The organism is Bhargavaea massiliensis, from assembly GCF_018390575.1.
GTDB lineage: Bacteria > Bacillota > Bacilli > Bacillales_A > Planococcaceae > Bhargavaea > Bhargavaea massiliensis.
Genome location: NZ_JAHBCJ010000002.1, coordinates 249930 through 307600, shown reverse-complemented (window position 1 = coordinate 307600; position 57671 = coordinate 249930). Strand labels below are relative to the sequence as shown.

The 57671-nt window shown below is 53.3% G+C and carries 51 protein-coding genes (2 of these 51 cut by a window edge); 8 read left to right on the top strand and 43 right to left on the bottom strand.

From position 1 onward, the window contains the following. The 4 genes from KHA84_RS04305 to KHA84_RS04290 all read right to left on the bottom strand — a co-directional run. On the bottom strand, nt 1-509 hold the 5' end (the start) of the coding sequence (locus tag KHA84_RS04305) for a DUF418 domain-containing protein (protein WP_213422297.1). Its footprint begins 652 nt before the window's first position; only the first 509 of its 1161 coding nucleotides appear in the window; its start codon is at nt 507-509; its stop codon lies off the left edge, out of view. Further along, the gene (addA, locus tag KHA84_RS04300) at nt 481-4200 is read right to left on the bottom strand and encodes a helicase-exonuclease AddAB subunit AddA (protein ID WP_213422296.1); all 3720 of its coding nucleotides are present in this window, start codon (nt 4198-4200) and stop codon (nt 481-483) included. Before addA ends, KHA84_RS04305 begins: the two co-directional genes overlap by 29 nt. After that, nucleotides 4175-7675 carry a helicase-exonuclease AddAB subunit AddB gene (gene addB, locus KHA84_RS04295; protein ID WP_213422295.1) on the bottom strand — a complete coding sequence of 1167 codons (3501 nt, stop codon included), beginning with the start codon at nt 7673-7675 and terminating at the stop codon, nt 4175-4177. The genes addA and addB overlap by 26 nt, the downstream gene beginning before the upstream one ends. 114 nt (nt 7676-7789) lie before the next feature. Continuing rightward, nucleotides 7790-8443: a TVP38/TMEM64 family protein gene (locus tag KHA84_RS04290; protein WP_213422294.1), complete on the bottom strand. Its 654-nt coding sequence runs from the start codon at nt 8441-8443 to the stop codon at nt 7790-7792. Nucleotides 8444-8579: 136 nt separating this feature from the next. Between KHA84_RS04290 and KHA84_RS04285 the strand changes: the two genes are divergently transcribed. Together KHA84_RS04285 and KHA84_RS04280 are read left to right on the top strand one after the other, a co-directional pair. Then, nucleotides 8580-9305 (top strand): AzlC family ABC transporter permease, encoded by a 726-nt coding sequence (locus KHA84_RS04285; RefSeq protein WP_213422293.1) that lies wholly within the window; start codon nt 8580-8582, stop codon nt 9303-9305. Next, a complete protein-coding gene (locus tag KHA84_RS04280) occupies nt 9305-9616 on the top strand; it encodes an AzlD domain-containing protein (protein WP_213422292.1) in 312 nt (103 codons plus the stop codon). Before KHA84_RS04285 ends, KHA84_RS04280 begins: the two co-directional genes overlap by 1 nt. Nucleotides 9617-9669: 53 nt before the next feature. Here the strand turns inward: KHA84_RS04280 and KHA84_RS04275 are convergent, their stop codons facing one another. From KHA84_RS04275 to KHA84_RS04190, 18 genes are all read right to left on the bottom strand, one after another. Further along, on the bottom strand, nt 9670-9927 hold the full coding sequence (locus KHA84_RS04275) for a DUF2198 family protein (protein ID WP_213422291.1): 258 nt from the start codon (nt 9925-9927) through the stop codon (nt 9670-9672). Between the two features lie 30 nt (nt 9928-9957). Then, nucleotides 9958-11076, bottom strand: coding sequence for a PDZ domain-containing protein (locus KHA84_RS04270; protein ID WP_213422290.1), 1119 nt, complete (start codon nt 11074-11076; stop codon nt 9958-9960). Nucleotides 11077-11211: 135 nt separating this feature from the next. Continuing rightward, complete coding sequence (locus tag KHA84_RS04265; protein ID WP_213422289.1) at nt 11212-12645, bottom strand: S41 family peptidase; 1434 nt, start codon at nt 12643-12645, stop codon at nt 11212-11214. A gap of 202 nt (nt 12646-12847) precedes the next feature. Then, nucleotides 12848-13477 (bottom strand): redoxin domain-containing protein, encoded by a 630-nt coding sequence (locus tag KHA84_RS04260; protein ID WP_213422288.1) that lies wholly within the window; start codon nt 13475-13477, stop codon nt 12848-12850. After that, entirely contained in the window at nt 13474-14094 is a 621-nt protein-coding gene (locus tag KHA84_RS04255) for a hypothetical protein (RefSeq protein WP_213422287.1), read from the bottom strand. The genes KHA84_RS04260 and KHA84_RS04255 overlap by 4 nt, the downstream gene beginning before the upstream one ends. A gap of 155 nt (nt 14095-14249) precedes the next feature. Then, nucleotides 14250-15623 (bottom strand): murein hydrolase activator EnvC family protein, encoded by a 1374-nt coding sequence (locus KHA84_RS04250; RefSeq protein ID WP_213422286.1) that lies wholly within the window; start codon nt 15621-15623, stop codon nt 14250-14252. A gap of 59 nt (nt 15624-15682) precedes the next feature. Further along, complete coding sequence (gene ftsX / locus KHA84_RS04245; RefSeq protein ID WP_213422285.1) at nt 15683-16567, bottom strand: permease-like cell division protein FtsX; 885 nt, start codon at nt 16565-16567, stop codon at nt 15683-15685. Continuing rightward, complete coding sequence (gene ftsE / locus KHA84_RS04240; protein WP_213422284.1) at nt 16557-17246, bottom strand: cell division ATP-binding protein FtsE; 690 nt, start codon at nt 17244-17246, stop codon at nt 16557-16559. The genes ftsX and ftsE overlap by 11 nt, the downstream gene beginning before the upstream one ends. Nucleotides 17247-17520: 274 nt before the next feature. Beyond that, nucleotides 17521-17889 (bottom strand): cytochrome c551, encoded by a 369-nt coding sequence (cccB, locus tag KHA84_RS04235; protein WP_213422283.1) that lies wholly within the window; start codon nt 17887-17889, stop codon nt 17521-17523. Nucleotides 17890-18167: 278 nt separating this feature from the next. After that, a protein-coding gene (prfB, locus tag KHA84_RS04230) for a peptide chain release factor 2 (protein WP_213422416.1) occupies nt 18168-19269 on the bottom strand; the annotation gives its coding sequence in 2 pieces (ribosomal slippage) (nt 18168-19196 and nt 19198-19269; 1101 coding nt in all). Between the two features lie 72 nt (nt 19270-19341). Beyond that, nucleotides 19342-21852 carry a preprotein translocase subunit SecA gene (secA, locus tag KHA84_RS04225; protein ID WP_213422282.1) on the bottom strand — a complete coding sequence of 837 codons (2511 nt, stop codon included), beginning with the start codon at nt 21850-21852 and terminating at the stop codon, nt 19342-19344. Nucleotides 21853-22200: 348 nt separating this feature from the next. Beyond that, the gene (hpf, locus tag KHA84_RS04220; protein WP_272875240.1) at nt 22201-22770 is read right to left on the bottom strand and encodes a ribosome hibernation-promoting factor, HPF/YfiA family; all 570 of its coding nucleotides are present in this window, start codon (nt 22768-22770) and stop codon (nt 22201-22203) included. A 97-nt stretch (nt 22771-22867) separates the two neighbouring features. Then, complete coding sequence (locus KHA84_RS04215; RefSeq protein WP_213422281.1) at nt 22868-23497, bottom strand: ComF family protein; 630 nt, start codon at nt 23495-23497, stop codon at nt 22868-22870. Then, nucleotides 23478-24605, bottom strand: a complete 1128-nt coding sequence (locus KHA84_RS04210; RefSeq protein ID WP_236823105.1) for a helicase-related protein — start codon at nt 24603-24605, stop codon at nt 23478-23480. Before KHA84_RS04210 ends, KHA84_RS04215 begins: the two co-directional genes overlap by 20 nt. A gap of 329 nt (nt 24606-24934) precedes the next feature. After that, the gene (locus KHA84_RS04205; protein WP_213422280.1) at nt 24935-25774 is read right to left on the bottom strand and encodes a DegV family protein; all 840 of its coding nucleotides are present in this window, start codon (nt 25772-25774) and stop codon (nt 24935-24937) included. 97 nt (nt 25775-25871) lie between these two features. Beyond that, nucleotides 25872-26453 (bottom strand): YybH family protein, encoded by a 582-nt coding sequence (locus KHA84_RS04200; RefSeq protein WP_213422279.1) that lies wholly within the window; start codon nt 26451-26453, stop codon nt 25872-25874. A 159-nt stretch (nt 26454-26612) separates the two neighbouring features. Then, the gene (locus tag KHA84_RS04195) at nt 26613-27287 is read right to left on the bottom strand and encodes a response regulator (protein WP_236823104.1); all 675 of its coding nucleotides are present in this window, start codon (nt 27285-27287) and stop codon (nt 26613-26615) included. Then, complete coding sequence (locus KHA84_RS04190) at nt 27284-28462, bottom strand: sensor histidine kinase (RefSeq protein ID WP_213422278.1); 1179 nt, start codon at nt 28460-28462, stop codon at nt 27284-27286. Before KHA84_RS04190 ends, KHA84_RS04195 begins: the two co-directional genes overlap by 4 nt. Before the next feature lie 123 nt (nt 28463-28585). Here KHA84_RS04190 and KHA84_RS04185 point away from each other — a divergent pair, with 123 nt between their 5' ends. Next, a complete protein-coding gene (locus tag KHA84_RS04185; RefSeq protein WP_213422277.1) occupies nt 28586-29218 on the top strand; it encodes a YigZ family protein in 633 nt (210 codons plus the stop codon). 121 nt (nt 29219-29339) lie between these two features. Beyond that, a complete protein-coding gene (locus tag KHA84_RS04180) occupies nt 29340-30320 on the top strand; it encodes an LCP family protein (protein WP_213422276.1) in 981 nt (326 codons plus the stop codon). Nucleotides 30321-30546: 226 nt separating this feature from the next. On the opposite strand, the gene KHA84_RS04175 is transcribed toward KHA84_RS04180, so the two are convergent. Then, nucleotides 30547-31584 carry a glycosyltransferase family 4 protein gene (locus tag KHA84_RS04175; RefSeq protein WP_213422275.1) on the bottom strand — a complete coding sequence of 346 codons (1038 nt, stop codon included), beginning with the start codon at nt 31582-31584 and terminating at the stop codon, nt 30547-30549. Nucleotides 31585-31768: 184 nt separating this feature from the next. Between KHA84_RS04175 and KHA84_RS04170 the strand changes: the two genes are divergently transcribed. Beyond that, nucleotides 31769-32323 (top strand): hypothetical protein, encoded by a 555-nt coding sequence (locus KHA84_RS04170; protein WP_213422274.1) that lies wholly within the window; start codon nt 31769-31771, stop codon nt 32321-32323. Nucleotides 32324-32383: 60 nt separating this feature from the next. Here KHA84_RS04170 and KHA84_RS04165 read toward each other — a convergent pair whose 3' ends face one another. The 15 genes from KHA84_RS04165 to KHA84_RS04095 all read right to left on the bottom strand — a co-directional run bounded on the left by KHA84_RS04165 (nt 32384) and on the right by KHA84_RS04095 (nt 50025). Next, entirely contained in the window at nt 32384-33088 is a 705-nt protein-coding gene (locus KHA84_RS04165; protein ID WP_213422273.1) for a glucosamine-6-phosphate deaminase, read from the bottom strand. A gap of 38 nt (nt 33089-33126) precedes the next feature. Next, nucleotides 33127-34446, bottom strand: a complete 1320-nt coding sequence (locus KHA84_RS04160) for an NAD-dependent malic enzyme (RefSeq protein WP_213422272.1) — start codon at nt 34444-34446, stop codon at nt 33127-33129. Nucleotides 34447-34531: 85 nt separating this feature from the next. After that, a complete protein-coding gene (locus KHA84_RS04155; protein WP_213422271.1) occupies nt 34532-35935 on the bottom strand; it encodes an alanine/glycine:cation symporter family protein in 1404 nt (467 codons plus the stop codon). Nucleotides 35936-36040: 105 nt separating this feature from the next. Continuing rightward, the gene (locus KHA84_RS04150; RefSeq protein ID WP_213422270.1) at nt 36041-36727 is read right to left on the bottom strand and encodes a hypothetical protein; all 687 of its coding nucleotides are present in this window, start codon (nt 36725-36727) and stop codon (nt 36041-36043) included. A gap of 143 nt (nt 36728-36870) precedes the next feature. Continuing rightward, nucleotides 36871-40599, bottom strand: coding sequence for a S8 family serine peptidase (locus KHA84_RS04145; RefSeq protein WP_236823123.1), 3729 nt, complete (start codon nt 40597-40599; stop codon nt 36871-36873). A 216-nt stretch (nt 40600-40815) separates the two neighbouring features. Then, nucleotides 40816-41538: a WecB/TagA/CpsF family glycosyltransferase gene (locus tag KHA84_RS04140; protein ID WP_213422268.1), complete on the bottom strand. Its 723-nt coding sequence runs from the start codon at nt 41536-41538 to the stop codon at nt 40816-40818. Between the two features lie 79 nt (nt 41539-41617). Further along, on the bottom strand, nt 41618-42814 hold the full coding sequence (locus tag KHA84_RS04135) for an aminotransferase class I/II-fold pyridoxal phosphate-dependent enzyme (RefSeq protein WP_213422267.1): 1197 nt from the start codon (nt 42812-42814) through the stop codon (nt 41618-41620). Between the two features lie 648 nt (nt 42815-43462). Continuing rightward, the gene (locus KHA84_RS04130; RefSeq protein WP_213422266.1) at nt 43463-44389 is read right to left on the bottom strand and encodes a DMT family transporter; all 927 of its coding nucleotides are present in this window, start codon (nt 44387-44389) and stop codon (nt 43463-43465) included. A 111-nt stretch (nt 44390-44500) separates the two neighbouring features. After that, complete coding sequence (locus tag KHA84_RS04125; protein ID WP_213422265.1) at nt 44501-45118, bottom strand: 3'-5' exonuclease; 618 nt, start codon at nt 45116-45118, stop codon at nt 44501-44503. A gap of 195 nt (nt 45119-45313) precedes the next feature. Next, nucleotides 45314-46042 carry a DUF421 domain-containing protein gene (locus KHA84_RS04120; protein ID WP_213422264.1) on the bottom strand — a complete coding sequence of 243 codons (729 nt, stop codon included), beginning with the start codon at nt 46040-46042 and terminating at the stop codon, nt 45314-45316. 106 nt (nt 46043-46148) lie between these two features. Continuing rightward, complete coding sequence (locus KHA84_RS04115; RefSeq protein ID WP_213422263.1) at nt 46149-46748, bottom strand: general stress protein; 600 nt, start codon at nt 46746-46748, stop codon at nt 46149-46151. A 104-nt stretch (nt 46749-46852) separates the two neighbouring features. Beyond that, nucleotides 46853-48151, bottom strand: a complete 1299-nt coding sequence (locus KHA84_RS04110) for an efflux RND transporter periplasmic adaptor subunit (RefSeq protein ID WP_213422262.1) — start codon at nt 48149-48151, stop codon at nt 46853-46855. Continuing rightward, the gene (locus KHA84_RS04105; RefSeq protein ID WP_213422261.1) at nt 48144-48836 is read right to left on the bottom strand and encodes a hypothetical protein; all 693 of its coding nucleotides are present in this window, start codon (nt 48834-48836) and stop codon (nt 48144-48146) included. Before KHA84_RS04105 ends, KHA84_RS04110 begins: the two co-directional genes overlap by 8 nt. 268 nt (nt 48837-49104) lie before the next feature. Beyond that, nucleotides 49105-49557, bottom strand: coding sequence for an IDEAL domain-containing protein (locus KHA84_RS04100; RefSeq protein ID WP_213422260.1), 453 nt, complete (start codon nt 49555-49557; stop codon nt 49105-49107). A 120-nt stretch (nt 49558-49677) separates the two neighbouring features. Continuing rightward, on the bottom strand, nt 49678-50025 hold the full coding sequence (locus KHA84_RS04095) for a hypothetical protein (RefSeq protein ID WP_213422259.1): 348 nt from the start codon (nt 50023-50025) through the stop codon (nt 49678-49680). A 666-nt stretch (nt 50026-50691) separates the two neighbouring features. Between KHA84_RS04095 and KHA84_RS04090 the strand changes: the two genes are divergently transcribed. Both KHA84_RS04090 and KHA84_RS04085 read left to right on the top strand, forming a co-directional pair. Then, nucleotides 50692-52215: a hypothetical protein gene (locus tag KHA84_RS04090; protein WP_213422258.1), complete on the top strand. Its 1524-nt coding sequence runs from the start codon at nt 50692-50694 to the stop codon at nt 52213-52215. Then, nucleotides 52212-54941 carry a DEAD/DEAH box helicase gene (locus KHA84_RS04085; protein WP_213422257.1) on the top strand — a complete coding sequence of 910 codons (2730 nt, stop codon included), beginning with the start codon at nt 52212-52214 and terminating at the stop codon, nt 54939-54941. Before KHA84_RS04090 ends, KHA84_RS04085 begins: the two co-directional genes overlap by 4 nt. Nucleotides 54942-55042: 101 nt before the next feature. Here KHA84_RS04085 and KHA84_RS04080 read toward each other — a convergent pair whose 3' ends face one another. Together KHA84_RS04080 and KHA84_RS04075 are read right to left on the bottom strand one after the other, a co-directional pair. Then, a complete protein-coding gene (locus tag KHA84_RS04080; protein ID WP_213422256.1) occupies nt 55043-55204 on the bottom strand; it encodes a hypothetical protein in 162 nt (53 codons plus the stop codon). 115 nt (nt 55205-55319) lie between these two features. Further along, entirely contained in the window at nt 55320-55844 is a 525-nt protein-coding gene (locus KHA84_RS04075; RefSeq protein WP_336511088.1) for a single-stranded DNA-binding protein, read from the bottom strand. A gap of 288 nt (nt 55845-56132) precedes the next feature. On the opposite strand from KHA84_RS04075, the gene KHA84_RS04070 reads away from it, so the two are divergent. After that, a complete protein-coding gene (locus KHA84_RS04070; protein ID WP_213422254.1) occupies nt 56133-56576 on the top strand; it encodes a YwpF family protein in 444 nt (147 codons plus the stop codon). A 73-nt stretch (nt 56577-56649) separates the two neighbouring features. Here the strand turns inward: KHA84_RS04070 and KHA84_RS04065 are convergent, their stop codons facing one another. The 3 genes from KHA84_RS04065 to KHA84_RS04055 form a co-directional block, all read right to left on the bottom strand. Further along, on the bottom strand, nt 56650-56982 hold the full coding sequence (locus tag KHA84_RS04065) for a hypothetical protein (RefSeq protein ID WP_213422253.1): 333 nt from the start codon (nt 56980-56982) through the stop codon (nt 56650-56652). Nucleotides 56983-57180: 198 nt separating this feature from the next. After that, nucleotides 57181-57627: a 3-hydroxyacyl-ACP dehydratase FabZ gene (fabZ, locus tag KHA84_RS04060; protein ID WP_213422252.1), complete on the bottom strand. Its 447-nt coding sequence runs from the start codon at nt 57625-57627 to the stop codon at nt 57181-57183. Nucleotides 57628-57664: 37 nt separating this feature from the next. Further along, nucleotides 57665-57671, bottom strand: partial view of a DNA-directed RNA polymerase subunit beta gene (locus KHA84_RS04055; protein ID WP_213422251.1) — the final stretch only. The gene runs 473 nt beyond the window's last position; the window shows 7 of its 480 coding nt (coding positions 474-480); the start codon falls outside the window, past its right edge; the stop codon is at nt 57665-57667.

The following is a 57671-nucleotide window of genomic DNA, read 5'->3' as shown; positions in this document are numbered from 1 at the left end:
GGATCAAGCTTTTCTCCAATGAAAGTCAGGAGCGTGAGCAACGCCATCGGAACGATATAGACGACCGCGCCGATCGCCGCGAGTATTGCCGATGGAAGCCGCAGCATCCACATGAAGATCAGCCCCATCAGGGCATAGGTGATCAGGATATCACCCGGCCAGATGAGGAAGGCATGTACGATTCCGAAAAGCAGGAGGATTCCCATCCTTTTTGCTGCGGTCGGCACAAATGGCTTCCCGAGCCGGACGGCCTTTTCATACTGCATGTTCATCCCATAGCCGAACAGCATCGCAAACAGCGGATAAAAGCTGCTTTGGAACAGGATGTCCACCCACATATGGGATACCTCGTCACTGAGCGACCTGAACCAGGTAAACGGATCGATATAGACATAGGGTGTATGGAAAAACAGCATGTTCGCAATGAAGATCCCGAGCAGGGCGAACCCTCTCAGATAATCAAGAGCTGCAATCCGTTCATTAGATGCGGTCGGTTTCAGTGTCGGCAAAATGATCCCCCCGGATGGTCAGTACTCTTTCCCCGTCAAACAGGTACAGGAGCTTTTCTTTGATGTTGATGTCGAGGATGTCCCCGATTGCCCGCGCGTAGAGCGAAAGCTGCACGCCATAGCGCTCGGCCATCGCAGACTCAAGCGCTGCCTCTGATCGGAACATGCCCGTTCGGTCGGTTTTATAATCGAGCAGGACCCAGCCGTCTTTTTCCCGAAACAGACAGTCGATGATCCCCTGCAGGATCTGCCTGTCTCCGTCTCCAGCATCAAGCCCGTACGTGAACGGCAATTCCCGGCGGACATCGTGAGATTTCCTGATGCGTTCGTAGATCGGCGTCCCGAAAAAACGCGCAATGGCAGCCGCATCCACTTCCCTTGCTTCTTCATCGGTGATGAGTTCCCGGCGGATAAGCTCGGTGATCAGGTTCTGCACATCCCGCACTGTCTGAGGCCGGGCCAGATCGATATGCTGCATGATCGTGTGCATCGCCGTCCCGATTTCCGCAGCTGTCAGTGTCCGCTCCTGCATGAATTCCGGACGGTCATGCATGTACATCGGCCGGATTTCATCTGAACGGGTCATGAACGGATCCGGTTCTTCCGCATTTTCCAGTAGCCACATCCGTTTTACATCGCTGACCGACTGCTTCGAGCGCTTCCCGACAGATGCGCTGTGCAGATAAGAAGCGGTGAACCGGCTGAGCACCTCTTCCTCCGCCCCATTGTCCGGCAGATCAACAGGCAAGTCTGTTTCCGCTGCAATTTCCGCAGCCGGCTCGTTCTCGGCCGATAAATCGGAAGGCGTAAGGAACTCGATATTCCAGACTGATTCGTCATCGGCCAGCTGCCCGCCCGGTATCATTCCATGCGGGGCAAAAGCCCGATGTCGCGCCACTGCAGGGCCGATCCAGTCCAGATAGCCTGCTGCCCGCGAGCGAATGTACTCAGGGAGCCGATCGCCCGGGGCAAGTTGGCCCTCCTGCCACTTCATGATTACTGCGTCCAGATCCTTCACAGAGCCGATCAGATAAAGGGCTTCCTTTGCGCGGGTCATGGCGACGTAAAGGACCCGCATCTCTTCTGCCCTCATTTCGAGCTCCTTTTTTTCACGGATCGCAAGAAATGGCAGTGACGTGTACTGGATGCGGTTGTCCGGGTCCACAGCCTTGACAGCGAGGCCAAAGTGCTGGTCGAACAGATACGGCTGGTTAAAGTCCATCTTGTTGAACTGCCGCCCTGTTCCCGCGACGAACACGTGCGGAAACTCCAGACCTTTGGACGCGTGGATTGTCATGATCCTGACGACGTCATCCTGCTCGCCGACCGCTTTGGCGGTCCCCATGTCGTCACCGCGCCGCCTCATCCTGTCGATAAAGCGCAAGAATCGGAACAACCCCCGGAAGGACGTCCTCTCATACTGGATCGCCCGGTCATGGAGGGCGCGCAGGTTGGCCTGGCGCTGCTTGCCGTTCGGCATGGCGCCGGCCATCTCGTAGTAATGGGTATCCAAATACACCTGCCAGATCAGGTCTGCAAGGGACCCGCGGCGTGCCAGGTCCCGCCATTCTTCGAAGTGAACATAGAAGCGTCGGATTTTTTCTTCCGTCTCTGGCGGAATGCCTGTGGAAATGCCGTTCCGGACGTATTGCCTGAGCGCTTCATAGTAGGGCTCGTCGGGCGCTGCCAGGCGGATTTTCGCCAGCTCGTTTTCACTGAGCCCGATAAAAGGTGCCCTTAGCACGGATGCGAACGGGATGTCTTGGTATGGATTATCGATGACTCGGAGTGTGTTCAGCATAATCATTACTTCAATGGCGTCAAAGTAGCCGCCGGACGTTTCAGCGTAGACCGGGATGCCGGCAAGCTTCAGCTCTTCTGCGATCTCGCCGGACCAGGTCATTGAACGCATGAGGATAACGATATCCCGGTAACGGAGCGGGCGTGTGCTTCCGGTCCACGGATCTGTCACCTGTGCACCTGTGTCCATCAGCCGCCGGATTTCCCGGATGATGGCCCTTGCTTCCAGTTGCGATTGCTTGTGTTCCTCGTCAGGTCCGGATGTCTCTTCCCCGTCTTCTTCCTGCTCCTCATGGATAATCGTCAGCGTAGCCGGATGGCCCGTACCCGGATAGGGTGCACCGGGCTTCAGTGCCGCGGCTTCGTCATAGTCGATTTCACCGACACGAGCACCCATCACCTGGCGGAACACATAGTTGGTCGCGTCCAGCACTTCCCTCCGGCTGCGGAAGTTGGCGTTCAGGTCGATTTTCATTCCCGTGCCGTCCGCTTCCCCGTTGAATTTCAAATACTTGTCGAGGAACAGCATCGGCTCGGCCAGGCGGAATCGGTATATGGACTGTTTGACATCACCCACCATGAACAGGTTGCCGTCTTCGTTTTCTCCGCTTTTGACGAGCGAGACGATTGTCTCCTGCAGGCGGTTCGTATCCTGGTATTCGTCAACCAGCACTTCCCGGAAACGCTCCCGAAAATCGTGGGCGATCTCTGATGGCACGTGCTTGCCATCCCGCTCTTCCGACAAAATGGCGAGTGCCAGGTGTTCAAGATCTGAAAAGTCGACGATGCCCCTGTTCCTTTTCACTTCTGCATACCGCTCGCCGAAACGGATTGTTAGTTCGACAAGTGTATCCATCAACGGTGCCATGAGCCTCATCTCTTCCAGTAAACGGTCCGGCGTACGGACAAAGTAAGCTTCCTTCAGTCCATTGACGAGTTTCTTGATGTCATTCCGTTTTTTCTTGGCCCGCTCAGCCAAATCTTCGTCACAGCTGTCTTTGCGGATGGCGCCGGCCTTGGCCCACTTGATGGTGGAAAAGGCATGGTACACCTCTTCCCATGTGCCGCTTTCCATCATTTTGAGGAGCGCCCCGATCAGTGCGCCGTCTTCTTCCGCGGTTGCGGCAAGGGGCGCCGGACCGTCCGGGAGACGGGCAATGCGGCCCACTTCAGCTGCCATCGATGCCGCCTCTTCCAACTGATGGCGAATCGCTTCCTTTAATGGCCCTATAAACCGCAGGCTGTCGATGTCCGCGTCCTGCGGCAGGTGATATTGTAGCGGAATGTCCCGCAGCCATTCCTGAGGATTCGGGTGCACACGAGAATAGTCATATAGTTTGTCAATCAGTACTTCGATTGCCTGGTCATCACGGTCGGATGTAAAGCTATCCGCGAGACGGTACACCGGTTCCGGGTTTTCCGAGCCATATGCTTCCTCGAGAACGCGGCTGACCACATCATCCCTGAGCAGGGCCGCCTCCGCGGTATCCGCAATCCGGAAACCCGGGTCAATGTCCAGCACATAGGCATACTGCCGGACGATGTTCATGCAGAACGAGTGGAGCGTCGAAATCTGGGCTTTGTTCAGGAGGCTGAGCTGGCGGCGAAGGCGTGAAGAAGATGGGTTCTTCTCGATCGCCTCCTCAAGTGCCGTCGCCATCCGATGACGCATTTCCGCCGCAGCCGCATTCGTGAACGTCACGACAAGAAGTTCATCTACGTCAATCGGGTCGTCCGGATCGGTCACCTTGCCGATCAGGCGGTTGATGAGGACAGCCGTCTTTCCCGAACCGGCCGCGGCCGAGACGAGCAAGTCGCTGCCCGAGGCATGAATCGCCCGCCACTGGGCATCCGTCCACGTTGCATCAACGGGTTTCGCCGGTATCTTCATCTCCCCGAACCTCCTTTTTCATCAAGTTAATGGACTCTTCAGGAGTCAGCTGCCGCAGCGCCTGATAGCGCTGTGCCGGGTCTGCGGGATCGAACTGGCAGACCGAGCGGTAAGCGCACGTCTGGCATGGCATCCGGTCCTTCATCCGGTATGGGAGCACGCGCGTGTCACCGTCAATCATGGAATCGCCGGCCTGCCTGTGCTTGCGGCGTACATACTCCCGCATAAGCGAGAGACTTTCCGGGCCGAGCACCTTGGAAGTCTTCGAGAATGTACCGTTTTTATTCATCCGGACAGGCAGGATATCTGAAGAGCCTTCAAGGCTTTTGTCCATTTCGAGCACAACGTCGGGATTATCCAGAATATAGCCGCGCATCCGGTAGGATTTCATCGCCTCCGCCTCAATTTCTGTTTCGTCCATTACACCCGACTCGGCGCGGAGCATCGGGTTGTGAATATGCATGTACAGCACACCCGCAGGGAGTGCTTCCCTGCCGAACCACTCATCGGAATTAAGGAGCGCGACGTCCAGATAAGTCATCATCTGGAGGGACAGGCCGTAATACACTTCCGCAAGGTCCAGTGCCCTGGCAGATGACTTATAGTCGACGACCCGGATAAACGGCTTCCCGTCCACTTCCGCAGCATCCACCCGGTCAATCCTTCCCCTCAGCTGCATCGTCCTGCCCTTCTTCAGGGGAACACGGAGAGGGGGGAATTTCTCACCCGGGCCGAATGCCGCCTCGATGGCAACAGGGGTGAACCCGGAGTGCTTGGCCTGTTTGGAGAGCCCGAGGAGTGTCCGCTGGATGATTCTTGTGATCTTCCGCTTGATATAGGCATACCGACTTGAGCTCAGCAGAATCTGGTTGAAAAAGTAAGGACTGATCGACTCCACGGCATCCCTGGCGAGTGTCAGGCACTCGGTGTGGCTAAGCGCGCCCCAAGACAAGTCCCGCCGTCCGGTCTCATCTGATATCCACTTTAAGGCGGCATGGAACAGGTCGCCGAGTGCCGGCGGATCAAGCGTGAATTCTCCGCGTTCACGCAGTTTCAGCCCGAAGCTTGCATAATGCTGGAACGGGCAGCTGAAATACGACTCAACGCGAGAGACACTTGAACCGATTTCCTCACCGTAGAGAGCCGCCGTGACAGAAGGCTCCAGCCGCTCTGTTTCCCTTCTGCGTGACGGACGGAACACCTTGCCGAAAATCATCGACCAGTACGGGTCATTCCGGTAATAGTCGATGGCCGTCCGCCACGGACCGGACAATTCACCTTCATTTTCCGCAAGCCGCAGCTGTGCGGATGCGTACCGGAGCGTCGCCCTCGGGTGGCTGATATACTCCTGCCAGCTTTCCTCCTCCGGAAGGTCTGCCGGATCATTAAGCACATCAGCTTCAGCCACGTCAGGCAAAATCTGACGGATGCGCTTCAGATACAGCGAAGGGATGAGCGCTTTCCCTTCGGCGTCCGATGCCGGATAGGAAATAAACAATTTTGAAGAAGCTGTCGTAAATGCGCGATATGCCATGTACGTCTCATCCATAAGCCGCATCTTTGTCGTCGGTGCCAGCTCGAACCCGATTTCCATGAACCACTCCCGCTCGCGGTCGGACAAAAGTCCTTCTTGATCTATGCGCTTCGGGAATACGCCGTCATTGACACCAATGATGAAGACGGCTTCCATATCCATCAGCCTTGAAATGTCGACAGTGGTTACGGTCACCTGGTCCATCGAAGGAGGGATGCGGGCAAACTCGAGCGTATCGAATCCTTCGTCGAGAATCCGGATGAACTCAGCGAGCGGACGCTCCTTGTCGCCAAACATCAGGACAAACTGGTCCAGCACTTCAATCCAGGAATTCCATGCCTGATCATGTTCCGCCGCTTCGAACAGCCGGCCGGATTCTTCTTCGCGCCGTTTCAGGTCGACGATCTTATCGAATACACGCAGTTCTTCCATGAACGTGAAGAGGGTCGTCGCGATATCGCGCCCGGTCTTCCCCCTCCGCAGGCGCGCCTCGAGGTTTGCGAGCGGCTCGCGGACGGCATCCCGGATCAGGTGGATGTCTTCCTGCATCGCCAGTTCTTCGTCTGTCTGCACGTTGCGGTGAAACTCCAGGCCGCGGTAGCGCTTGACCTGCCAGCGTTTTTCATCGAACCAGCGCTCGCCGCGGATGCCGTTTGCCAGCACGTAATTCTCCAGCCTGTCCGCCCGGTCCCGCCACTCCGAAAGATCCGCCCCATGCGGGAAGAACAGATCAGTCTTGACGGCGCGGAAAATGTCCTCGTACTCCCAACCTTCCGATACCGCCTCAAGCACCGAACGGCTGAATTCGATCAGCGGGTGGTGAAGCATCGGCTTTTTCCGGCTGATGAAGACTGGAACATCATAGAGCGGGAATACCGTCTCGATCAGCTCGTCATACACTTCAGGCTGGCGGTACAGGATCGCCATATCCCGGTAGCGCATCCCGGACAGCATGAGGTTCCTGATCCTCCTTGCCACGGCATGGACTTCCGCCCTGGCATCCGCCGCGCGGATCAGTTCCACATCTTCATCAGCGGACGTGGCCGGCGCCGGATATCGGTCAAATACCGATTCCAAATGAGCGAGTGCCCTGCTCTTAAACCGGCGGGGCATGCCCAGGTGGATGCCCTCTTCCGTCTCCACCCCGTTCCGCTTTGCAGCATCCATCAGCCTGGCAGCACTGCCTTGAGCATTAAAAAACAGTTGTGAACCGGTCGCCGTCCCATATGGATCTTCCATCGGCAGGACGACCGTTACACGTTTCGCATGCTTCATGAGCTCTTCGACGATTTCCAGCTCTCTTGTCGTGAACGTCACGAAGCCGTCCACATACACTTCAGCATCCCGGACCAGATCGGAGTGCCGGATCTGGGAGGCAAGCAGCGCCAGATACCCTTCACTGTCCACATAAGCCGTTCCGAGACGTTCCTCTACCTTGTTCATGAGCAGTTCCAGATCATCGGCCTTGTCCAGCAGCGCCCGCGGAGCACCGACCTTCTCGAGCTCACCGTGCATATCGGTCAGTGTCGTACAGTCGAGGCAATAGCGGCTGAATTCCTTCAGCAAATCTTCCAGTTGCTCGGTAAATCCCCGCTTATCAGCCGCCTGGCGAAACAGTTTGAACTCGTCCCTGTTTTCCGCAAGCAGGCTCCGGATCAGCATCCGGTAACCGAAGCCGTTCACTTCCGTCCGGGTGATTCCGCCCGTCTCCTGAAGAATGCGCCAGGCCAGGCGTTTGAATGTCGCTACCTGAGCACGGATTGTGCCTCTAAGGCCGAACTCTGTCGACAAGCTCTTTTCCATGGAAAACGACATCTGGTCCGGTACGATAACAAATACCGGAGATCCGAGAGGATTTTCATTCAGCTTGCCTGCTATCTCCTTCCGGATGATTGTGGTCTTGCCGGAACCGGCACGCCCGGTAATCAGCCTGAATGTCATCGGCAGCCACTCCTTTCTGATATGCTTTCAATTATAATGGAAGAAACATAAACGAACAAATGTTCTCTTATTTATGTAAGGAAAACCCACGCGGCTTGACCGGCCACCAGCAGGTCACTGCCCTTTTTCCCGTGTGTCTTCTTCCTCCGCGGCAGTCTGTTCTTCACGAATCGACTTGAAGTCATTTTCCACTCGCCTATCAAGCCGTTTTTCCAGCTGCTTACCGCCAAGCCAAAGCAGGAAAATCACGACCCCGACCGCCGCTGTCCGCACTGGCTGGGTGATCAGGGAGCGAAGGTCATGCCCGATAAAACTCGCAATGGCGATCATCACAAACTTTCCGGCCATCAACGTGAGCAGATACACTTTCTTTTTAAGGTTGGAGAGGCCAGCAACAAGATTCACGAGGGCGGACGGTGTGAACGGGAAGCAGAGCAGCACAAATAGCGGCCCGAAGCTGTTGCGTTCCACCCATTGAATGAGTTTCCGGACGCGTTCACTTTTTGTCAGGAACCGGAACACCCTTGCATCGCCATATTTTCTGATAAGGAGGAACACTGTATATGATCCGGCAACCGTTCCACCCCAGCTGATCAGGAAGCCCAATAAAAATCCATATGCATTGGCATTCGCAAGAACGAATACAAACAGCGGCAGAAAAGGAAGAAACGCCTCGATAAACGGCAGCAAAAAGCCAAGAAGAGGTCCCAGCGCCCGGTATTGTGATGTCAATTCAAACAAGGTGTCAAGATCCAGCCAATTCTCCATGTCTTACCCCCGACTTGGTTTCAAGTTTCGTTTCCCTTATTTTACGCTATTCAAGCAACTCTACAAAATCAGGCGTCCGGAGGGAAATAGTTGTAGTATAATTGTAAACATCATCATGCAAGAAAGATGGGATATTATGCAAAGAGAAGGCCTTGCCGCCGGCCTGAAGGCGGGGCTTACCATTGCCATCGGTTATTTCCCGGTGGCGCTTACATTCGGTCTCTTGGCGAAAACGACCGGACTATCCCTTACCGAAACGATTGCCATGAGCATTTTTGTTTTTGCCGGCGCCGCACAATACATATCCCTAAGCCTGATCACAGCAAAGGTGGATCCTGTTTTGATTGTGCTGAACACGTTCATCGTGAATATCCGCCACTTTCTTATGACGGCTTCGCTCAATGAAAAGATGCAACCGGACGCCAGATGGAAAAAGGCGATCTATGCATTCGGTATTACTGACGAAACATTTTCCGTAATCTCCACTACGGGCGAGGGACGTGTCCGGACATCCTATGCTGCCGGTGTCATCATCCTGTCCTACGCAAGCTGGGTCATTTTCAGCGGAGTCGGGCATTTGATCGGTGCGAACCTGCCTCTTTTTCTCCAGGCTGCGATGTCGATTGCACTTTATGCCATGTTTGTCGCGCTTCTCATCCCTTCCCTGAAAGGCAACCGGAAAGTCGTCCTGCTTGCCCTGACTGCGGCTGCCATGAATGGCTTTTTCTTTTGGACGGGGCTGCTGTCAACCGGCTGGGCCATCATGGTATCCACGCTCGTCTCTGCGGTCACTGTCGAAGTGCTATACGCTCGCCGCGGGCATGTACTCCGGCGTGCAGTTGAACGAAAGGAGGGCGCATGATGGGCAGCTGGTATTGGTGGATGCTGATTGGAATGGCGGTGGTGACCTACGTGCCGCGCGCCATCCCTCTGACCTTTCTCGAGGGGAAAGAATTGCCGCCGGCCGTCTCCGGCGTGCTCAGGAATATTCCATTCGCCGTTCTCGGTGCGCTGATCTTTCCGGCGATCCTGTATGCACAACCGGACGACCTGCTGTTTGGCGTAATCGGATTTGCATCGGCTGCGCTGATCGGCTGGCTGGGCGGCGGTGTCATGGGGACCGTCCTCGGAACAATCGCCATCCTTGCATTTTATAGCCTGTTGGCCGGCTGAACGAGTGGCAACAGAAAAACGACCTGACGCATTTACGCGCCAGGTCGTTTTTGTCATTCCAGATTTTGGTTTTGCTCCTGCTTTGTCCGTTCCCTCATCTTGCCGGCCATGTAAAACCCGGCGGTCAGCGAGAGGGCATCGATTGTATAGAGCAGCCAGGTATGCGTATATCCCGCATAGACGGACGCTGCAATCAATGCCACTGTCAGGACCAGGCCAACCACATGGTGGTAAGTCACCCGGGTGAATAGGATGACCAATGCTGCCGGCAGAAAAACCGCCAGGATGATTTTTAGTGCGTATGATTCCACAGGCCGATCCCCCTCTCCTGCGAATACCGGTCAACGGACGACGAGAAGGCCCATCCGGTGGTGGTCATGCCTGAAGATGACATGCTGGCAGAGCCGCAATTCCCCTTCCCTATTAACCACCTCGACGCGGCAGTGGGCCGCATTGACCTGGATGGCCTCGTACAATTCCCGTTCATCCGTCACGGTGACGCCATTGACCTTCCGGATGGTCTCTCCGGGAAGAATCCCCATTTTATCAGCGGGAGATTCCGGAAGGACCGCAGCTACAACCACGCCGTCGCTTCTTGGTGCGACCGCGAAATTACCGTTGTTTTCCCGCACGGCGGCCATGATGGTGATCACCATCCTTGCGATGAAGCCAAAAACAAGAACGGCCCAGGCGGCCAGTGGCTCCCATAGCCCCAGGAAGGCGGCTGCCGTTACACCAAGTCCGGCGGCAAAAACCGCCTTGCCGTAACCGCTGTAAACCTGTCCCGGCAGGTGACGCTTTGTTTTATGCTCAAAACCGATGACCGCCGGGATTAAAACAAGGTAATAAGACGTCCCGCCTAGAGTGAACTGCGGCCAATAAGGAAGCATCTCCCCGACAGGCCCGCCCGGCACTGCGAACAGAAGCGGCAGAAGCCAGAGACGCTTGGTCCTGTAGGCGGCTCCCTGTAGTCCCCTCGCCGTCTCCAGAAGGAGCGGAGAAGCGTCCCGGGCGCCGTACTTGCGGATCAGGATCCCTTCGCCAATCGTGAGCAGGCCGGCAATCGCCGTGACGGTGACGGCAGCCTCGCCCGATATGCCGGTGTAGGTCCAACCGATGACCGGCCAGTCCGTCGCAATTCCGTAGCGGCCAAGCAGCCAGTAGCCAAGCGCTGCAAATCCAGCTGCATAAATCGGAGCGCCCGCCTGGTAACGGAAAAGAAGCACCGCAACAAGCATAAACCCGCAGAACAGAACGAGCCATCCTTTAGGAACAACAAGCCCCGCGCCTGCAATCATCAGCGACAGGACGAGCGCAATCAGCCATGACTCCTTAAGCAGACCGCGGAATTCAGCCAGGCCTTCATGCAGCCTCACCCTGAAATGCCTGCGCTCACGCTTGACTCTCGTGTAGCCCAACAAGACAGAAAACAACAAAATGATATAAAGCAACGGGTTCATGAAAAATCTTCCCGCGGCATGCAACAATTCGAACAAGATTTCCTCTACCATCAGACTGTCACCATCCCCGGTTCTAAACAACACTCAAACTTCATTACTTCATTCTATCAAACCCGGGGTAGGATGAGAATGGTTTTAGTTGCCGGACTTCAATACATGTTTCATATAGCCGACCGCGAGCTGCAACTGATCATCGTTTTTCTCATCTGACTTATACTCGATCACTTTCGCGCGGAGCGCCCGGAAAAATGCATCATCCATGGCGCCACCGGGATCCAGCTTCTCATTATCCCGGAACTGCTCGACCGCCTTTAGTGTCGTCTCATCATAATAGCCATCGGCGCGGGTCACATCATAGCCCAATGCCGCCAGCACCCGCTGCGCATATCCTACGTCTTCCCCGTAGTCTCCGGGTTGGTAGTTGCCCTCGACCGGCATGACCGGTAGCCCATAAAGCGACTGCTGCTCGGATTCCAGGTCCGGCTTGACCCCCTTGCCGTGAATCCACTCTCCGGACGGGGTCAGCCACTTGTGAGTGGATAGCTTCATCTCCCCTCCGTTTGAAAGCGGCCACGTTTCCTGCACGGTCCCCTTGCCAAAGCTCACGGTGCCGACGATAAACGCCCGCCCGTTGTCCTGAAGCGCTCCGCTAAGCACTTCACTTGCGGAAGCACTGCCTTTGTCCTGCAGGAGCACCGCTTTCATCAGGCGCATCGCTTTCGCGTACTCGTCGTCTTCAGGAGCTTCGGAGCGGACCGGCTCTTTTACCCCTTCCGCGTCCTGCATAAAGGCGAAAACCGTCCCCTCCCTAAGAAGGCTGCCTGCAATCTTGGAGACGCTGAACAAGTAGCCGCCGGGATTGCCGCGCACATCGATAATGAGCCCATCTGCTCCCTGGCTGATTAATTTCTTTGTATGGGCCTCCCATTCATTGGCTGTTTCCTCGCCGAACATCGAGATGGTCACGACCCCCAGCTGATAGCCATCTTTCTCGATCAACCTGCTGTCCACCGTCTTGACCGGTATCGCGCTTCTTTTCATCGCGACTTCCAGATGCCTGTCCTCGTCCGGCCGGAAAATGGTCAGCGTGACATCTGATCCTTCAGCGCCCTTGATCAGAGAAAGCAGTTCTTTCATCGTCTTGCCGTCCACGCGCTCACCGTCAACACGGACGATCTCATCGTATGGAAGTATGCCGGCCTTTTCCGCAGGCGAGTTGCGGACCGGGGCTACGATGATAAAGCGTCCCCTGGATTCCGTAATTTCCGCTCCGATTCCGACACGCTCGTCCGATAGCGATTCTTCATGGGCTGCAGCTTCCTCTTCGGTCATGTATGTACTGTACGGATCGTTCAGCACATCGGCCATCCCCCTCACAGCCCCCTCGACCAGTTCGTCACCGCCGACACGGTGGACGGCCTTTTCCAAGATCAGATCATACGCTTCATCAATCGGCTTTTTGCCGCTGACAGATCCCGCCGATTCGCCTTTGCCGTTCTGGACAAAGTAGAAGATACCACCCGCTGCCGCGCAGACCGCCACAAACATTAAAAATCGGCTTATGCGCATCTGACATCCCTCCTCCGTCCAAGTGTATGAACAGAGCAGGAAGCATACGACACGCAAGGCCGATTTTTATATTCCGCATTGTTAGTGCAGGTGAACGTGTCTCAGGGGCTTTTCTTAACACTCGGTTGGCCTTTCTTTACACTAAAGCCCGCTATCTTACTCTCTCCCCATCCCGGCAGCCGCCAGTTACTCCACGGCCGTCTTAATCGATACTGGCCGTTAGATCTCTCATCATTTCAGCATCCATCGGCCCACGAATCACATGGCGGATGATGCCTGATGTATCGATGATATAAGTGGTGGGGATTGTGATGACCCGGTAGACGTCCATCTGCTCGCCGGCCGTATCAAGAGGAATCGGAAATGTCAGGCCGAATTCATCCACAAACGACTGGATGTTGTCCATCACCTTTTCTTTGTTGCCGCGCTCAGAGGTCGACAGGTTGACTGCAATCACCCGGACGCCGGCTTTTTCGGCTTCCTTTTCGTAGTACTCCTGCATATGCGGCATTTCCGCACGGCAAGGCCCGCACCAGGAGGCCCAGAAATTCAAAATCACTTTCTCGCCGCGAAGCTCCGATAGTGTCAGTTCTCCTCCATCGAGCGTCTCGAGGGTAAAGTCCGGTGCCGCCTCACCTTTCGCGATTCCTTCCCCGCGCTCTGCAGCGGTGCCTGTCTCTGCTTTTTCCTGCATTTCCGATTGGGTCAATTCCCGCTCCAGCTGCTTTTTTTGTCCGCTCAAACCATCATTCGCAGTGTTTTTCAGCATGATGCCGACCATCGCCGCAATCACGGCCAATGCAATGATAGAACCGAACCATTTTTTATTCATTCGTCCCGCCTCCTGCCTGCCGATAAAAAGATGAAATGATCAATCACATAAATAACAGTGGAGATAAACGGCAGCCCGCTGAAACCGTCCGGCTGAACAACTGCCGCAATCAGATGAACCGTCAAGAACAGCATGGCCAATTGCTGTTGCCAGAGGATAGAGCGCCCCGCACAGAAAACGGTCACAACGAGCAAGGTGCCGAACAAGGCCACTGTCACACTCTCCGCTACGGGTCCGTTCCCGTTCAAAAACACCATCATGATCTGGTAAACGCTTTGGACAGCAACTGCAGCCATCAGAGCGTCCGGCGTACCGGCCGCACCTTTCCTCCAGAGAAAGAAGAGGGCTGCCAGAAGACCTGCCAGCGCACCCGTCAGACCACCGTTGTAGTAAAGGAGCGACAGCGGCGCCTTCATGAAGCTCCCGAAGTCGGTCAGAATGTAGCTGCCTTTCCAGATCACTACAAAATAAAACGCGGCATCCCCATACAGCCCCGCCAGCCTGCTGCCGAACTTGGCCCGGAGCAGGATATACGCAATAACCAATGCAACCAGTGCGGAAATTTGAGAGGAGGGCACAGATAATTTAAAGATTGTGATGGCTTCCGTTACTTGCATGGCTGTGCCTCCATCCGATGTTTTCATTTACAAGAATAGTGGATGGCGCGCCCGCCCGTCCACCTTCCGGCACAGCCTAATGAAGTTTCATGTCCATTCTATGACACGGCAAAATAAAAATCCCGCCTTTTAAAAGGCGGGACAGAAAGCCATGCTTATAGAGGCACGTAGCGCATCGGGTTGACTGCGTTGCCATAATTACCGATGTGGACTTCAAAGTGAAGGTGGGGACCGCTTGACCGTCCCGTCGAACCCATCCGGCCGATAAACTGACCTTTGCTGACTTGAGCCCCTTTGCTTGTGCTGATTGCAGAAAGGTGGCCATAGACCGTGGTCATGGTCTTGCCGTCTACGGAGTGGGTGATCATGATATAGTTCCCGAGCGTTGGGTGGCTTCCCGTTTTAGAAACGATACCGTTGCCCGCTGCCACGATCGGTGTGCCGGTCGCATTGGCGATGTCGACACCCCGGTGGTTGGAAGATGCCCAGCTCAGGTTGCGGGGGCCGAATGTCGAAGTGATCCGCCCTGCTGCCGGACGCGTCCAAGTGCCGCCTGATACAGCCGGCGCCGGTGCACTTGTGTGGGCGACAGAGCTGCCGGAAGAAGCTGATTGGGTTGGTTTAGATGAAGTTGCCGCCTTGCGGTTCGATTCGGCTTGCTTCGAAGCAGCCGCTTCCGCAGCTTGCTTGCGGGCTTCGGCTTCCTTGCGTTTGCGCTCTTCCTCAGCCTTGCGTGCGATCTCAGCGATCCGCTCCTGTTCAGCAACAATCTGTTGCTTGAGCTCGTCGCTCATCTCGTGGGCTTCGGAGTACTCGGATTCGAGGCTGGCCTGTTCTTTCTCCAGACGTTGCTGTTCGGCCTCAAGCTGGTCGACCAGGCCGTCCAGATCTTTTTTCTGGCGGTCGAGTTCCGCTTTTGCAGCTTCGAGTTTTTTCTTGTTTTCTTCCTGGCTTGCCAGCTTGCTTTCCACCTGGTTTTTCTGGTCTTCAAGCGTTGCCTTGTCCGCCTTTTGCTCAGCGATAATCTGGCGGTCGGCTTCTCTCAGTGTATTGACCGCGGATACCCGGTCAATAAATTCAGAAAAGCTGTTGGCCCCCAGAATGACATCGACGTAGCTGGTTGAGCCTCCGGTAACCTGCATGGCCCGGACGCGATCACGAAGCAATGCATCGCGGTCGGCGATTTTCTGTTCAAGCTCTTTGATCGAAGCGCGTAGGGCTTCAATCTCGGCTTTTGTCGTCTGGATCTCTTGCTCGATCTTGGCGATTTCATTTTGCTTTGTATCGATTTTCTCGTGCAGGTCCTTGATTTGGGCAAGAAGCTTGTCCATCTTCTCGGAGTTAGCCTTTATGTTTGAGGCCTTTTCCTGGATTCCGCGATTCAGTTCATTTTTCTTTTGTTCGATCTGTTGCTGCTGATTCTGTAGATCATTGAGCTTGCTTGCGGACACGCCGGTCGTGCCGATTCCAAAGCTCAGTGCCATCGTGGCAACCACGGTGGCGATCAGTGGCTTCGACTGCTTCAACATTCATTTCCCCTTTCAGGACACTGCTATTCTTTCTGTTTTGTACATTTGCTTGCACGAATTTATATTTTCAGGAATTTCCGTACCGACATGAAGCTGCCCCATATTCCGATGAACACACCCATAAAGAACAGGATGCCGGTGACAATATAGAGGAACGGTATTGGAGCCAGGATCTGAATCATTTCTCCCCTGAGCCGCGGCTCTGCATAGTCATAAAACTTAAGATAACCGAATACAACGGCCAGGATCGGAATAATCGACCCGAGAATGCCCATCCAGATTCCTTCCAGGACAAATGGGATTCTGACAAAGCTGTTCGTCGCTCCGACAAGCTTCATGATTCCGATTTCGGTCTTTCTTGCCACGATGGTGATACGGATTGTGTTGGAAATAAGGAACATCGCGGTAAAGAGAAGCGCAAGAATCAAGATCAGGCCTGCGTTCCGCCCAAAGTTCAGGAAATCAAACAGTTTTTCGACCTTGCCTTCCCCGTAGACCACTTCATACGTGTTCGGGTATTCATCGATTGTCCGGGCAACTTTCGCAGTCTGCTGAGGATCTGTTGCTTTCACATAGAACGCTTCACGGAGAGGATTGCTTTGTTCGTAAAGCTTCAGGTCCTCACCGAAGTCCCGGATCATCTGGTCCAGTTCGTCGTCCCGCGTCGAATAGATGACTTCAGAGACGCCCGGGGTTTCCATGATCTGTTCTTCCAGTGCTTTTGTCGAAGCTTCGTCTGCCGCAAGTTCGACATATACTTTCATTTCGACGTCGTGTTCCAGATCATCTGCAATTTTATTCAGGTTCAGCATGATGGCCACGAACACGCCGACCAGCAGCAGCGTGACCGTGACCGCACTGACAGATGCGAAGGTCATCCATCCGTTTCGGCCGAGCGACTTGAAACTTTCACGGAAATGGCGGCGCAGGGTCCTAAATTTCATAGCCGTATGCCCCTTCCGCTTCGTCACGCACAATCAGTCCGCCTTCGATGGCGATGACCCGGTGCCTGATCCGGTTGACGATATCCTTATTGTGGGTCGCCATGACGATGGTCGTCCCTAATTGCTCATTAATATCCTTGAAGACATTCATGATGCCCCAGGATGTTTCAGGGTCCAGGTTCCCTGTCGGCTCATCGGCGATGACCACTTTAGGCTGATTGACAATGGAGCGCGCGATCGAAACCCGCTGTTGCTCTCCTCCCGAGAGCTCTGTCGGGAGCATCCGGGATTTTGACTTCAGCCCGACCAGGTCAAGCACTTCTGTCACCCGGTCCCGGATGGTATCGGACGGAGCCTCGATCACTTCCATTGCAAAAGCGACATTTTCAAACACTGTCAGTTTGGGCAGCAATTTGAAGTCTTGGAAAACAACGCCGATTTTCCTCCGTACAAACGGAACTTCCCTGTTTTTCAGCGTAGCCAGGTTGGTCCCGTCTACATATATTTCTCCTGATGTCGGTTTTTCCTCGCGATACATCATCTTGATAAATGTCGATTTTCCTGCACCGCTCGGTCCGACGACATATACAAACTCGCCAGGCGAGATGCTGACATTCAGTCCGTTTGCTGCTACGACACCATTCGCATATTTCTTGTAAACGTCTTGCATTTTAATCATAAAAAAATCACCTTACGCCCTAAACCCGGGCTAAAATTTTCCGGCACGCTCATTATAACACTATAAATCTCGTATATTATTACAAGTATATTTCATTTTGACTACAGAAATCATTGGTATCAATGTTTTTTTGTCGCTTGACAAAGAAGGAGGAGGAGTTTTAGAGGAATGTGTAAAATCAGAATATTAACAAAAACCAATAATAGACGGGACGGTCAAATTCATGACAAAAAAGACCGTTTTCCCGGATTAGGCCGGGAAAACGGCAACGTGATTATTTCTTTTCGGAAAGCCACTGAGCGACAGCATCCAATTCCTCACCTTGGACGAGTCCGCCAGGCATAGCACCTTTACCATTTTCGATGATATCGTGGATCTCATCTTTCGAAAGGCGGGAGCCGACATCATTCAGTGCCGGGAAGTTCCCCTGGCCTTCAAGGTTTTCACCGTGGCAGGAAATACACTTTTGCTGGACGACCTGTTCAGGGTCCACCCCGGATGCGCTTTCTCCTGCGGACTCTTCTGTTGCTGCGTCGTCATTGCCGGTATCGGTCGCGTCGTCGGCTGTGTCATCTCCGCCGCCTCCGCAGGCACCCAGAATGAGTGCAGATCCGAACAGCATTGCCAAGAGTTTCTTTTTCATTCTCTGATCCCTCCAGTTTCGACATGTGTTCTCCATTAGTATACCAAACCGTCCCGATTTCAAACATGAAACGCCGGGTCTTGCTTGGTTTTCGTGACAAAGGGATGAATTTGGAGGAAATAATTGTGTTTTTATAGATCAGTGTGGTGCTCAAAGCGGGACGCCCGAAATTTTAGCATCAGCCTATAAAACTCCTGTTGGCCATAACCAAAACAGACGGAGCGGCACCTATTTGGTGCTGCCTCCGCCTGTCAGTTTGTCTTATTGCCTGTAGCGTTTCAGGAAAGCCGGGATCGCAAATAAGCGTTGATAAACAAGTCGATTTCCCCGTCCATGACGTTCTGGACGTTGCCTGTTTCCGTGTCTGTCCGGTGATCTTTGACCATCGAATAAGGGTGGAAGACGTAGGAGCGGATCTGGCTTCCCCAGCCAATCTCTTTTTGTTCGCCGCGGATTTCCAGGAGTTCCTTTTCCTGTTCTTCGATTTTCAGCTGATAAAGCTTCGCCTTCAGGAGCTTCATCGCCTGGTCACGGTTTTTTATCTGCGAACGCTCGGACTGGCAGGTGACAACCGTGTTTGTCGGTAGGTGCGTGATCCGCACCGCCGAGTCGGTCGTGTTGACGTGCTGTCCGCCCGCACCGCTTGACCGGTACGTGTCGATCTTCAAATCTTCGGTACGGATGTCCAGCTCAATCTCGTTGTCAAACTCAGGCATCACTTCGCATGAAACGAATGACGTGTGACGGCGGCCAGACGAATCAAACGGTGAAATCCGGACAAGCCGGTGCACGCCTTTTTCAGCTTTCAGGTAGCCGTAAGCATTATGGCCCTTGATGCTGATGGTGACCGACTTGACGCCCGCCTCATCGCCGGTAAGGTAGTCAAGCGTCTCAACCTTATAGCCGCGTTTTTCACCCCATCGGGTGTACATGCGGAGCAACATCGAGGCCCAATCCTGGGACTCCGTTCCGCCAGCGCCCGCATGGAGCTCAAGAATGGCGTTGTTTTTGTCGTACTCCTCGCTCAACAGCATTCCGAGTTCGAATGCCTCCAGATCTTCGCTGAATGACTGCAGTTCATCCGAAAGCTCTGCATGGAGATCCGGGTCATCTTCCTCCCGGAGCAATTCCAGTGTCATTTCAAGGTTTTCCTGGGTCTCTTCCAGACGGCGATATTCGTTCACAACGTCCTTTAGGCCATTCGCCTCGGAGATGACTTTTTGGGCTTCATCCTGATTGTCCCAGAAACCCGGTTCAAGCATGCGCTCATCGAGTTCCTGGATCCGTGCCTCTTTGTTTTCTAAGTCAAAGAGACCCCCTGAAGCCCGCCAGTTTCCCGGCTGTAGTATCGAGCTGATTTCTTGCGTCTGCAAGTTCCATCATGAATGAATTCCTCCCAAATATGTCGACTGCACTCAGAACATGCGGGACGGCATTGAACCGTCCGGGCCATTACGCCGTGCTGCCGTGGCAATTTTTGAATTTCTTTCCGCTGCCGCAAGGACATGGATCGTTTCTGCCGACGACCACTTTTCTGCGGATCGGCTTTTTCTTCACTTCGCCGCCGCCCTCCTTCGGATTGACGGCCTCTCCCTTGGCAACTTCTTCTCGCTGCAGGTTCTGGCGGATTTCCGCCTTCATTGCATATTTTGCAACATCGTCCCGAATTGCGTCGACCATGTCTTCGAACATCCGGAACCCTTCGTTCTGGTATTCGCGCAACGGGTCGTTCTGGCCGTATGCCCGGAGGTGGATCCCCTGGCGCAGCTGATCCATTGCGTCGATGTGGTCGATCCACTTGCTGTCGATGGAACGGAGCAGAACGACTTTCTCAAACTCCCGCATACGGTCCGGTGTCATTTCTTCTTCCTTCTCGTCATAGCGCTTCCTGACAGTGTCCTTGACCATGTCAATGATCTCGTCCTGCGATTTCCCTTCCATGGCGGAGACGGTCAGAACGCCTTCCGGAAGCAGATTGGCCGCAAGGAAATCCTCCAGCCCTTTCAGATTCCAGTTTTCGCTGTTCTCGTCACCGGTATACATGGGGATCATCCGGTCGATAACGTCATCGATCATCGATTCGACAAGTTCGCGCATGTTGTCGGTCTCAAGCACGTCATTGCGTTCTTTGTAGATGATTTCGCGCTGCTGCCGCAGGACATCGTCATATTGGAGCAGGCGCTTCCGCGCATCGAAGTTATTGCCCTCTACCCGCTTCTGGGCTGATTCAACCGCACGTGAGACCATCTTCGACTGGATCGGCTGATTGTCATCCATTCCGAGCCGTGACATCATGTTTTTCATGTTATCGGAGCCAAAGCGGCGCATCAGGTCATCTTCCAGCGACAGGTAGAACTGAGTAATCCCAGGGTCCCCCTGGCGTCCGGACCGTCCGCGCAGCTGGTTGTCGATCCGGCGGGATTCGTGCCTTTCCGTACCGATGACCGCAAGTCCTCCCGCTTCGATAACACCTTCGCCGAGCTTGATGTCGGTACCGCGCCCCGCCATGTTCGTCGCAATGGTGACCGCACCGCGCTTGCCGGCCTCCGTAATGATCTCGGCTTCCCGCTCGTGGTTTTTCGCGTTCAGCACATTGTGTGGAATGCCATATTTTCGAAGATAAGCGGAAATGATCTCCGAAGTTTCTATCGCAACCGTTCCGACAAGCACCGGCTGGCCCTTTTCATGGCGTTCCTTGATTTCCTCCGCGACCGCTTTGTACTTCCCTTCGGTCGTTGCGTAAATCAGATCCGGCCGGTCATCACGGATAATCGGCTTGTTTGTCGGAATGACAATAACATTCATGTTGTAGATGTTCCGGAATTCCTCTTCTTCGGTTTTGGCTGTACCGGTCATCCCGGACAGCTTGTCATACATCCGGAAAAAGTTCTGGAACGTAATTGTCGCCATCGTCATCGATTCGTTCTGGATCTCGAGACCTTCCTTCGCCTCGATCGCCTGATGCAGGCCATCGCTATAGCGGCGGCCCTTCATAAGTCGCCCGGTGAACGAGTCGACGATGACAACCTTGCCCTCTTCCACGACATAGTCGACATCATTATGCATGCTGGCATGCGCTTTGAGCGATTGGTTGATTGCATGGTTCAGTCGGACATGGCTCAGATCAAACAGGTTATCGATCTGGAACGCTTTTTCGGCCTTTTCGATCCCTGTTTCAGTTAGCGTAACACCCTTCGATTGCTCATCATATGAGTAGTCCTCGTCTTTTTTGAGCGTTCGGACAAATGCATTCGTCTGGATATAGAGCATTGCATTTTTCTCGGCTTGGCCGGAAATAATCAGCGGCGTCCTTGCCTCATCGATCAGGATCGAGTCGACCTCGTCAATGACTGCGTAATGGAGCGGCCGCTGAACACGCTCTTCTTTGTAAAGAACCATGTTGTCACGCAGATAATCGAAGCCGAGCTCGTTGTTCGTGCTGTACGTGACATCGGCAAGGTAGGCTTCCCGCTTCTCATCCTTATCCATGCTGTTCAAGTTCAGACCGACTGTCAGACCGAGAAATTCATAAATCTGTCCCATTTCGGATGCATCACGGCTTGCGAGGTACTCGTTGACCGTCACAACGTGAGCGCCTTTTCCTTCCAGGGCATTCAGATAGACAGCCATGGTCGATGTGAGGGTCTTCCCCTCACCGGTCTTCATTTCCGCGATATTTCCGTCATGCAGTGCCGCGGCACCCATGACCTGGACACGGAACGGGAACATGCCGGTTACGCGCCGTGCCGCCTCACGGACTACAGCAAACGCCTCCGGCTGGATTTTATCGAGCGACTCGCCCGCCGCAATCCTGCTCCTGAACTCCAACGTCTTTGACTGTAGTTCGGCATCTGAAAGCAGTTTCATTTCGGTGACATAAGATTCAACGGCATCAGCAACTTTTTCCAACTTTTTGACATCCCGTTTATTCGGGTCGAACAGTTTATTTAAAACGCCTAGCATGTCGTCACTTCCTAACTAGTCTCAAAGTCCATTTTAACACCCGCCGTGTTCCTGTTGCAAACATCCGGGAGCGGCATATCCGCCCGGCAAACATCGTAGTTTGAAAGATTCCGAAGTCTTTTCTGAGTGTCCTTGCCGTTGAGACAATGTTTTTCCGAGTAACTTGAAGTCTTCTGGGAGTACGTATATGACCGGGCATGAGAATAATGAAAGCACCAGTACGCTGACCGGCAAATGTCTTATTTTAAAGCACTATGCGTTGCTGTTGGAGCTTTCATTAATTGCCTCAGTAATCTAAAGAAGCCCGCCGGAGTGGGCGGGCCTTAACACAGGACGGGGATGGGCAGGTTATTCGGCCTCGGTTTCGATGAGTCCGTATCTACCGTCTTTTCGCTTATACACGATGTTCGTGCCGTTAGATTCGGCATCGGTGAAAATATAGAAGGAGTGGCCAAGCATGTTCATCTGGAGGATGGCCTCTTCCTGGTCCATCGGCTTCAGGCTGAACTGTTTGGTCCGCACGACCTCGAACTCCGTGTCGCTGTCTTCCTGCGCCGCTGCCGTCTCGTTTCCTTCCGTCACGGTCGCAAAGTAGGATGCCACACCTTCCCGCTCACGGAATTTGCGGTTCACCCTTGTCTTGTATTTCCGGATCTGGCGCTCGAGCTTATCGGTGATCAGGTCGATTGCCGCATACATATCGGAGTTCCGTTCTTCCGCCCGGAGGGTCAGGTTCTTCATCGGGATCGTCACTTCCACCTTCGTCTGGCGGTCGTTGTACACCTTCAGGTTGACATGCGCCGTCGCATTCACCTCATCCGTGAAATACCGTTCGAGTTTTTGAATTTTCTTCTCCGTGTACTCGCGGATGGCAGGCGTGACCTCGATGTTCTCCCCACGGATATTGAAATTCAGCATATGAACTCCTCCTTTGTAAGGCTATATATGTTCTATTCTACATCTTCCCCTGATATCCCTTTAAAAAACAAAGCCGGTTATGTCGAATCGGGGACAGTTAGGCACGGATCAGCGTCAGGGCGGCGACCGAACGGGCTCCGTATTTTTTCAGGATATGGGCTGCATGGTGGAGTGTTGTTCCGGTCGTGTACAGGTCGTCGACAAGGACATAGTCCGCCCGACGAACTTCGGCACCTTCCGACAGGGAAAACAGCGGCTCAGATTCCATCCGCTCCTTCCGGCCAAGCCGGCCCAGGTTCCGGGTCGTTGTTTTTTCCAGCAGCCGGACAAACGGAATATCAGCCTGCACGAGCAGTTCCTCTACTTGTGGAAACGTGCGCTCCGCGAGACGGTCCTGATGCATCGGCACCGGAACCGCTGTGCGCCCCTTAAGGATGGCAGCCTTCCGGAGCGTTTCTGAAAAAACCGCGGCGAGGGCCGCGTCTTTCAGAAACTTGTACTGGCGGAGGTAGGATTTCATCGCATCGTTATAGGCATAAAGCGAATTCGCGTCATCCAGCACCCCCTCATACGGGGTTCCATTCCAGTCTTCAAGTGGGGGCCTGCGGCCATCCGGTTCAAACTCTGCTTCGCACTTCACGCAAATAAAGCTTTTTCCCCGGTCGGAGAACAATCCCGTCCATGTAGGAGGCCGGAAGACCGGACCGTTACAGAGCAGACATTCCAACGAGCTTGCCTCCTTCCCTGTTCAGCCGGCGGATTTCGCGGACCGCCGCATCTACCTCTGGAGTAATGCCATGGTGGAACAGGATGACATCCCCGTCTGGATATTCCGGGGACCTTCCTGCACGACCGCTGATCTGGATGATGGCCGATCGGTCAAATATTGCATTTTCTGAGCCGACAATGGCAATCTGAAGCCGGGGAATCGTGATTCCGCGCTCCAAGATGGTCGTCGTCAGAAGCCCGGGAATCCGGCCCTCACGCAAAGCCAAGACAAGGCTGCGCCTGTCCGGATGCGAAGCATGCACTGCGCCGATCCGTGCGTCCAGATGGGAGAAAAGCGGCAGACTCTTCTCCATCAGGGGAACGGAAGGGAAGAATATGAGGAAAGGTTCTTCCTTCCTCAGGCGCTCCTCCGTCCAGGCTCTTAGTTGCTCCGGGAATTTTCCTGACGAAATCTTCTTTCGGTAACCGAAAAGCGGCACAGACCGCGGCACTGGAAGGGGGTGTCCATGGAAACGGACCGGGATGACAGACTTGCCGCCTTCTTTTCCTATCTCCGACAGTATAGCGGGTGAGGGAGTGGCGGTGACGACGGCAAGCACCCCTCCGGGTTTTAGTGATTTTTTCACGGCCAGCCGGAGGGTTTTGTCAAACGAGTAAGGGAAGGCGTCCGCCTCGTCGACAATCAAAGCGTCAAACGCTTCCCTGTACCGATAAAGCTGATGTGTGGTCGCGATGACCAGCCCGGGGAACCCCCCCCCCTCGCCGGAACCGCCGTAAAGCCCGTGAATGACCGACCCCCCAATCGCCTTTTCAAATCTTGGCAGAAGCTCCAGAACTACATCGGTGCGTGGTGTGGCGATGCACACCCGCTTCCCTTCCATCAGCAGGCAGTGTACCGGTCTGAACAGAATTTCGGTCTTGCCTGCCCCGCAGACGGCGTGAAGGAGGTGGCTTCTGCCCGCCAGCAGGCTCTTTTGCAACTCTGCGGACGCCCGCTCCTGCAGAGGGGTAAGCCGGCCCTCCCATGTCAGCACTGCGTTGGCGGTAGACTGGCGGTCGGGACCGCACCAATAAAGCAGTTCATCGCACTCTGCAACACGACCCATGCTCAGGCAGTGACGGCAATAACGGCAATTTTTTCCGCATTTTCTGCAGTTAAATACATGGAAATCACGAGAATTCCCCGTTAGGCAACGGTTGCATCGGGAAGCAGCCACCCCGTGCCACTTCCTGACTGTTGTTACGCCGGGAATCGTTCCGATCAGACCATCTGTTATCAGCGCGCCGATTGCCTCTTCTCCAAACGGCAGAAGCTCCCGTAACCAAATGCGCCCTTGCAGGAATTCCTGTACTTCCTGAGCGACGATCTCCTCACCCCCCCGTTAAATTTTAATTTTCTGAACATACAAACCGTAAAAAATGACCGCATAGACGGTCACTTTTTCACCCATCCGAGACCCATCGCGCCTTCCCCAAGGTGGGTGCCGATGACAGGACCGAAATAGCTGACTACAAATTCTACGTCCGGAAACTTCCGGCTCAATTCCGCCCGCCACACTTCCGCATCTTCACTGCGGTTTGCATGGATGATAGCCGCTTCCAAAGGACCATTGTCCGCGTCTTGGGAAAGCAAATCTGCAATACGGTTCATCGCCTTTTTGCGGGTTCGGATCTTCTCGAACGGGACAATCACTCTGTCCTTGAAGTGCAGCAACGGCTTCACCTGCAACAGTCCGCCGATCAGTGCCTGCGCGCCGGAAAGCCGGCCGCCGCGCTGAAGGTGGGAAAGGTCGTCCACCATGAAATAAGCACGGAGAGATTTCCTCATTTCCTTCAGTTCCGTCACGATCTCTTCCGGCAAATCACCTCGCCGGGCCATCTTCGCCGCCCTCAATACGTAGAACCCTTGGGGCATACAGGCGATTTCGGAATCAAACACATGAACATCCAAGCCTTCCACAAGTTCACCAGCCTGGATTGCAGAGGTAAACGTTCCGCTGATGCCACTGGAAAGCGTGACAACGACGGCAGCATCAAACCCTTCATTCTTCAGTGCCTGGAAACAATCAGCAAATTTCCCGATCGGAGGCTGGGAGGTTTTAGGAAGTTCACCTTCCCGTACAAGATCATAGAACTGATCCGCTTCGAGATCGACTTCTTCCTCGTAGGCTTTCCCGTCAATAGTAACGCTGAGCGGGACCATCCTGATGCCCAGCCGGTGGCGTTCCGGGCCGGACAAATAAGCGGTGCTGTCGGTCACGATGGCCGTTTTCATTCTATCTACCTCCGTTGTCCCCATTCTACTAAATCCCTGTGAAAAACGGAATCAAAATTAAAGCCCGGACAGAGAAAACCGCCCGGGCTCCAGAAAATCATTGCCCCGGCGCATTGCCGACGTAATAGATTTCCTTAACCTTCCATTCTCCTTCTTGCTTGATGAACACGGTGACCTGCCGCCCTTTTTCAGTTTTGGAGTCACCGGTCTCTTTCTCGACAAGTGTCGTTTCCATATTAGCGAACAGTTGCGCTTCCGTTTCTTCATAGGAGACGATTGTCATGTCAGACGGCGCCCGCTCGACTTTGTCGAATTCGGCTGCCATCTGCTCGAGCATGGCCCGTTCCTGAGCCGGATCATATGCTTCTTCGCCTGTGGCGAGAATATCCAAGTAGCCGTCGATGTCTCCATTGTTGAATGTGTTGATATAGCGCTCAAATGCCTCTAGAATGGCCGCTTTCTCTTTTTCCGGGACGCCCGTGGCTTCCTCAATCGAGCCGTCGTCCGCCATCTCAAATCCGATGGCCCCGTCTTCCGCGCCATGGCCGATGGCTGACTGCTGCCCAGCGGGAGCATTGCTTTCGTCGGTTGAATTGGAATTTCCTTCCTCCTGGCCACTGCAGCCTGCCAAAAGCAGGAGAGCCGCTGCCGGAGCAAGGATCCATTTTAATTTTGTCATGTCGATTCCCTCCTCGCATAGTTTGGCACAGGAAAGGATTCCGATGCAAAGGAATAACGTTCCGATACCTTGACGATGCGGTGGCTGAAAAGGTTCGGGGGCGTTCTAATATTGATGCCACAAAAAACCCGGACGAGTCCGGGCAGTCATTTCATCTGATCAGCGAACTTCCACCCAACCGTTTTTGATGGCGGTGACAACGGCTTGTGTGCGGTCGTTGACACTCATTTTCTGGAGAATGCTGGATACGTGGTTTTTGACCGTTTTCTCGGAGATGTAGAGCGATTCTCCAATGGCGCGGTTGCTCTGTCCGTCCGTGAGAAGCTGGAGCACTTCGCATTCGCGCTTCGTGAGCAGATGATACGGGCGACGGATTTCCGTCTGATGAAACGAGCCGAGGTGTTCTTTCGCGCTTAGGCGGCGGAACTCAGCCACGAGATTCTTCGTGACTTTCGGATGGAGGTACGAGCCGCCTGCCGCAACCACTTTGATGGCCTGGACAATGGCGTCTGCATCCATTTCCTTTAGCATGTAGCCGAGTGCCCCCGTCTTCATCGCATGGGTCACATACGATTCATCATCGTGAATAGAAAGAATGATGATCTTCGCTTCCGGATGGGCAGCCATCAGCTCGCCGGTCGCTTCAATCCCGCTTTTACCCGGCATGTTGATGTCCATCAGGACGACATCCGGACGGTGCTGTTCATACAGTCCGATGACTTCTTCTCCATCGGAGCCTTCTGCCACCACATTGAATGTTTCTTCAAAATCCAGGATTCGCTTCACGCCTTCGCGGAAGAGCTGGTGATCGTCGATAATAATAATGTTCGTCAACCTGATTTCCCCCCTGCGTCTTTTTCTGTTGCGTGCTGATCATGCGGAAGAGTCAGAATCACTTCAGTCCCTTCCCCTTTCTTTGTCCGGATTTCAAATTCACCTTTTAAAAGGGCCACTCGCTCCGTCATGCCCTGAAGGCCGAATGAAGCGTCCCCGGCTTCTGACGGATCAAAACCGCATCCGTCGTCGGATACAGTTGCCCTTATCCAGTTTTCACAAATCTCAATCCGGACATCGATTACCTCCGCCCTGCTGTGCTTGATGGCGTTTGTGACAGCCTCCTGTACAAGACGGAAAACAGCCACTTCGGTTCCCTGCGGAATCCGCGCATTCATGCCGTTTGACTCAAATGTGAAGCGCATATCCGGATGGTAATCCTGCATTTTTTCAACATATTTGCTGAGCGCAGGAACTAGCCCGAAATCGTCAAGCACCATCGGCCGGAGATCATAGATAATTCGCCGAATTTCAGATAGCGTGTGCCTGGCGAGTTCTTTCGTGAAACTAAGCTGGTCCAGCCCGGCATCCATGCCCTTGTCGTGGAATACCCGTTCAACAAGTCCCAGTTGCATTACCAGGTTCGCCATCATCTGGGCAGGCCCGTCATGGATCTCCCGTGATAGTCGCTTCCGTTCTTCCTCTTGAGCCTCCAGGACTTTCATGCTGAAGTGCTTGCGCATTTTAGCGGATTCCAGCGCCGGGCCGACATCCTTCAAATCGGATGTCAAATATTTGGTCACGACATTCACGTGTCCAGCCAGATGATCCGCACGATCCATCGAATCCTCGTATGTCCGGATACGGTTCTCGAGATGGATTTTTAAATCGGTCAGTTGGCGGATCTTCGTGCTGTTCAGCATGAATGCCAACTGTACTTCATGTGCAGAATCATAAGCCTCACGAACTTCGTCATTTGTATAGTCAGCAAAATGGACGGAGACATGTTGAAGTTTTTCCCTAGCCGTAAGGGATGCAGCCGACAACTTCTCCCCTTCGGTTATTGCCCGGGAAATTTCTTCATCGGTCCTTCGCAAATCTTCCCTCAGTTCTTCAAGCTGCCGGCGGCTTTCTTCATTAATAATAAAGATATCATTTTTTGACTGATCCAACGACCGGACCATCGAGCTGAAAATGGCATCAAGTGCATGTATATCTACTTTATCTACTGGCATTTCTTCTATCCCCTCATCATCCGGAACCGGTAATTTCCGGCATTTGAGTTTAGGCTCTGTTTATTATAGCATTACAGCAATTGAAATATATTAAAATTACATTACAGCAAGGGGGCTGATGGCATGAGAGACGATTACCGTACCGTTAAAAGTAATGGGGAAAGCGAATTGATCATCAAAAAATCGCGATTCATCGGCCATGTCGCGCGTGCCGAAACAGAAGAAGAAGCGATGGCTTTTATCGCAGGAATCAAGCAGGTTCACCACTCAGCCACGCATAACTGCTCCGCCTATCTGATCGGCGAACACGATCAAATACAAAAAGCCAATGACGACGGCGAACCGAGCGGCACAGCCGGCGTGCCGATGCTTGAAGTACTGAAAAAGCAGAATCTGAAGGATACAGTCGTAGTCATAACCCGCTATTTCGGCGGAATCAAGCTCGGTGGCGGAGGACTGATCCGTGCATACGGCAGTGCGGTCTCCGACGTGCTGAACAACACGGGAATTGTCGAACGTCGCCTGCACCACCTCATGAAAGTGACAATTGACTACACCTGGCTCGGAAAAGTCGAAAATGAGCTTCATTTGTCCCCTTTTCCGCTTGAACACCTGGATTACGCTGAATCCGTATCAGCTTTTGTCTATGTTCCTGCCGCAGAAGAAGACAAGTTTCGTGAGTGGATGGCGAATCTGACAAATGGCCAGGCAACTGTCGGATTGGAGCGGAAAGAATTTCTGGAGTTCGACGTATAAATCAATTTTCCGTTTTACGAAGGAGTGTACAGATAGTATAATGTGTGGGATTGGCAATTTTAGCAGAGTATTTAATGGGTAAATCAAGTCCGTAAACTCTGACTTTCCCGGAGGCAAATGAATGAAAAGAAGAGATTATAGAAAAAAAAAGCATGCTTCTAAAAGGAAAACGCTTTTTAAAGTGATTGGTATTCTGGGCATAGCTGTTTTACTTTTTGCCGGCACTTATACATTCTATCTTTACAAAAAAGCTCAAAATGCTGCAAACAACGCATACCATGCCAGGGATGGCTCATCTTTGAGGGAAGAACAAATTGAACCCTATAAGGATAATGTTTCAATTTTGTTTATTGGTGTGGACGATAGTGAATCAAGAAGTGACATGAATAGTCGTTCAGATGCATTGATGTTGGCCACTTTAAACAATAATGACAAGACCATCAAACTCTTAAGCATTCCAAGAGATTCACTGGTATATATCCCTGAAGTCGGTTACCAGGACAAAATCACTCATGCGCATGCATTCGGCGGAGTGGAAGCTTCCATAGAAACTGTCGAGGAATTGCTTGATCTTCCTGTCGATTATTTTGTGAAAATGAATTTTAATGCTTTTATCGATGTGGTGGACGCTCTTGGCGGAATCACAGTGGACGTTCCATATGAACGTGTTGAATTAGATGAAAACGACAAAAAAACCATTCATCTTAAACCAGGGCTCCAGAACCTTGACGGACGCCATGCACTGGCTTTGGCGAGAACACGAAAAGCAGACAACGACATCGAAAGAGGCAAGCGCCAGCAAATTATCCTGACGGCCATGATAGAAAAAGCAGGTTCCGTTTCGTCGGTCGGTAAGTACGGAGAAGTGATTGATGCATTAGGTAATAACATGACGACAGACTTATCATTTAATGACATGAAAGCAATGATCGCCTATTTAAACAACGGATCTCCTATGATCGAAACTTATACTCTTCAAGGTTATGATGATAGCTCAACCGAAGTGTATTATTGGAGATTGGATGACGAGGAACTTCAGACACTGTCTGCGAATTTGCGGAGCCATCTGGAATTGGAAACACCGACCCTTATACAACAATAATCGAATCTATTACTGACAGCCCGAGCTACGGACAACTTAAGTCCGTGTTCGGGTTTATTATTTCCCAGAGTGGGCCCTTTCGAGCTTAAGTCGGTTCGTCAGAATCTGTTTAATGACTGCTGCCATACTATAATTCCATGTAAAAAATGACCCCGCAAATTTACCGGGGTCATCCTTTTATCTGAATAAGGCTGTACAGTTCAACATACCTATTTGTGTAACTTTCTTATTTCCTCTGCCTCACCAAACCAAGTATCGGGCGATAATTTTTGCCCGCCAGCCCCAATGTTTCAACAATCAGTTCCATCACCAACAAAATGATGACCGTTATAACCAGAGCTCCCCACACAGTTGCTTGGGAAAATAGGATTGCCGCACCTCCAAGCAAGATTGACCCCACATAAATCAAAAGCACGGATTGGCGATGCGAGAAACCGGTATTAATCAGGCAATGGTGGAGATGCAACATATCTGGAGCCGAGATGGGCTGATTGTTCTTGACTCTGCGGACGATAGCAAAAAGTGTATCGAGAATAGGAATTCCAAGAATAAGGATTGGGATGACCAGAGAAATGATTGTGACATTCTTGAAGCCCAGTAATGCCAGCACAGAGATCATGTATCCCAGGAACAGCGAACCTGAGTCACCCATAAATATCTTGGCCGGGTAGAAATTGTAAAAAAGAAAACCGGCGCAGGATACAGCCAACAGAACCGCCATGACAATAACAAATGAATCTTGCATGATGACTGCCATCACTGCCAGTGTTCCGGAAGCGATCATTGAAACGCCGGCAGCCAAACCATCAAGACCATCAATCAGATTGATCGCATTTGTTATCCCGATAATCCAGATAAAAGTCAAAGGGATACTCAAATAACCAAAGTCTAACTGGCCGCCGAAAGGAAGATTGATAAATTCAATATGAAGACCGCCGAAAACAATTACAATGCCGGCTGCTACAAATTGAAAGAAAAGCTTTGCCTTCGCTGTTATATCCAGCAAATCATCAAGCACACCTGCAATTGTGATCACCAAGGCACCGATCAATATAGGCAGGAGGTCCTCGTTAGTTGGTTTTGCTATCAGCAACCCGGTCATGAAGGCTGCTACAATCGCAAGTCCCCCAAGCCTGGGAACATTGCGGGTATTAATTCTTCTATAATTCGGTTTATCTATCGCTCCCAGTAAAACTGCCAACCGTTTTACTAGCGGCGTGTACAGCAATACCGCGATCAGCGTTACCAGTACTGCTATTATCATTTTTACCTGCCTCCCGCGAACCGCTATACATTCTAATTAATTATACCACTTAATTTGAAATGTTAACCCATTGTTAACTCCGTGTAAATAGACGTGCGAAACCTTGAAAAGTTTCAGGTGCCGTTTCGGCAATGTGATATTGGGGAATTACTATTGAAACAACATTTGTAAGGAGGCATTTCGGATGGGACAAGACAATCAGGAATTCATCAACAAAGCAAAAGATTCCCTTGAAGAGCTGGCCGGAAAGACTAAGGAGATTTTCAGTGATATAAAAGACCGCCAAGAGATGAGAATGGAAGAGAATCCGGGACAGGACCAGTCCAGTGCAGACTGGAGCGGACAGGACCGGAAACATGCAGCCGGCGAATTTGAATACCAGACGCGGAACCAATACCAGAACGGCGCCCAACTCGACGCTGTCCATGACTCCGGCAGCCAAGCTTCGGGAGACCAGGAAACGGCTCAGAAGTGGGCATCCCGCTACTCTGAGCAGCAGCCGGTTTCCGATTTTACGGAGCTGGGTGCAGTAGGAGGAGAAGCGGCTGTTGAAGAGGTGACCGAAGGCAGTCGCGCCGACTATGGGACAGAGGCGGTTTACGGTGATCCGACAGGCCGCTATGACGGCAGCGAAGCGAACATGCTGAGTGATGCCGAGCGCCAGACCCGCTATGAAGATCAGGAGCCGGTCGACAACTTTCTCGATGAAATCGAAGGACCGGAGCATCCAAGACTCTGAAGCCAATAGGAACCCAAAAAATCCCGCAAGCAGCGTTTGCTTGCGGGATCTTTTGGGTTATCATTTGATGCCGTCCAAATCGGTAATGATCGTTACATCCGGATGGCTTAGCAGTGCCGTAATCGGGTACTTTGTCGTTTCTTTACCTTTGATAAGCTGCTCCAATGCATGCCGCTTTTTCTCACCAAAGGCGATCAGAATAATTTTCTTCGCTGAAAGAATCGAAGAAATACCCATTGTCAGTGCTGTTTCAGGAATCTCGGACCGGTCTTCAAAATACTGGCTGTTGACACCGAGTGTCGACTCCGTCAGCTGAGTCAAATGCGTGATGGACGTAAACGGCGTGCCCGGTTCGTTAAAAGCGATGTGGCCATTTTCACCGACGCCGAGGAATTGCAGGTCGATGCCCGCGTCACGGAGACGGGCCTCGTACTCCTCGCACTCTTCTTCAAGGTCGCCTGAAGTGCCGTCGGGAATATTTGTCTCCTTGAACGGCTTTTTGCTGAACAGATGATGGTTCATGAACCAGGCATAGCTGTTCGGGTTATCAGCGCCCAAGCCTACGTATTCGTCCAAGTTGAACGAGATGACACGTGAAAAATCCAGATTTGAATCGGCCCATGCCGCATAAATCGGCTCCATCGTGCTCCCTGTTGCCAGCCCGAGCACTTCCAGTCCGCCTGCCAATTCCTCGCGCATCCGCTCAAGGACAACCTCTGCTGCTTCTTTTTTGTCCGCCACTTTCACATACCGAATGTTTGCCATATCCTTCACGTCCTTTTTTTCGGTCCTTTCCCGGACCGTTATTGAACCAACCCGGCGTTTGCCGCCCGCTCGACCGCTTCGGTCACCGCCACGTGCACGTTCGGGTCAAGTGGGTGCGGCACAAGATCCCCTTCGCGTGTGCTGTCCACAATTGCCTGAGCGGCTGCGATCAGCATCGGGTAGGTAATCTCTTTCGCGCGCGCATTAAGAGCGCCCCTGAAAATGCCAGGGAATCCAAGCACGTTATTGACGAGTCGGCCATCCGCCGCGAATGCGGCTCCCGCTTCAAGTGCGTCGTCCGGTTTGATTTCCGGATGAGGGTTTGAAAGTGCCAGGATGATCTGTCCTTCCCTGACCTGCTCTTTTTTGATCAGGCCTTGCACGCCTGTAGTGGCGACGACGATATCACTGTTCTCCATGATTTCATCGACAGAAGAAACGACGGTTCCTCCGCTTTTTTGGAGACGGTCCTTCGCTTCGTCGCTCAAGTCACTGCCGTACACTTCTTCTACACCGTAAGCCAAAAGCATCCGGCATATGGCAAGGCCCGCCGCGCCCAGGCCGATCTGTCCGACCTTCGCCTTTGCGAGGTCGACTCCCGCTGTCCGACAGGCGGACAGGACTGCCGCAAGCGTGACAACGGCAGTGCCGTGCTGATCGTCGTGCATCACGGGGATATCCAGCTCCGCCTTTAGGCGGTCCTCGATCTCAAAACAATGCGGAGATCCGATATCTTCGAGGAGAATTCCTCCGTAGCCTTTGTGGATGTGCTTGATTGTTTCAACGACTTGATCCGGATCACTCGTATCCAGCAGAATGGGAACGCCGCTGATGCCGACGAACTGATCGAACAGGGCAGCTTTCCCCTCCATGACAGGCATCCCTGCAACCGGCCCGATATCACCAAGTCCCAGGATGGCAGTCCCGTCCGTGACGATTGCGACGGTGTTGCCGATGCTCGTAAAGTAGTGAGCCTGCTCCGGATCCTTTTCGATCGCCTTGCAGACGTTTGCCACTCCTGGAGTGTATACACGGCGCAGGTCACCGAGGGAACGGATTTCCCTTCGGCTGCCCATGTGGATCTTCCCGCCTTCGTGAGCTTTCAGCACATCGTCCGATACGGCATGGATGGTGATGCCCCCGCCAAGCTGGCTGATTTTCTCGACGACCCGTTCAATATGCGCTTCGTCCTCAAACTGGACGGAAATGTCCCGGATTGTTGAATGGGTCCCGATTTTCAATGTTTCAATGTCTCCGAGATCAGCCTGTTCGGCACCGATTACAGAGACGACTTTTGCGAAGTTCCCCGGCACTTGCGGAATTTCGACGATAAGATTCCTGATGATGCTATATTCCATTGATGAGTTCCCTCCTGCTGTCACAGTGCCTACTCATTTTACTATTGTGACCCTGCAACGTAAACCGGAAGCTTCTTCTGCGCAATCACTGCTCTTTATCTTCCCAGCATTCGGCGCCTTTAAGGCCTGGAACAGATGATGCGTGGAAATCCGGATTCAGCCCCTGACGTCTCTGCACCATGAAGTCATCAAGTACTTGATAAGCTACTTTCCCGAGGAGCAGGATCGCAACCAGGTTGATGACGGCCATTGTCCCCATAAACAGGTCAGCCATGTTCCAGACAAGCTGGACCTGTGTCAGTGAACCGAACATGACCATGGCAAGAACACCAAACCTGTACACCGTCAGCCAATTCCTGTTTGGGCTGATGAATTCGATGTTCGATTCACCATAATAGTAGTTGCCGAGGATCGAGCTGAATGCAAAGAAGAAAATCGCGACCGCGATAAAATAAGGGGCCCAGGAACCGACCAGCACATCGAGTGAAGCCTGGGTCAGGATGATGCCCTCCTGCTCCGCTGTATCATAGACACCCGCAAGGATGATCATGAACGCAGTTGCCGAACAGATGATGATCGTATCGAAAAAGACACCAAGACTCTGCACAAGACCCTGTTTGGCGGGATGGGAAACACTGGCGGTGGCAGCGGCATTCGGCACACTTCCCATCCCGGCTTCATTCGAGAACAGGCCCCGGCGGACGCCCTGCATGACGGCGACACCGACCGCGCCACCTGTAGCCTCACGCAACCCGAATGCCTCTGAAACGATAAGAGAAAACATTGCAGGCACTTCACTGAAATTAAGGACCAGCACAACAAGCACGACCAGCAGATAGATGACTGCCATGATCGGCACAAGGAACTGCGTAACACTCGCAATCCGCCTGACCCCGCCGAAGATCACCACTGCCGACAACCCGATCAGCACTAAGCCAACTGCCCAGTCGGGAATGGCGAATACACTGCTGAATGACTCCTTGATGGTATTTGCCTGGACTGCATTAAAGATGAACCCGAAAGAAAGTGTCAGCAGGATGGCGAAGACAATCCCCATCGGCCGGTTTCCGAGAGCCTTCTCCATGTAGTAGGCAGGCCCTCCGCGGAATGTATCTCCGTCCTTTACCTTATATACTTGTGCCAATGTGCTTTCGATAAAAGCGGTCGCCATACCAACCAAAGCGACCATCCACATCCAGAACACCGCACCGGGTCCTCCGATTCCGATCGCCAACGCGACACCGGTCACATTCCCTGTCCCGACACGTGAAGCGGCACTGATGGCAAACGCCTGAAATGGAGAGATCCCATCTTTGTCGTCTTTTTTTTCCGTGAGTAACCTGAACATTTCACCGAACAGCCTTACCTGCACAAACCTCGTCCTGATTGAGAACCAGATCCCGATGCCGAGCAGGACGTAAATCAGAACATATGACCAGAGCAGGTCATTTCCTTTTCCAACGATCCATTCTAGCGCTTCCTGGAACATTTCTTGTTCACCTTCCACTTATGTATTGGCCGATCGGCCCACTTTTCCTCTATGTAAAAGAGAGATCGGCTGTCTCGGCCGACAGCCGCCATCCCTTTTATCGACTTACAGAAAGCGCTCTCTGTGCCGGTCATCGATCCGGTCACGGGTCACATTGGACTCATAATTGTCGATAACCGGTTCCACTTCCTCACCCAATGGAGCAGGCCCGAGGTTAGGGTCCGCACCCGGGGCAGGCACCCCGCCGTCATAATAGTTTTCATCCACCAGTTCAGCAGGAATCCTGCCATCCGAAACAGCGTTGCTGCCGCTCCGATTCAGCTGTTCTTCCTTGAACTCCCTGGCGTCCGGTCCGATGCTGACTGAGCCCTCATCAGGAGCACGATTGATTCCCGGGGAATTCACGCTGCCGTCCTCAACTCCGACGACATTACTGTCACCGTTGTCCGAATCACGAAACGTATGATGGACATCCCTGTCCCCGCCGGTTACAGCAACACTTTCCTCTGGCTTTGCCTCTCCTGTACGGCTGTCTTCTGCCAGCCGGCCTTCCCGAATGGCCTCTTCACGGTCTTCCGCATTGTAGAAGCCACGCTGTTCGGACGGATGCAGATTATCTTCCAGCAACGCATCGGAAGGCATCGTCGCACTCGTCATATCTCCGTCAAGTTCAGGTGATGGCGGGTCAGTCCGACCGGTTTCCATAAACGGGCCGGCCGCTTCAGGCAGTCTGGAATAATGGGCGTCTTCCAATGGTTGTTTGTTTTGTTTCGGATCATATTCTCGGTTCATATCGTTTCCCTCCTGTCGGGTCGTACTTTAAAAGTACCCGATATCAGGAATACCGAAACGGACGGGACATACAAAACGCCCGACCGTCTCTTGCACGGTCGGGCTCACAATCACTAATGGTCGTTATCGTTTTCTGGAGACGATCAGTTTGGTTTGCCTGGCTTTTCAGGCTTCCCTGGTTTACCTGGTTTACCTGGTTTATCCGGCTTTCCGTTTCCAGGTGTTTCGCCTTTTGCCTGCTTGCGCTCGATGGTGACAGTCTCGGTGGTTTCGTGTCCGCCAAGGTCAACTACTTTGAATGTATAGTCGAACTTGCCTTCAACGAGCGGCACATCCACTTCGATTGTCTGATCGAAACTCTTGCTGCCGTAAGGTTCGCTAAGTTCATTGGCGAAGACTTCGCTGTCATTCACATAGAGCCGGATCTCATCGAAGCGATCCTTCACCTGTACCTCTACGGTGACAATTTCTTCTTCTGTCTTTTTAGGAAGCTTAGACTTGATGGAAAGTTCGGCAGCTGCCGCATCGACGAAGATTCTCCGGGCGATGGACATTTCGTTGCCGTGTTCGTCCGTTGCGCCCACTTTTATTGTCTGGAATCCGTCTTCCAGTGTGATTGTGTGAGAGAAGTTCTTGCCGTCGAATTCCGTGACCGCTTCTCCGTTGACCGTAACGGAGGTGATTGCGGACTCGTCTTCCACATGGCCGCTCACTGTGACTTCATTCGTATCATAGACGGAGAAGTTGGTCGGCTCATCGATGTAGATTACTGGCCGGTTCTGTTCTGTTGGTTTTGTGGAGATGTCATACTCGGAAACGTTCTTGGCCGCGTCATAGACACGCGCCTTCAGCTCATCACCCTTATCCGCTGCAATCTCAAATGTGGTCTCGGTGATCGGCAGTGTTTCGACTACTTTGCCGTTCAGGAGGACTTCCCAGACATCCGCGCCTGTTCCTTCATCCGAGAACTCTCCGGCAGTGACAACATCGGTTTCCGGATTATAAGAGAACTCGGCTTCAGGTGCCACAGTATCCACCTTCACAGGGAACTTGATCGACTGCCATTCGGCATCTTCAAAGTCGATGACTGCCTTGAGTTCGATGAAGTACTGGCCATCTTCCGCAGGCTTGCCGTTGATCTTGCCGTCCCACGCATAGTTCATGCTGTACGTATACGGCAGTGCAGTCGCGGAACTGATATAGTGTTTGCGCAGGTCAGCAGCCGTCCGGATCGTGCGGACTTTCTTGCCTTCCGCATCAAGAACGTTCACTTCCATCTGCTTGGCGTTCCGGAAGAGCGAGTAGACTGGTGTGACTTGGTCTCGAAGACCGTCACCGTTCGGTGAGAAGCCGAAGCGGTCAGTATCGAAGTTTCCGCCGCCATCGACAAACTCGCCCTGCTCATCCGCAAGGGCGGTGGAGCCCCAGTACGTGCGCTCGTCCCATGCAAAGTAGTCGAAGATCGGCGCGTCATCCCAGCCGCCGTTGAATCCGAAGAACGGCACGGAGAGCGGGACATTGCCCGTGATTTCTTCATTCGGGTCTTCCAGGAAGACGAATCCGTCGATAAAGTAGCCGTTCGTGAAGATCGACTTCAAGCTATCAACATTTGAGAGGTCGACCGTGACTTCGATGGTCGCTGTGCCGTCGGCCGGAACCGTTACGGTTTCAGGTGCATCGATTGCTACTTCTTCCGTCAGGACCATTGAGCCCATGAGGTTGGAAGCCGTTACGAACGTGCCTCCCGCATTGACCGGCTCATCCGCCTGGACTGCAGTTGAGACATTATACGTCTTCTCTTCATCAGAGAAGTTTTCTGCTGTAAGAGACAGGGTGATCGTATTGTTCTTGATTTCCTTCAGTGCGACTTTCGCTTCGCCTGATGCCGAGTCAGTGATCACGACATCCGTATGGAGCGCGTCGGCCAGCTGCATCAGGCCCGCGCCTTGGCGCCGAGGCGAAACATAGTCGCCGTTCTCTTCATCAAAGACGACCGGATTGGCCGTGTTCATGAGGAGTTTCTTGGCAAATTCGGAACGCTCGCGCCCTGTGAGGCCGAACTCTTCATCGACGCGCTCGAACAGGAGTGCCGCTCCGCCCGACACGTGAGGAGCCGCCATCGATGTGCCGCTCATGATGCCGTACTGGTTATTTTCAAGCGTGGAGAAGATGTTGCCGCCTGGAGCTGTGATTTCCGGCTTGAAGTCCAGGTTCGGAGTCGGACCCCAAGAGGTGAAGTCACTCATCTCTCCTGCGTTGGCATTTGGTGTATCGACATACTCACCGTCGAATGTGACCGTAACAGTCTCACCGGCCTTTACGGCTTCAGACATTGCCAGACCATCCGCCTGGAGGATTGACATATACGGAATCCGGATCGCCGGATCGGATGCCATGTTGATGGTGCCAGCCGTGTTGTTGTAGATGATGACGCCAGCAGCACCGGCTGCCTGCGCATTCAGCCCTTTGTCAACGAATGCAATGTCACCACGGGAGATTAGGGCATATTTGCCCTTGAAGTCCTTGCCTTCAAAGTCTTCCGGATGTCCGAAGCCCGCATCCACAACTTCGAACGTCTTCTGTTCCTGATCGACAGGATCGACGTCGTTTGCGAGCAGATAGCCGCTCCGCTGTTCTTCACCGCCTCCGATCGTGTAGCCGAAGCTCATGGTCCGGACCATATCGTTCTCAAAGGATGCCACACCAAGAGAGTCCTTCGAGACGCTCGGAGACCCTGTCACACCGTAGTCCTGGTTTTCCACATAGTTATAGAAGTAACCGTCTCCGTAGAGAGCGGAGTTTCCTGCGGAGATAGAGACCAGGATCCCGTTTTCGACAGCGCGGGAGACCGCCTGCTGTTCAGCGCTTGTCTCATCGACGTAGCCTGCGGTGGAACCGAGGCTCAGGTTCAGGACATCCGCACCAAGCTTGATGGCATCATCCATCGCCTTGACGTAGACATCTCCGTAAGTGGACGGATAAAGCGGATCGTTGCCGAATACTTTCAGCGCAAGGATCTGGGCTTCAGGAGCGACCCCTTTCACACCGCCATTTTCTTCGTCACCGTTAGCTCCGACCGTACCGGCCACGTGCATGCCATGCATGGAAGCGTCAGGCGCGATGTCTCCGATGATGTCGTTTTCATCCATATAGTTGTACCCGAACGGAACTTTTGGCGTGTAATATTTCCCGCCCTGCAGGGTGCCCGCAGCCAGTGTCTTTTGGACTTCCGCTTTCGTCAACTCACCCGTAGACGGGTCCGTGAGCACCATGTCACGGTGTTTAGGATCCATACCCGTATCAATGACACCGACAATCATGCCTTCTCCTTTAAATCCGTACTCTTCCCAGAAGCGCTGGGCCTGTACAAGATCCTTGGAAGAAATCATTTCAGGCTTCTCCGCCGGGCGTTCATATTCAGTCGACTCATAGACGGCCTTGACACCACTAAGATTGGAAAGCGCCTTCACTTCTTTCGCTTTCACATTGGCCGAGAATCCGTTGAAGACTGTCGTGAACTGGTTCTTCACTTTCATGCTCGGCGCTTTGGCCTTTGCGTTTTTCAGCACATTTTGCTGTGCGGCTTTCAGTTTCTGTTGTGTGGTCTCTTTCTGGAACTTCGAGAGGTCCTTGTACAAGATTCCCCTGTTCGTCGCTTCCTCGATCGCCGGCTTTTCATTGAGCTCGACAATCACCCGTACCTCTTCTTCAGGCTTTTCCGGATCTGCCAGACGTTCAGGCAGTTTCGGCGCAGGTTTTTCCAACGTCAATTTGCCTGAAGACGGCAAGTTGCCGGCCGACGGAACCGCCGCGAAGGCAGCCGTGCTGAATGAAAGGACGAACGCGAGGGCCAAAAGCAATGCCCGCTTCATCGTTTTCAAGCCATTTTCCCCCTTATAATAGAAATATTTCACTCGAAAGTAGAGTGGCAATTACGAATTTATCATTATATTCGAAAAACAGGAATATGCCAGAAGAATCTATTGCAATATTTAGTTTAGGTAATTTAGCCCATATAAAATGGCTTGGCAGCCTTTCATAGAAAGACCACCAAGCCACAAATATAAATGATTGCCTTAATGCCGTTATCACTGCCGTAATCTGCTTCGTAAAACTGCTGCCAAATAAGCGGGAAGCAGCATGGACCGCCTCCATCTTGAGGGTTGCTTCAGTATCCGATAAAGCCACTCCAGATTTAGCGTTCTCCATATCTTGGGCGCGCGCTTTACGGTACCAGAGAGCACATCAAAACTTCCTCCTACACCGACAAAAACTCCCTTACTGAAATCCGTATAGTTGTTATAGATCCATGACTCTTGCTTTGGTGCCCCCAAAGCCACAAACACCAAATCAGGTGCCGTTGCTTTTATTTGTTTGGCGACCTCTTCAGGTGATCCGGTATACCCATCACTCGATCCGGCAATTGTCACCTTTGAATAGGTCTCCCTGATGACAGTCCGAAGTTTTTTCAATACTTCCGGCTTTGCTCCATAGAGATAGATACTTAAGTTGTTTTTTTCTGCCAGATTCAAGAGCTCTTGCATCAACTCAACCCCAGGTATCCGCTCCTTTAATGGATGTCCGATAATTTTGGAACCTATGATCAGACCGATACCATCTGCGACTACATAGTCGGCTCCCTGGACAGCTCTGGCAAAGTTCAAATCTTTATTTGCCATCATGATAATTTCAGGATTGGCAGTGACCAGAAATTTACGCTGGTCGCGTCTGATTGATTCTGATAGCTCATTTAGTAGTTCTGTTTTTGTGAAATTATCTATATCAATGTTTAGTATTTCTATTCTTTTCAACGCTGTTCCACCATCCGAACAAATTTATTCCTTGGAAGCCGCTCGCCTCAAGAAGTTAATCATACCATTTTGCAGGTGTTTATTTGAACAACGGATCCGAGGCGGCAGTTCGGGTATCCCCGCGCAGCTTCCGGACGAACTTGCCAAGCCGCTCCATTCCCCTCCCCAATTGCTCCATGCTTGCCGCGTAGGATATGCGAATATGACCTTCTCCGTACTGCGTAAAAGCACTGCCATGGACGACTGCCACCCCCTCCTCCTCAAGCGCACGGATGGCGAAGTCTTGTGAGGTCATCGGGAATTCCTCGATCGAGGGAAATGCGTAGATAGCGCCGGTCGGATGGACAAGGGGAAGTTGCATTTCATTCAGTGCAGCGGTGATGAATGCCCTTCTTTTGATGTAGGCCCGGTTCATCTTTTCCGGCGCTTCGGTGGATCCCGTGTATGCCTCAATTGCGGCATACTGTGACGGGGTCGGTGCGCAGATAGCATTGTACGCGTGAATTTTCACGATATGCTGCATCACCTCTGCCGGACCGAACAGTACACCGATTCGCCATCCCGTCATAGAATGGGACTTGGAAAGGCCATGAATGAGGAACAGCCGGTCGCGCAGCGCCGGGTAGGCCCCGAATGACCGATGAGGTGCGTCGAACGTATTCTCGGAATAGATATCGTCCGACAGGACAAAAACCTCATGCCTGGCGAGCACCGTAGCAAGCCGGTCCATCTGATCTTTCGGAATCGCAACGCCTGTCGGATTCGACGGATTGTTAAAGATGACGACCTTCGTCTTCGGCGTGATCATCTTTTCAAGTGTATCCGCGTCCGGAATAAACCCGGTCCGCCGGGTATCCAGATAAACCGGAATCGCGCCGGCCAGCCGGATCAGCGGCTCGTAGCCCGCGTAGATCGGCACCGGGATGATCGCCTCATCACCCGGCTCGAGAATCGTCCGGAGCACCGCGTCCATCGAACCGCTCCCACCCCCGGTGATCACCGTCTCGGTCGCCGGATCGTAGCGGAACCCGTACCTTTTGCCGTAGTACGCGGCAGCCGCCTCCCGCAGCTCCTGCAGTCCCGCATTCATCGAATACCCTGTCGATCGCTGCCCGATCGCCTGTCGAGCGGCCTCCTTCACCTCATCCGGCGGCGGAAAATCCGGCTGTCCCACCGTCAGATTCACCGCCCCCGGATGCGCCGGCAGCCGGTTTGACATCTGTCGGATCCCCGACAGCGGCGTTTTCTCTACAAGCGGATTGATCTTCAGCGCCATAGTGACCATCCTTTCTGATTTAAAGATAGTGTATGAGTGGAGTTGCGGCAGGCAGAAGATGAGACGTTCACATACTGGGTTGAGACGTCCACATAGTGGGTTGAGACGTCGACATACTTCATAAAGACGTTCGCTTACTGCCCGGCCCCGCTTTCATTCTTTTCGTTGCTTGTGCATCCGCCCACTTCAGAGGACCTTCTTCCTTCTTATGATAGCCGGTTGCGGGAGGCTCACCGAGCTTGATCAGATCTAAGGACTTCAGCACCCGTGTCGCCTGTGAGCTATGCCGAAGTTGGAGAAATTCCCTGCATTGCTTGTTCATGATTTCCGGCTCAATCAGGATCAGGCGGTCTTGAACCGCCTGCCGCACCGCTTCTCTTCCCGATAGGTCGCAGTTTTTGCAATGCCAGCTCCGCGGCGGCGCGTTCCAGCCGATGGATCTCCCAGTCAGTCGTATTCACTTGCGGCTCCTCTCCGGCCGGAGGGGGAACGCAAATAAAAAGCGTCCGGCTTCGTTTCCTCTACCATAGGCGAAGAAAAGCCGTGACGCAATAGCCGAATTTTCAATTTTTAGAATTCCACTCAAGAAAGTGCCGGAATTGGATGGCAGGTTACCATGTGAACGTCTTATACCGGTATGTGAATGTCTCACTCTCTGGCAGCGCGCTCTCCTGGATTCCCCTTGGCACGCCAGTTCCTCCACAGATCTTCCGCCGCTCCGGATCCGAATAGGACGCCGGTGACAATGAGGATCAGGCCGAGCAGGTGGCGGATGGAGAGGGCTTCACCGAGGAACAGTGCGGAGCCGAGAAGGGCGACGAGGGTGTTCAGGTTCATGAATATGGCGGCTTTTGTCGGGCCAGCCTGGCCGACAGAGTAGTTGTAGAGCATGTGGCTGATCGCGGTGCCGAACAAGGCACTGAGGCCAAATATCAGCCAGAACGTCGGCGGGACTTGCCCGAATGCCGCAAGCTCCCCGGGTTCTGTAATTAGTCCGATAACGAATAGCGTGGAGCCCCCGATGAGAAGCATGTATGCAGTCAGAAGCCGGGGGTCGAGTGTCTTCGCTGCTCTTGCGACAATCAGGAAGCTGAGCACTTGGACCGCGATGGACATGAAGATAAAAGCATCCCCCTGTGAGATGTCCGAGAGCCCCCCTCCTGCAAGGACGACGGAGCTGACACCGATAAGCCCGAGCAGAACCCCGAGCCACTGCAGCCTGGATGGGAACACCCGGATGAGCAGCGAAGAAAACACCGCTGTCAGAAACGGGCCGGTCCCAAGGATGAGGGCGGCGTTCGTGCCGGATGTCATCGTCAGGCCCTTATTCAGAAAAAAGTGGTGTCCAACAACATTCAGCAGCATGCCGGGAATGATGTAGATCCATTCCGTGCGCCGTGGCAGGCGGATTAGCTTCATCGTGGAGAGGATGATGAAGACGGCGACCCCTGCGGTGAAAATCCGCAGGGAGGTCATCGTGACCGGCCCTACAAACTCAAGAAGATACTTCAGCATCGGGAGGTTCAGCCCCCACATGAACATCACGAGCGTCAGCATCAGATAAATCTTCCACATAGGCCTGTCTTCCTTTCCCCCGCCTGCAAGGCATGTTCTGTTATTGCTGTTAGTATATCAGACCGGCAGAATGCGGCAGCAGAAAAAAAGCCTGCCTTGTCGGCAAGCCGGTCAGCTGATGACGCTCAGGCAGTGCTGATAAAGCTTGGCCGTTACAAGGCAGTCCCCGACGGCATCATGGGCATCGTGTTCTAGTTTCAGGTAGCGGCTGAGGGTCGTCAGCTTATGATCAGGCGTTTCGGTAATCACTTTCTGTGACAATTGGATCGTGTCGATGACCGTGTATTCCGGTATCGGAATGCCATACACCTCTTCAATGGCATAGAGGAAGCCCATATCAAATGAGGCGTTATGCGCGACAATCGGGAGGTCGCCGATAAAACCGATCAGTTCTCCGATCACATTGTCGATCATCGGTGCATATTTGACGGCTTCATTCGTGATGCCGGTCAGTTGGGTGATTCTCGGAGAGATATGCCGCTTAGGATTGACAAGCGTCTCGAATGTGCCGACTTTCTCATGGTTCATATATTTTACCGCACCAATCTGGATGATGCGATCCGCACCTGAGCGGAATCCGGTTGTTTCAAAATCCAGCACGACGTAGTTTGCCGCTTTTCTCACAGAAGTCTTGTATCGCCTCGGCCGTTTTGGCGGCCGTGCCTGTTTGCGTTGCTGACGAATCTTTTCTTCCAACAGAATTTCCACTTCCCGCCTCGGGTTTACCATAGGGATCCACCGCCTTCTGTCTAGTATTCTTCTATTTCCGCTTTTGCGGTAATGTAATCATATTGTAATATTTATTCCCAACGGAAAAAACCCATTCCGAAGATTTTTCGGAACAGGGACTCCCGGGGGCGAGCGGGATCAGGTCTCAACGTTGCGGTGAGTATGGCAACGTCTCACCCCGGTAGTATGGGTATGTTATCTGTTCATTTTAGGTTGCTTCAGCGTGACATCCAGCGATCCGTCTTCCTGCAGCTGCGCGAAAAACACTTGATCTGAACGGGATATCCCATGCTTCCTGATTTCCTTGAGGAGCCACTCCTCGCTTAGTCCATGTAACTGGAGCGTTTTCCGGTTGACCCTTCCGTCTGCGATAATTTCCGAAGGCATGTACTGCGGTGGACCCCCTCCTGCCTTGACGTCTTTTTTGGTTGCGGGCAGCTGAGGGACTTTCTGGAGGACACTCAGCGCGCCGTTTGTTTCCAGGACGGCATACTGGACGTCTTTGATCGTAAAGACTCCGGTTTCCCGAAGCATCATGTTCAAGTCATCCAGATGAAGCTGTACAGATTTCATCGCCTGTTCGTCAATTCGACCGTCATTGATCACAATGGTGGGCTGATTATCAAGAATCATTCTGGAGCCGCCCCATTTCAGGGTAACAAAGCTGAGCAGCACTGTCAGAAGTGTCCATATGACAAGTGAGAGCAAACCGTTCCAGAATGGGGTCTCGCTCTCTCCGGCGATATTGGCAGCAATCGAGCCGATTGTAATCCCGGTAATGTAATGGAAAAACGTTAGCTGGCTCATCTGCTTTTTGCCAAGTAGCCGCGTCAGAAGCAAGAGCGCAGCAAATGATACCGTTGTCCGGAAGGCCATTTCTAAAAGGTGGATGTCCCCCCACCCTTCTCCCCAATTTTCAAACATCCTACGCACCCTCTTATGTGTTCTCTCCTCCATCATGCCTCTTCAGCTCCGCTTATATTCAAAAAAAGGCCGCTGCACAAATGTGCAGCGGCCTTCTTTCAATCAATTATAGCGGGTCGTTGAACCGGTCGCGGTTCACAGGATCGACCGTGTCGTCAAGCCGTGTGCGATCAGTAGTGGCAGCCGATTCGTCAATCCGGCCGCGGCCCGTAGTGAATGTTGTTTCATCTCTAAGTGTGCTTCCTGCCGCAAAGCCTGTGTCCTCAACACTCGCATTGCGGTCGACCAGGACGAGAATCTTGCCTTCATTAAAGTACGTTTCGTAGCGCTCCGCCTCGTCTTCCGGTACGCCCATGCCAATCAGCGCGCCGGCAAGTCCGCCGACACCCGCGCCTGCTGCTGCTCCGGTCAGTCCAGCTACGACCGGGCCTGCTGCGACAATCGGCCCGATTCCGGGGATTGCCAATGCGCCGAGTCCGGCTAGTACGCCGCCGAGTCCGCCCAATACGCCGCCGGTCGCAGCGCCGGTCGCTGCCCCTTCGGCAGCCTGTGTGCCGGTCTCATCCTGGATGGCTTCCACATCGTCGTTGTTTTTCGAGATGACGGAAATGTCCTCCGTGCTGTAGCCTTGGCGTTTCAGATCCTCGATTGCGTCGATCGCTTGCTGTTCGTTGTCGTAATAACCTACCACTCTACGTTCAGTCATTTTCCTAACGCCTCCTTTAGCAGTCTAGTCTGAGATTACCCGCTGAACAGACCGCTAAACACCGAAGGCCGTCCGCAAAAGCGGACGGCCACTAATCAATCAGCTTATCGGAACAACACGAAACGCATGTAATCGCGCCAGTCATGTGATTTCCATTCTTCTTTGGACGGCCACTCCAGAGGCATCGGAAGGATAACCGCAGGCGGCAAAACGTTCCTGTCATAGATAGTTCCGGTAATCACGAAGTCACCCTCGTATAAGTTATCCGTGATGATGCTACGCCCTTTCCAGTTAAATGGGGTGATGACCGGGACGCTCACAGCATACCCTTCACTGTTGATGACGGTGACGATCGCTTCATCCCTGTATTTTCCGGTCAGAGCATCTGTCTTCACCGCAACCGCATCGAACGCTTCTTCTGTGTAAATAACGGCGTTGACATTGTTCGCGAACGGCAGCATACTGATGTCCTCATTCGGCATGATCCGCACCTCATAGAAGGCCAGCGGATTGTTGTTGCCGTCGCGTTTGTCCAGGCTGCGGTAAGTGTCGAGCCATTTTGACTCCGGCGCCTCGACTTCCGAGACTGAATACACACTGCCCTCTATGACACCTTCAAGCCCGGAAGCTTGTATAAATACGCGGTCATCCTGCCCGATGTCCTGCCATTCCTCGCCTGCAGCATACGTCAGGATCGTCCGCTCCGTTGAATAGACATCTACAGCCAGTTGTTCACCCAGCCGATGCACTTTGGCCACAGTCCCTTCCACAGGGCTGACAAGCGAAGGGGACTCTCCGCTTTGCTCAAGCTGGGCCTCGATGACTGTCAGCTGGCGCCTGATGTCAGCCAACTGGTTTTCTGTAGCGGTAATGGCGTGGGCAAAGGTGCCTTCCTGTGGGACATCGACCTGAACATCGACGCTAAGGTCGACGATCGGGCTGTCGTTCCCAGTTCCGCTGCTGCCGAACCGTTCATTCGTGCTGGAGCCAGTGCCCGGCTCTGCAGAGCGGCGTTCCTGTTCCAGCTGTCTTAACGTAGACTCCAACTCATGCTCCTGGGCTTCAAGCGCACTTTTTTCGGACTGCCAGATTGATCGCTGGCCTTCCATCCTGCCCGCATCCAGCTTTGCAATAGGCTGTCCGGCCGTGACTGCCTCTCCTTCCTTGACGAGCCATTCCTCGACAGTCGATTCCCTGTCGACGTAGGTTGTGTAGACCACATTTGGAACGACCAGCGCCTCCTTGGGCAGCTTTTCCGCGTAGTCGCCCGTGACCACTCTCTCCGTTTCGGGCGCATACACATATTTTGGAATCATGCTCTGCTCACCGTACAAGAGGATCATGTTTGTTGCGATAAAAGTGGTAACAGCAACCGCCACGGCAATATTCCAAAGCTTATTCAACCGTTCCACCTCCCCCGAAAAGCTCGGTGAACAGCTGCTCCGCAGGTATCACCCCATACAGGGAAACCGCAAGCGCCATGAGCACCTGGAAGCCGAGAAGAATCCACAAGAGTCTGCGGCCGGCTTCAGGAAGGAGCTGGCGAATAAAACGGAACTGGTAAGCGACGACAAGCGCGGTCCCGACACTTAATTGGTTAATAAAATAGATCAGGGCCGGATAGGTCATGAATGTTGATGCAAGCGGGCCGAAAGACAGCGGCGAGACCGGCGCAGCAGCCCCGCTCATCAGAAAGATTGCAAAAACTACCGCTTTCTCGAGCAACAGGATTGCTGCCACAAAAAGCTGGAGAACGACAATTTTTCGGTATTCGGCATTTGTCAGCTTATGTAGGATGAATGCGACGACATACACATGGAATGCCGTATAAATGACAGACCAGAGGATTGCGGCTGCAAGCGATAGGATCCGTCTCAGGGCAAATGTTTCCTCCGCCCCAGACACTGCAATCGGCGTGAGACGCCGTGTCCCGATTCCCCACATATCCATCAGGGCGTACAGGACGGCTGCGGAGATGAACAATCCGGCAATCCGCCACCGAAAGCCCTTCATCTCACTCACGCCCATCCGGTCTGTCAGTTCCCGCTGATTCAGCAGGAAATGCCAGAATCTGAATTCGAAAAACATACACCCATATCCCTTCACGTCCGATAGGTTAATAGCTTACACTTTTCAACTTTACCAAATTTAAGCCGATTTGTATGCATTCAAACGATACTGCATCTTCGGATAATAGGGAAAGGGCGTGGTGGATAGGGCTGTCGGGCTTACGGATGAGAGCAGGAGTGCGTATCAAGAGACTGACGACCTTTGTCTTTCGCTGTCTATCCTGCTCATTCAGAACGCCAAGAACCCGCCGGAGGGCTTACGGCGGGTTCTTTAAAAATCATCTATTTTATAAAGTGCCGTTCAACTGTCCGGTCAAATGGTGGAAGAGGTCCCGGTCTCCTTGTTCAAGTGCGCGGTCAATCAGATTCAGCAGGTTCATCCGCTCCAGTTCTTCGATCAGGTTTTCCGCTTCACCGGGTTCGAGCAGCAGCGGGTCATTTTCCATAATGTCCGCCCCTTGCAGGATTTCTTTGAGATGGGCGTGGATATCCGATATGAGCAGTAACTGATAAAGCGGGAGGCGGATGAAGCGGCTGCCTTTCTGGAAAACAAAAATGTCACCGAGGTTTTCGACTTGGAGGTTTTGGAGGTTGATGTGGATCTCTTTCCCCTCCGACGGAATGAAGTGAAACAGCTCTTCTCCTTTTTTTATCGTGAAGTACTGATACTCAAAGACCAACTTCACCTTCGCCTGTTCCTGCGTAACGTAAAATGGCTTCATTCGTTGAATGTGCAGCATGGGGCTCCCTCCTTTTCTAAATATTCCGTTATCAACAGTTTACCATAATTATATGAAAGCGCATACAAAATAATCCGGGCTTGAAGCCCGGTGACTTTTTATTCATTGGATCCAAGGCTTTTAAGAGCTTTTATTCTGCGGGCGATGACCACCGTCCACAAAAAAGCCAAAACCGTCTTTTCCGAATTCCATGACGTAGGATGACAGGAAGGCGTACCCGGTTTCGCGGAAAAGTTGCCGATCTTCGGACGGCTTGTGAAAGACGATGACCCGCTCAGCAAAATCCAAGCTGACATTACTCAGACGAAACGGTCCATAATCCATTTCCGGAAGCCGGACGTAATCCCCGTCTCCTTCCATGACGATTTTGTAGCCGGTTTCTCCTCCCCCTTTTCTCTCAATCAGCCGCCACTTCCCCGGCCTGATAATACCCTTATGACCGTTGAACCTGATTTCGTACCGAGTCAATCCGCATACTCCTCTCATCCAGATTCTTTATTATCATCAAATTTACTATATTCGTTAGTTAATAGATATAAATCGACAAATTGATGATTCTCAATCAACACTTTGTTGATTAAATCAGATATCTGCCATCCAACCGTTAATTTGCGTCCATAAACGACCCAAAGGGGGAGTAGGATTGTGGCGATTCAAGATAAATTCAGGGAATACCGTGAAGATGTGCTCGGCAGGCCCTATGGCAGCTGCCGGGACACGGCACGGCTTCCTGAGGAAGCCCGGTAGGCGCAGGCCCGCTATTACGCATCATTTGCGGAAGCACACGGTGCATTCATCGAGCAATCCAGTGAGCTGAGGGAATGGATCTCCTTTGTGTCAGGACAGGAGCCGAGGACTCGGAAGGTGATGCTGACGGTCACAAAGCGCATGTTGAACATATTCAAAGATACGAACCGCGATGGACAGGATTAAGACAATGGCGGTCCCTCCGTTTACGATTGTTTCCAGGCATCGTATAATGGAGGGACAGCCTTTTTTAGTTTAATGGCTTTTCGGGGCACGCATCCGGCATTGCTGTCATGCCCAGAAAACAGCCCATAGAAAGTGGTGTGTTCATTGATCGATCAGCTTACGGAAGTCGCCGATATATATAGAACAGAAATAATTGACGCAATGGAGCAGCAAAAACGGCTGCCCGTCACGCATGAAGTGAGGGAGCGGAGGTTCCGCCAGGCGGCGATGATGGTCCGCAATGACTGGCTGCGGCTTCTCCAGTCCGACCAGACAGGAATCGTCCGGTTTGCCTTCCCGGGTTATCCTCAGCCTGAAGCGGAAATCCGCCTGTACAATCCGCGGGCGGTGTGCAGCGTCCACGGAGACAAAGGCTGCGAACATACAACAGCTGTCTACTTCGCCCTATACCAGCGCTTTGCCTCCCTGTCGGACTGGCTCGCTGAGTGGCGCCACTCGGCAAGCCAGTTTGCTGCTCCGGGACGGACATTGGAAAAGACGCCGGAAGCGTGGCGGGGGGTATTTGAGCAGCTGTCGGGCACTTTCCCATCGATCGGGGACAATGTCCCGTTCCACATGATCTCGTCTGCGGTCACGCTCTACCGCCAGCAGATGCGTGAAGCGGAGCCGCTCGAGCAGGAATGGAAGCCGCTTTTCCGGCTGTATGCCGGGCTTTTCGGTTTGCGTGCGGTCACTGGTGGTGCGCCGGCAGGCGGATTTTCAATTGGGTATGACCGATGGCAATACGGGCGCTTGCTCGACTCTCTCACTGACGGCATCAGGGATGAACTGAAGCTTCTTTCCTCAACTCGCCGCCTGTTTGCCGCCGACCCGTTTTACCAGGACCTTGAGGAACTGATCCGGAGCTTGACCCTTTCTGCCGAAAACGCGCAGGGCAGGTGGTTGTCCGTGTACCGCGGGATGTGGCAATTCCTGTTCAACGGAGATGCCGCACGCGGACGGGAACTGAATAAGCTACGACTGATGAAAGCTGATGGCGAAGAGGCGCCGGCACTCAGGCTCATGACCGCTTACTTGGAAATGCTGTCCGGCGAGCCGTCCACAGGCCTTGACGCGCCCCTCGAAGAAAATGATCTGCCGCTTTTCCCGTCCTATCTGGATATGGCATCCAGCCTTGCGGAAAACGGACAATCCGATGAAGCCCGAAGCCTGCTCCTGTCGCTCGTCCCCCAGATCGGAAACTACATGGAATCCGTTTCATTTCTCGACCAGCGCACCGCAGCCGGAAGACTGGCAGACCTTTGCCGCGAAACGGACGTGCCCGACGAGACGGCGGCCGATATCTTATTCCGGTGCGGCAGTGCAGCGGAGGCCGAATATGCGGAATTCCTTCTGAGCCGGGGGCATTACAGGGAATGGGCTGCGTATCATCACTTGAACCGTTCGGGTCTTGAGCGCATTGAGCGGACCGGACTAAAGACGATGATGGAAGAAGCACCGATGGAAGCCGTTTTTCTGATGAATGTTCATGTGGAAGAACAGATTGCCCAGAAAAGCCGGCAGAACTATCGGGAAGCCGTCCGCATCCTGAAAAAAATGAAGCGCGCCGCTAAAAAAGCCGGCCGGACCGAATGGTGGTCCGGCTACGTTGGAGCACTTCGGCGGCGGCACCAGCGTTTGCGCGCACTCATGGAGGAACTCGAGAAAGGAGGTCTGTTGTCATGAAGCCGCTCACACTTAACCGCGACATCCGCCTGTCTGTCATCGAATCCCCCGACGGCGGGTTTCTGATGGCCGGATTTGATTCGGCAGGCGACTTTATCGGAAGCCGGCCGCTGAAGGAATTGCTTTTTTTCAGGCATACCCGCTCTTATATGGGCCTGCTGATCGAAGATCGGGATGGAGCTGTCCGTGCCGGATGCCGTGATGTTGTCGAGTCATTCGGCGATCCCCACCCGTTTGTCCGTTATCACGGAAAGTCCCCTGAGGACGAGCGGTGGATCCGTATCTTCAAGGAAGCAGCTGACATTTACCGGGAACCGGGGCTACCCCGGATTACCGGTGCCTCTGACGGTTCTCTCCAGGTCGCAAAAGACGTTTCTGAGGAAGCCGTACGCCTCCTTGAACGAGCCTTTTCCGAAATCCTGGCGGAGGGCGGCATCGGACAGAACCGTCTGGAAGACGTTATCCGCTTCCGCCGGTCGGAATCCGCGCAAACACCGGATGCCCCCCTCCCCTTCCGAATGGCGCTCCGTCTGTCGGAACCTGAAGACGAAGATGGCGGATGGATGCTGGAAAGCATCTTGGTGAACCCGAAAACCGGTACGCATTGGACACCGGCAGCGGGCAAGATCACAAAGCCTGTCACCGAAGCTCTCCCGAAAAAGTGGAAGCCATTTGCAGATTCCGTTTCAAGGATGCAGTTCAGCATCCGCACCGTCCTCACTGGAGACGATGGCGTCGGGGACAGCTCGTTTATCTCCCTTTCCATGGAGGACCATGAAGTCCGTGAGTTCCTGAAAGATGATCTGCCGCTCCTGCAGGCTCTCGATATCGATGTTATCCTGCCGGGCTGGCTCAGGGAAGCCGCGGAACGCCGCATGCGTGTGCGCGCTTCAGCCTCAGCCGGCTCATCAGGCAATGCCCGCCTGGACGATGCACTCAGCTTTAACTGGACATTTTCCCTTGGCGGCGCCGACATTTCATCAGAACATTTCAAGCGGCTCGTCGAAGAAAAACGGGAATTCATCCGTGCGGGTGACGAATGGTTCCGGCTGGACGCCGCCTGGCTTGCCCGCATCCGCGAAATGATGGAGACTGCAGAGAAAAGCGGATGGACTGTCAAAGACCTCCTGTTCCGGGACCTGGAAGAAGAGATCGGAGCGGGCCGGGGAGACTTGGAAGAGGAGGACGAAGACGATCCGCTGTTTGACTTCCTCCTCCAGCACTCTCTTAAAGACGCGGTCGAGCGGATCCGCAGCAAGGAAGGCATCCCGGAGATTCCCGTATCCGCTGAACTGCACGCGGAGCTCCGCCCTTACCAACAGAAAGGGTTCGACTGGCTCGTCTTTATGCGGGAGCACGGCTTCGGCGCGGTTCTGGCCGACGACATGGGGCTCGGCAAGACCGTCCAGCTGATTGCCTACCTGCTCCATGCACGTGAATCCGGGACTGCCGAAGCTCCTTCCCTTATCATCTGTCCTACGTCCGTCATCGGCAACTGGCAAAAAGAGCTACAGCGGTTTGCACCGGCTCATCCGGTCCTTGTCCACTATGGCACTTCACGCCTGAAGGGCGGTGAACTGGAAGCAGCGCTGAAGGCGCTCGGCAACGGGCTAGTCCTGACGACGTATGGCACGTTCATGCAAGACCATGTAGAGCTCACAGAAATGGAATGGGACGCCGTCTCGCTGGATGAAGCACAGAACATCAAGAACATGCAGACCAAACAGTCCAGGGCGGTCCGGAAGCTCAGGGGCCGGCATCATATCGCCCTGACCGGCACGCCGATCGAAAACCGGCTCGCGGAACTTTGGGCGATTTTCGACTTTATACACCGTGGCTATTTGGGACGCTTCTCGGAGTTCCAGGAAACATTTATCGGTCCGATCGAGCGGGACAGCTCGGAAAAACAGATGCAGCGGCTGCGCGCAAAAATTTCCCCGTTTCTTCTGCGCCGGACCAAATCCGACCCTGCGCTCAAGCTCAACCTACCCGACAAACTCGAAGAAAACGAGTTCGTGCCGCTCACTGAAGAGCAGGCGGCGCTTTACGAAGGGTATATCAGCGAGACAAAGGCGGCCCTCATGGAAGCCGAAGGCTTCCGGAGGCGCGGAATTATCCTGAAGATGCTCAGCCGACTCAAGCAGCTCTGCAACCACCCTGCACTATTCCTGAAAGAACCGTTTGCGGAGGCTGACGAAATGCTGGCCCGCTCCGAAAAACTCGAGCGAATCATTACACTCACCGCGGATATCGTCGACCGCGGCGAGCAGGTGCTCATTTTCACCCAATACATCGGCATGGGTGAGCTGATCCGCCACTGCCTGTCGAGCGTATATGACATCGAAGCGCCATTCCTGACCGGCAGCATGCCGAAGGGACGCCGCGACCGGCTTGTCGAGGAATTCCAGGACGGTGGCTTCCCGGTGTTCATCCTGTCGCTGAAAGCAGGCGGCACCGGACTGAATCTCACAGCCGCCAATCACGTGCTCCACGCCGACCGGTGGTGGAATCCGGCCGTGGAAAACCAGGCGACCGACCGGGCCTACCGGATTGGCCAGGACCGCTTTGTGCACGTCCGGAAATTTGTGACAATCGGTACAATCGAGGAAAAGATCGATAAAATGATTGCTGAGAAAGCAGCCCTTTCCGCCGACCTGATCCAGTCTGGGGCCTGGATTACGGAACTCACTGACGAAGAACTGAACGACCTGTTCTCAATCGGGTAAATTGCGGTGGTGTGAAACGGTGACACTATATAACAGACGGCCCGGCCACCCCCATGGCCGGGCCGTCTTTATCCTGTATCTTCCACCAATTATTCACTCATTCATCGCTTCATGACGAATTGCATAATGTCCGACTCTTGCCAATGACGATCACTCGTTTTTTTCTCCAGATAAATAACACGCTCGTTGAGGTGGGCGATTATCCGGATCAGCTGTTCGATTTGCCGCTCGGTCCGGCCGAGCTGCTGCTCAATACGCTCCATGCCAAAAATTCCTTTCTAAACGGTGGCGTTTCTGATCAAAGGGGATGTGCGTAAAAGTTCAGTGTCCGGTTGCGGATTCGGGAATTCCGGCGTTGCGGTCCCGCCGGAAGCCCGGTCACGGCCGGATGGGTTCCTCTTGCTCCTTTTCCTTCCGGCTTTCAAACACCAATCCGGACGGGAGGGTCTGCCCGACCTGGCTGCCGTGGCGTTCATGATGGGAGTCCTGCATACTCCCGTCTTTTGGTCCGTCGTTTTGATACGGTCCGGATCCGTTGCCACTTAACCCTTCTGCGCCGCCCCCGTTTGGACTGTCGGCCACAACAGCCTTGTAGGCCGGCGGTTTGGTGGCAAGGAAACGGACTTCCTCGCTCACCACCTCTGTGACATACACCCGGTTTCCGTCCTTTTCATAGGTCCTTGACTGGAGTCGGCCCCCGATGCTGACAAGCGATCCCTTGCCGCAGTACTTCACCGTATTTACCGCCGCCTTGCCCCAAGCCGTGCACAAAACGAAATCCGCGTCATTGTCCCGGTCATTCCTGAATCTGCGGTTGACGGCTAGCACAAAGCTGGTCTGGACCCGCCCTTCCGACAGATTTCTCAGTTCGGGATCTTTCGTCAGACGCCCGACCAATGCCACCTGATTCAATGGTTCACCTCCTTCGCTGTAGATGAGCCAAGCATACCCGACCCATAACGGATGGAGCAAAACGCCATTTTTGAAGAATAGTCCCGATTTTTGCCGCAAAATTGATTTTTGCGCAGTATGCAATTAGCAATCAGTCTCCGTTCAACCCTTGGCCCGATTGCATTCTTCCATAACTTCCTGAATGCTTCAAAACTCAATTTTGGCAGTTTCCGAAAGAATTTTCGGGCAGGATACGGTATGGTATACTGGACGTACGTAAATACCGGGGGGCGAACGTTTGTGAAGTCGTTTAAACTGCTGTCGGTTGATTTTGAGAAAGATGGAGATTTCTTCTCTTGCCCGCTTGTCGACGGGATTATCATCAATGAAGAAAACAGCCGGCGCTCCTGGATTCTGGAAATGTTCGTAAACAAAGAGCACAAGCCGGTTTTCGATGAATGGCTTGAATCGGAAGTAGTCATCAACGCCAAGGCGGTCATTTCCTATCCAGAGAACGAGCCTGCGGGATTCAGGCTTGCGGTTTATGCCGTAAAGGAAATCGGAGACCATATTTCGGTCCTTCTGAAAGGACCTCTCAAGCGCGTCCGCTCCCAGTATGCGGAACATCTCCTCGAGGAACTGATCGCCGAAGGGCTGCAGGGGGACGAGATGCTCGACCGCTTCAAGTCCGACATGAAAAACCGGCCGCAGCTGAAGCGCGACCGGGACAAACAGAATTCTTGAACGGGCCGCCACTCCATGCGGTCCTTTTTCATGACAAAACCCGGCCGGGCATCCGCACCGACCGGGTTCTTTGTTATTGGCCTCCGCCCATGCCGTCGTTGCCGTTGCCGTTTCGATCAAGATCGTCTTCCATGATCTCTTCTCGTTCGTTCACGTCGGTTCCGCCGCCGTCATCATTGCCGAACTCACCAAATCCCGGCCCCGTTCCGTCAGGGTCGACCGGACCGTTCGTGCCTTCACCGCCCATGCCGTCACCATTGCCATTGCCGTCGAACATCTCATCATTGCCTTCCTGGATGTCTTCCATCGGTGTCTCGTTGTCAGCAGGGAGTGCATCTTCGTCCCCGTTACACCCCGCAAGCATGACAGCGGTGGCAAACAGTGCCGGTGCCGCTTTTTTCAGCATGTAAAATCCTCCCCTCCGGATATTGTGCGAGGTTTCTGCACGGCCGTCCGGACGGCCGCTCTGCCTCGGTCATCACGCAGGCCTGCGCGATGCCTTTAGCTTGGCCGTTTGGGGAGGAACAATGATAAAATTCTCGTTTCCTATTTCAGCCTGGGCTTCCCGCATGAAGCGGACTTTCCTGCACATGCTAAGTGCCAGTCAGGCTTCAGTTTCTTCAGCTTTCGGGCCGATGGCGAACAGGATATCCGCTTCGCAGGCGATTTCGCCGTCAACGCGGGCAATGGCATGTCCCTTGCCCATCGTGCCCCGGAGACGCGTCAGCTCGACTTCAAGATCCAGGCGGTCACCCGGTTTTACCTGACGCTTGAACCGGCAGTTGTCGATGCCGGTGAAAAACGCCAGCCTGCCAGCATTGTCTTCAATAGAAAGCACTGCCGTTGCACCGACCTGCGCAAGCGCCTCGACGATGAGGACGCCCGGCATGACCGGATAGCCCGGAAAATGCCCGTTAAAGAAATCTTCATTGATGGTTACATTTTTGTAGCCGGCTGCCCGTTTTCCCTCTTCCAGTTCCGTGATTCGGTCAACCAGAAGAAACGGATAGCGGTGCGGCAGGATTGCCTGGATCTGTTCCGTCGTCAACATTAGTGCTCCTCCTTCAATATGGCCCGCCTGCTGGCGGTCATACA

What these genes read in the sequence shown, in the direction of transcription:
- KHA84_RS04155 (WP_213422271.1), bottom strand. Translation starts at nt 35,935, where the DNA reads ATGTTCCAGGAAGCGCTAGAATGGATCGTTGGAAAAGGAAATGACCTG.
- KHA84_RS04175 (WP_213422275.1), bottom strand. Translation starts at nt 31,584, where the DNA reads ATGATAATAGCAGTACTGGTAACGCTGATCGCGGTATTGCTGTACACG.
- KHA84_RS04125 (WP_213422265.1), bottom strand. Translation starts at nt 45,118, where the DNA reads ATGGTAAACCCGAGGCGGGAAGTGGAAATTCTGTTGGAAGAAAAGATT.
- ftsE (WP_213422284.1), bottom strand. Translation starts at nt 17,246, where the DNA reads ATGATTAAAATGCAAGACGTTTACAAGAAATATGCGAATGGTGTCGTA.
- secA (WP_213422282.1), bottom strand. Translation starts at nt 21,852, where the DNA reads ATGCTAGGCGTTTTAAATAAACTGTTCGACCCGAATAAACGGGATGTC.
- KHA84_RS04115 (WP_213422263.1), bottom strand. Translation starts at nt 46,748, where the DNA reads ATGACTGAACGTAGAGTGGTAGGTTATTACGACAACGAACAGCAAGCG.
- fabZ (WP_213422252.1), bottom strand. Translation starts at nt 57,627, where the DNA reads ATGTTGACGACGGAACAGATCCAGGCAATCCTGCCGCACCGCTATCCG.
- KHA84_RS04290 (WP_213422294.1), bottom strand. Translation starts at nt 8,443, where the DNA reads ATGGAGAATTGGCTGGATCTTGACACCTTGTTTGAATTGACATCACAA.
- KHA84_RS04280 (WP_213422292.1), top strand. Translation starts at nt 9,305, where the DNA reads ATGGGCAGCTGGTATTGGTGGATGCTGATTGGAATGGCGGTGGTGACC.
- KHA84_RS04150 (WP_213422270.1), bottom strand. Translation starts at nt 36,727, where the DNA reads ATGAACCGAGAATATGATCCGAAACAAAACAAACAACCATTGGAAGAC.
- KHA84_RS04165 (WP_213422273.1), bottom strand. Translation starts at nt 33,088, where the DNA reads ATGGCAAACATTCGGTATGTGAAAGTGGCGGACAAAAAAGAAGCAGCA.
- hpf (WP_272875240.1), bottom strand. Translation starts at nt 22,770, where the DNA reads ATGCTGAATTTCAATATCCGTGGGGAGAACATCGAGGTCACGCCTGCC.
- KHA84_RS04090 (WP_213422258.1), top strand. Translation starts at nt 50,692, where the DNA reads ATGGAGCAGCAAAAACGGCTGCCCGTCACGCATGAAGTGAGGGAGCGG.
- KHA84_RS04190 (WP_213422278.1), bottom strand. Translation starts at nt 28,462, where the DNA reads ATGCCAGTAGATAAAGTAGATATACATGCACTTGATGCCATTTTCAGC.
- KHA84_RS04255 (WP_213422287.1), bottom strand. Translation starts at nt 14,094, where the DNA reads ATGCAAGTAACGGAAGCCATCACAATCTTTAAATTATCTGTGCCCTCC.
- KHA84_RS04100 (WP_213422260.1), bottom strand. Translation starts at nt 49,557, where the DNA reads ATGCTGCACATTCAACGAATGAAGCCATTTTACGTTACGCAGGAACAG.
- KHA84_RS04170 (WP_213422274.1), top strand. Translation starts at nt 31,769, where the DNA reads ATGGGACAAGACAATCAGGAATTCATCAACAAAGCAAAAGATTCCCTT.
- KHA84_RS04210 (WP_236823105.1), bottom strand. Translation starts at nt 24,605, where the DNA reads ATGGGTCGTGTTGCAGAGTGCGATGAACTGCTTTATTGGTGCGGTCCC.
- KHA84_RS04130 (WP_213422266.1), bottom strand. Translation starts at nt 44,389, where the DNA reads ATGTGGAAGATTTATCTGATGCTGACGCTCGTGATGTTCATGTGGGGG.
- KHA84_RS04185 (WP_213422277.1), top strand. Translation starts at nt 28,586, where the DNA reads ATGAGAGACGATTACCGTACCGTTAAAAGTAATGGGGAAAGCGAATTG.
- KHA84_RS04285 (WP_213422293.1), top strand. Translation starts at nt 8,580, where the DNA reads ATGCAAAGAGAAGGCCTTGCCGCCGGCCTGAAGGCGGGGCTTACCATT.
- KHA84_RS04135 (WP_213422267.1), bottom strand. Translation starts at nt 42,814, where the DNA reads ATGGCGCTGAAGATCAATCCGCTTGTAGAGAAAACGCCGCTGTCGGGG.
- cccB (WP_213422283.1), bottom strand. Translation starts at nt 17,889, where the DNA reads ATGAAAAAGAAACTCTTGGCAATGCTGTTCGGATCTGCACTCATTCTG.
- KHA84_RS04080 (WP_213422256.1), bottom strand. Translation starts at nt 55,204, where the DNA reads ATGGAGCGTATTGAGCAGCAGCTCGGCCGGACCGAGCGGCAAATCGAA.
- KHA84_RS04120 (WP_213422264.1), bottom strand. Translation starts at nt 46,042, where the DNA reads ATGTTTGAAAATTGGGGAGAAGGGTGGGGGGACATCCACCTTTTAGAA.
- KHA84_RS04265 (WP_213422289.1), bottom strand. Translation starts at nt 12,645, where the DNA reads ATGCGCATAAGCCGATTTTTAATGTTTGTGGCGGTCTGCGCGGCAGCG.
- KHA84_RS04270 (WP_213422290.1), bottom strand. Translation starts at nt 11,076, where the DNA reads ATGAACCCGTTGCTTTATATCATTTTGTTGTTTTCTGTCTTGTTGGGC.
- KHA84_RS04160 (WP_213422272.1), bottom strand. Translation starts at nt 34,446, where the DNA reads ATGGAATATAGCATCATCAGGAATCTTATCGTCGAAATTCCGCAAGTG.
- KHA84_RS04105 (WP_213422261.1), bottom strand. Translation starts at nt 48,836, where the DNA reads ATGTTTTTCGAATTCAGATTCTGGCATTTCCTGCTGAATCAGCGGGAA.
- ftsX (WP_213422285.1), bottom strand. Translation starts at nt 16,567, where the DNA reads ATGAAATTTAGGACCCTGCGCCGCCATTTCCGTGAAAGTTTCAAGTCG.
- KHA84_RS04065 (WP_213422253.1), bottom strand. Translation starts at nt 56,982, where the DNA reads ATGCTGAAAAAAGCGGCACCGGCACTGTTTGCCACCGCTGTCATGCTT.
- KHA84_RS04250 (WP_213422286.1), bottom strand. Translation starts at nt 15,623, where the DNA reads ATGTTGAAGCAGTCGAAGCCACTGATCGCCACCGTGGTTGCCACGATG.
- addB (WP_213422295.1), bottom strand. Translation starts at nt 7,675, where the DNA reads ATGACATTCAGGCTGATTACCGGGCGTGCCGGTTCCGGCAAGACCACA.
- KHA84_RS04145 (WP_236823123.1), bottom strand. Translation starts at nt 40,599, where the DNA reads ATGAAGCGGGCATTGCTTTTGGCCCTCGCGTTCGTCCTTTCATTCAGC.
- KHA84_RS04085 (WP_213422257.1), top strand. Translation starts at nt 52,212, where the DNA reads ATGAAGCCGCTCACACTTAACCGCGACATCCGCCTGTCTGTCATCGAA.
- KHA84_RS04205 (WP_213422280.1), bottom strand. Translation starts at nt 25,774, where the DNA reads ATGAAAACGGCCATCGTGACCGACAGCACCGCTTATTTGTCCGGCCCG.
- addA (WP_213422296.1), bottom strand. Translation starts at nt 4,200, where the DNA reads ATGAAGATACCGGCGAAACCCGTTGATGCAACGTGGACGGATGCCCAG.
- KHA84_RS04260 (WP_213422288.1), bottom strand. Translation starts at nt 13,477, where the DNA reads ATGAATAAAAAATGGTTCGGTTCTATCATTGCATTGGCCGTGATTGCG.
- KHA84_RS04200 (WP_213422279.1), bottom strand. Translation starts at nt 26,453, where the DNA reads ATGACAAAATTAAAATGGATCCTTGCTCCGGCAGCGGCTCTCCTGCTT.
- KHA84_RS04180 (WP_213422276.1), top strand. Translation starts at nt 29,340, where the DNA reads ATGAAAAGAAGAGATTATAGAAAAAAAAAGCATGCTTCTAAAAGGAAA.